This is a genomic window from Ignavibacteriota bacterium, from assembly GCA_016716225.1.
Classification (GTDB): Bacteria; Bacteroidota; Ignavibacteria; order Ignavibacteriales; family Melioribacteraceae.
In genome coordinates, this window is the sequence record JADJWT010000001.1 from 1 (window position 1) to 57671 (window position 57671).

46 protein-coding genes and 1 pseudogene (1 of these 47 running past the window's edge) are annotated in these 57671 nt (G+C 29.3%); 25 read left to right on the plus strand and 22 right to left on the minus strand.

Annotated elements, in window-relative coordinates:
• A partial coding sequence (locus tag IPM32_00005; protein MBK8943627.1) for a hypothetical protein occupies positions 1–785 on the minus strand: 785 nt, incomplete at its 3' end.
• Positions 786–1790: 1005 nt separating this feature from the next.
• Here IPM32_00005 and IPM32_00010 point away from each other — a divergent pair.
• The 5 genes from IPM32_00010 to IPM32_00030 all read left to right on the plus strand — a co-directional run bounded on the left by IPM32_00010 (position 1791) and on the right by IPM32_00030 (position 13021).
• Positions 1791–3062, plus strand: coding sequence for a hypothetical protein (locus IPM32_00010; GenBank protein MBK8943628.1), 1272 nt, complete (start codon positions 1791–1793; stop codon positions 3060–3062).
• Between the two features lie 413 nt (positions 3063–3475).
• Positions 3476–5902 carry a cation transporter gene (locus IPM32_00015; protein MBK8943629.1) on the plus strand — a complete coding sequence of 809 codons (2427 nt, stop codon included), beginning with the start codon at positions 3476–3478 and terminating at the stop codon, positions 5900–5902.
• A gap of 55 nt (positions 5903–5957) precedes the next feature.
• Positions 5958–11117, plus strand: a complete 5160-nt coding sequence (locus IPM32_00020; protein MBK8943630.1) for a hypothetical protein — start codon at positions 5958–5960, stop codon at positions 11115–11117.
• A 472-nt stretch (positions 11118–11589) separates the two neighbouring features.
• The gene (locus IPM32_00025) at positions 11590–12567 is read left to right on the plus strand and encodes a zinc dependent phospholipase C family protein (protein MBK8943631.1); all 978 of its coding nucleotides are present in this window, start codon (positions 11590–11592) and stop codon (positions 12565–12567) included.
• Between the two features lies 1 nt (position 12568).
• Complete coding sequence (locus IPM32_00030) at positions 12569–13021, plus strand: hypothetical protein (GenBank protein MBK8943632.1); 453 nt, start codon at positions 12569–12571, stop codon at positions 13019–13021.
• Between the two features lie 4 nt (positions 13022–13025).
• Here the strand turns inward: IPM32_00030 and IPM32_00035 are convergent, their stop codons facing one another.
• The gene (locus IPM32_00035; protein ID MBK8943633.1) at positions 13026–13895 is read right to left on the minus strand and encodes a hypothetical protein; all 870 of its coding nucleotides are present in this window, start codon (positions 13893–13895) and stop codon (positions 13026–13028) included.
• A gap of 805 nt (positions 13896–14700) precedes the next feature.
• Between IPM32_00035 and IPM32_00040 the strand changes: the two genes are divergently transcribed.
• The 11 genes and pseudogenes from IPM32_00040 to IPM32_00090 all read left to right on the plus strand — a co-directional run bounded on the left by IPM32_00040 (position 14701) and on the right by IPM32_00090 (position 30111).
• Positions 14701–15033: a type II toxin-antitoxin system RelE/ParE family toxin gene (locus IPM32_00040; GenBank protein MBK8943634.1), complete on the plus strand. Its 333-nt coding sequence runs from the start codon at positions 14701–14703 to the stop codon at positions 15031–15033.
• 36 nt (positions 15034–15069) lie between these two features.
• Positions 15070–15336 carry a helix-turn-helix domain-containing protein gene (locus tag IPM32_00045; GenBank protein MBK8943635.1) on the plus strand — a complete coding sequence of 89 codons (267 nt, stop codon included), beginning with the start codon at positions 15070–15072 and terminating at the stop codon, positions 15334–15336.
• 775 nt (positions 15337–16111) lie between these two features.
• On the plus strand, positions 16112–17323 hold the full coding sequence (locus tag IPM32_00050; GenBank protein ID MBK8943636.1) for a TolC family protein: 1212 nt from the start codon (positions 16112–16114) through the stop codon (positions 17321–17323).
• Positions 17324–17342: 19 nt separating this feature from the next.
• Positions 17343–18845, plus strand: coding sequence for an efflux RND transporter periplasmic adaptor subunit (locus tag IPM32_00055; protein MBK8943637.1), 1503 nt, complete (start codon positions 17343–17345; stop codon positions 18843–18845).
• 15 nt (positions 18846–18860) lie between these two features.
• The gene (locus IPM32_00060) at positions 18861–21959 is read left to right on the plus strand and encodes an efflux RND transporter permease subunit (GenBank protein MBK8943638.1); all 3099 of its coding nucleotides are present in this window, start codon (positions 18861–18863) and stop codon (positions 21957–21959) included.
• A 14-nt stretch (positions 21960–21973) separates the two neighbouring features.
• Entirely contained in the window at positions 21974–22324 is a 351-nt protein-coding gene (locus IPM32_00065; protein ID MBK8943639.1) for a DUF3147 family protein, read from the plus strand.
• Between the two features lie 16 nt (positions 22325–22340).
• The gene (locus IPM32_00070) at positions 22341–22967 is read left to right on the plus strand and encodes a hypothetical protein (GenBank protein ID MBK8943640.1); all 627 of its coding nucleotides are present in this window, start codon (positions 22341–22343) and stop codon (positions 22965–22967) included.
• A 374-nt stretch (positions 22968–23341) separates the two neighbouring features.
• On the plus strand, positions 23342–23689 hold the full coding sequence (locus IPM32_00075; GenBank protein MBK8943641.1) for a hypothetical protein: 348 nt from the start codon (positions 23342–23344) through the stop codon (positions 23687–23689).
• A gap of 895 nt (positions 23690–24584) precedes the next feature.
• Positions 24585–25841 (plus strand): TolC family protein, encoded by a 1257-nt coding sequence (locus IPM32_00080; GenBank protein MBK8943642.1) that lies wholly within the window; start codon positions 24585–24587, stop codon positions 25839–25841.
• A 4-nt stretch (positions 25842–25845) separates the two neighbouring features.
• Positions 25846–27018 (plus strand): efflux RND transporter periplasmic adaptor subunit, encoded by a 1173-nt coding sequence (locus IPM32_00085; GenBank protein ID MBK8943643.1) that lies wholly within the window; start codon positions 25846–25848, stop codon positions 27016–27018.
• Positions 27018–30111 (plus strand): annotated as a pseudogene (locus IPM32_00090) (efflux RND transporter permease subunit). Before IPM32_00085 ends, IPM32_00090 begins: the two are co-directional and overlap by 1 nt.
• Before the next feature lie 513 nt (positions 30112–30624).
• On the opposite strand, the gene IPM32_00095 reads toward IPM32_00090, so the two are convergent.
• The 7 genes from IPM32_00095 to IPM32_00125 form a co-directional block, all read right to left on the minus strand.
• The gene (locus IPM32_00095) at positions 30625–31416 is read right to left on the minus strand and encodes a cation transporter (protein MBK8943644.1); all 792 of its coding nucleotides are present in this window, start codon (positions 31414–31416) and stop codon (positions 30625–30627) included.
• A gap of 95 nt (positions 31417–31511) precedes the next feature.
• Complete coding sequence (locus IPM32_00100) at positions 31512–33152, minus strand: Eco57I restriction-modification methylase domain-containing protein (protein MBK8943645.1); 1641 nt, start codon at positions 33150–33152, stop codon at positions 31512–31514.
• Between the two features lie 161 nt (positions 33153–33313).
• Positions 33314–33904 (minus strand): hypothetical protein, encoded by a 591-nt coding sequence (locus IPM32_00105; GenBank protein ID MBK8943646.1) that lies wholly within the window; start codon positions 33902–33904, stop codon positions 33314–33316.
• 161 nt (positions 33905–34065) lie between these two features.
• Positions 34066–34572 (minus strand): hypothetical protein, encoded by a 507-nt coding sequence (locus IPM32_00110; GenBank protein MBK8943647.1) that lies wholly within the window; start codon positions 34570–34572, stop codon positions 34066–34068.
• Between the two features lie 174 nt (positions 34573–34746).
• Complete coding sequence (locus tag IPM32_00115; GenBank protein ID MBK8943648.1) at positions 34747–35100, minus strand: DsrE family protein; 354 nt, start codon at positions 35098–35100, stop codon at positions 34747–34749.
• A gap of 18 nt (positions 35101–35118) precedes the next feature.
• Entirely contained in the window at positions 35119–35688 is a 570-nt protein-coding gene (locus IPM32_00120) for a class I SAM-dependent methyltransferase (GenBank protein ID MBK8943649.1), read from the minus strand.
• Between the two features lie 156 nt (positions 35689–35844).
• Entirely contained in the window at positions 35845–36057 is a 213-nt protein-coding gene (locus IPM32_00125) for a chromate transporter (protein MBK8943650.1), read from the minus strand.
• 267 nt (positions 36058–36324) lie between these two features.
• Here IPM32_00125 and IPM32_00130 point away from each other — a divergent pair, with 267 nt between their 5' ends.
• From IPM32_00130 to IPM32_00165, 8 genes are all read left to right on the plus strand, one after another.
• Positions 36325–36741, plus strand: a complete 417-nt coding sequence (locus tag IPM32_00130; protein ID MBK8943651.1) for a hypothetical protein — start codon at positions 36325–36327, stop codon at positions 36739–36741.
• Between the two features lie 94 nt (positions 36742–36835).
• Positions 36836–40189, plus strand: a complete 3354-nt coding sequence (locus tag IPM32_00135) for an efflux RND transporter permease subunit (protein MBK8943652.1) — start codon at positions 36836–36838, stop codon at positions 40187–40189.
• Position 40190: 1 nt separating this feature from the next.
• Positions 40191–41534 (plus strand): TolC family protein, encoded by a 1344-nt coding sequence (locus IPM32_00140; protein ID MBK8943653.1) that lies wholly within the window; start codon positions 40191–40193, stop codon positions 41532–41534.
• 115 nt (positions 41535–41649) lie between these two features.
• Positions 41650–42807, plus strand: a complete 1158-nt coding sequence (locus tag IPM32_00145) for an efflux RND transporter periplasmic adaptor subunit (GenBank protein MBK8943654.1) — start codon at positions 41650–41652, stop codon at positions 42805–42807.
• A 53-nt stretch (positions 42808–42860) separates the two neighbouring features.
• Positions 42861–43205 carry a hypothetical protein gene (locus tag IPM32_00150; protein ID MBK8943655.1) on the plus strand — a complete coding sequence of 115 codons (345 nt, stop codon included), beginning with the start codon at positions 42861–42863 and terminating at the stop codon, positions 43203–43205.
• A 24-nt stretch (positions 43206–43229) separates the two neighbouring features.
• Positions 43230–43862: a hypothetical protein gene (locus IPM32_00155; GenBank protein MBK8943656.1), complete on the plus strand. Its 633-nt coding sequence runs from the start codon at positions 43230–43232 to the stop codon at positions 43860–43862.
• Between the two features lie 481 nt (positions 43863–44343).
• Positions 44344–45918 (plus strand): T9SS type A sorting domain-containing protein, encoded by a 1575-nt coding sequence (locus IPM32_00160; protein MBK8943657.1) that lies wholly within the window; start codon positions 44344–44346, stop codon positions 45916–45918.
• Between the two features lie 600 nt (positions 45919–46518).
• Entirely contained in the window at positions 46519–46866 is a 348-nt protein-coding gene (locus IPM32_00165) for a hypothetical protein (protein ID MBK8943658.1), read from the plus strand.
• 37 nt (positions 46867–46903) lie between these two features.
• Here IPM32_00165 and IPM32_00170 read toward each other — a convergent pair whose 3' ends face one another.
• The 6 genes from IPM32_00170 to IPM32_00195 form a co-directional block, all read right to left on the minus strand.
• Positions 46904–47251, minus strand: a complete 348-nt coding sequence (locus tag IPM32_00170) for a DHCW motif cupin fold protein (GenBank protein MBK8943659.1) — start codon at positions 47249–47251, stop codon at positions 46904–46906.
• A gap of 164 nt (positions 47252–47415) precedes the next feature.
• Positions 47416–48237: a C-GCAxxG-C-C family protein gene (locus tag IPM32_00175; protein MBK8943660.1), complete on the minus strand. Its 822-nt coding sequence runs from the start codon at positions 48235–48237 to the stop codon at positions 47416–47418.
• A gap of 491 nt (positions 48238–48728) precedes the next feature.
• Complete coding sequence (locus tag IPM32_00180) at positions 48729–49103, minus strand: hypothetical protein (GenBank protein MBK8943661.1); 375 nt, start codon at positions 49101–49103, stop codon at positions 48729–48731.
• Positions 49100–49651, minus strand: a complete 552-nt coding sequence (locus IPM32_00185; GenBank protein ID MBK8943662.1) for a sigma-70 family RNA polymerase sigma factor — start codon at positions 49649–49651, stop codon at positions 49100–49102. The genes IPM32_00180 and IPM32_00185 overlap by 4 nt, the downstream gene beginning before the upstream one ends.
• Positions 49652–49664: 13 nt before the next feature.
• On the minus strand, positions 49665–50000 hold the full coding sequence (locus IPM32_00190) for a hypothetical protein (GenBank protein MBK8943663.1): 336 nt from the start codon (positions 49998–50000) through the stop codon (positions 49665–49667).
• A gap of 294 nt (positions 50001–50294) precedes the next feature.
• The gene (locus IPM32_00195) at positions 50295–50744 is read right to left on the minus strand and encodes a hypothetical protein (protein ID MBK8943664.1); all 450 of its coding nucleotides are present in this window, start codon (positions 50742–50744) and stop codon (positions 50295–50297) included.
• Positions 50745–51035: 291 nt separating this feature from the next.
• Here IPM32_00195 and IPM32_00200 point away from each other — a divergent pair, with 291 nt between their 5' ends.
• On the plus strand, positions 51036–52052 hold the full coding sequence (locus tag IPM32_00200) for an IS110 family transposase (protein ID MBK8943665.1): 1017 nt from the start codon (positions 51036–51038) through the stop codon (positions 52050–52052).
• A 439-nt stretch (positions 52053–52491) separates the two neighbouring features.
• On the opposite strand, the gene IPM32_00205 is transcribed toward IPM32_00200, so the two are convergent.
• From IPM32_00205 to IPM32_00235, 7 genes are all read right to left on the minus strand, one after another.
• The gene (locus IPM32_00205) at positions 52492–53124 is read right to left on the minus strand and encodes a hypothetical protein (GenBank protein MBK8943666.1); all 633 of its coding nucleotides are present in this window, start codon (positions 53122–53124) and stop codon (positions 52492–52494) included.
• A gap of 155 nt (positions 53125–53279) precedes the next feature.
• On the minus strand, positions 53280–53615 hold the full coding sequence (locus IPM32_00210) for a hypothetical protein (protein MBK8943667.1): 336 nt from the start codon (positions 53613–53615) through the stop codon (positions 53280–53282).
• 328 nt (positions 53616–53943) lie between these two features.
• Entirely contained in the window at positions 53944–54123 is a 180-nt protein-coding gene (locus IPM32_00215) for a hypothetical protein (GenBank protein MBK8943668.1), read from the minus strand.
• Positions 54124–54244: 121 nt separating this feature from the next.
• Entirely contained in the window at positions 54245–55264 is a 1020-nt protein-coding gene (locus IPM32_00220; GenBank protein ID MBK8943669.1) for a hypothetical protein, read from the minus strand.
• Positions 55265–55395: 131 nt separating this feature from the next.
• Positions 55396–56421, minus strand: coding sequence for a hypothetical protein (locus tag IPM32_00225; GenBank protein ID MBK8943670.1), 1026 nt, complete (start codon positions 56419–56421; stop codon positions 55396–55398).
• 209 nt (positions 56422–56630) lie between these two features.
• The gene (locus IPM32_00230) at positions 56631–56846 is read right to left on the minus strand and encodes a KTSC domain-containing protein (protein ID MBK8943671.1); all 216 of its coding nucleotides are present in this window, start codon (positions 56844–56846) and stop codon (positions 56631–56633) included.
• On the minus strand, positions 56846–57671 hold the 3' end of the coding sequence (locus tag IPM32_00235; GenBank protein MBK8943672.1) for a DUF853 family protein. Its footprint extends 935 nt past the window's final position; the window shows 826 of its 1761 coding nt (coding positions 936–1761); its start codon lies off the right edge, out of view; its stop codon occupies positions 56846–56848. Before IPM32_00235 ends, IPM32_00230 begins: the two co-directional genes overlap by 1 nt.

The following is a 57671-nucleotide window of genomic DNA, read 5'->3' on the forward strand; positions in this document are numbered from 1 at the left end:
TGAATAAAATCATCTTTTTGCGAATTATAAATCTCATTTTCAACTATATAATTTTTCCATGTTATTCCAGCATCTTTAGTAATATAGATAGAATTAAAGCTGAGAATATAACCAAATAATGAATCTACGAAATGAATTTTTGAAGCTTCTAATCCAAAATTATTCCCGAGCATTGTACTATCAATTAACCAATTTTTTCCGCCATCATTTGTTACCAATAGTGGAGTTTGACCTACTGCAAATCCAACATTTTCTGTTAAAAAATAAATTGAATTAATATCCTTTCTTTGTAGACTTGAAAACTGTGATAACCAATAATTTCCACCATCATTTGTATAATAAATTTTCCCTGCATCTGTAGTTATATATCCAACATATTCAGAAGTAAAAAAAACATCTGTTATCATTTCAAAATTGGTCATTATATCTTCCGGAATATTCAGTTTTTCCCAATTCTCTCCTGAATCTTTTGTATTGTATAATGAACCTTTCCCAGCATCCGAAATAGTTAACCAACCATTTTCATCATTCAAAAAAAATATTTTCATCGGACCATAAAAATGCTCAAATGTTATACTTTCCCAAGTTTCACCACCATTTCTTGTTTTTTGTAAGTTGTTTCCACATAGTAAAAATCCTTTTTGATTATCTATAAATAAAATTCTATCAATGATATTACCTTGTGGTAATGGATTTAAAAAATACCATTGTCCATTAATGTTTTTAATAATTATAAGAAATACAATGTAAGTTATTTTTACTATATTACTAAAATTAATTTTCATTTTAATAAAAATAATTTATTAGTTAATTTTATAAATTTATATAAAATATATTAACTTTCTTAATTTAATAATAACTTGTGAATGATTTTGGTAAAATTATCATCCTAGAACACTTTATAGAAAAAATATTACATTTTTACAACAATAATAAATAGCATAATAAGCGAAATTATCGTTTATCTGTACATAAATAAAATCAACAAAAAATTAAAATTCCTATCTTTATTTGAACAATATATACATAATATTCTTATTTAAAACATCAGTATAACTACTTACTTTCAAAAATTTTTAAATAATTGAAAATTTAATTAAATGGTTGTTTTTTTTTAATTTTAGTAACTGTTTAGTAATGATTTGTACGTACAAATACTTTACATTTTTAATTTACTTTTTAAATTCTCATATAGACGCTAGAATTAATTAATGGTGAGTTAAAGAGAATTAGAGTGCAAATGTTCTCGGTTTTGAACTATTCAAAGATTTTTCAAAATCTAACGTTTGAGAAATATTATTTTAATATTTTATTTTAATGGAGGATAAACTTATTATTAATAATTATTGCAATATATATCATTATATTCAAAATGAATTTATAATTCAGATTCATTTTATAATTAATATTTAATCCTTATTTATTTTTAAAAAAGGTTTTATTTAACTTAATTTTGAAATCTTTTATAAATTTCTTTTCTTACCGGGCACATACAGAAATTGCTGTCACCATATTTTGCAAAATAATTACATTTTCTTTTTTGATATGTTATGAATAAAAGTTCATCGTTAATACATTTTTCAATAAAGCAAAAGCTATGACTTTCCTTTTTTAGACAAGCATAATTAATATCACATTTATCTGTACATTCAACAATTGAATTATTGATTTTTTTTAACATAATTTAAATTTAATAAAATTAAATAATATTTTTCAAGAATATTAATATTTTTAATTTATTTTAACTTAAAATAGAAATATTTATATACTTGAATGATTTTAGGTCACTTATGATCGTCAATAAATATTTCATAATTGGTTCTTTTATAATTTTTTCAATATTAATAAACTCGTCATTCGCAAGTGGTAATTTACTCACAGAAATACTATCTCCTTTTGAAGCAACCAACTTTTCAGAAATTTATGATTCCTACTCTTCAATTATTGATTTTATTATTTACGTAATACTTTTTGTTGGGCTTGCTCAAGTAACTATTGGGAAAATCTTCGACTCCAGAGGCGGTAAAGCTATGGTTGTTGCTATTGGCTTGGTGCTGGCAATAGGATTAGTTATAAGCGAATCTATTATAGGTTTTAATTTACGATCCTTTGGCCCTTTAGCAGCAACCATTTTTATCTTCTTAGTAGGATTCGTAATATATCACGGTATAAAATCTACGGGTATGGAAGCATTTGGAGCAATTTCAATATCTCTTGTTGTAACTTATTTTTCTATTAGATCTATTGCACCAAGTTACTTTGACTGGATGAAAGATAACGAGTACATGGGATGGATGCACTCAGTTATTTTAATTGCCGTGGTAATATCAATTTATAATATTATCAAATTGTTTTTCTCTTCAAAGGAAGAATCATCTGGTACTGAACCTAAAGGGAAAATTAAAGATTTTGTTTCTAACCCTTCAAAATTTATTAATCAAAAAAAGGAGGAAAAAGATGAAGAAAATTTTATTAAAAAGAAATTGGCAATAATATCAAACGAAACCGGGAAAGATTCAAAACAACTAATTGAAGATTTCCAAAACTTAAAAAAAATCATCACGGAATTTAAGGATTCGGAAAAAGGTCAATTCTTAATTGCAGAAAAAATAAAAGCAATAATTCCGAAAGAAAGACAAATCAGTTCAAAAATACTAACACTTAGGGAATTGGTTAGAAAAGTATCAGATTTTGATATCAAGAATTTTGAAAATCTACAACAAGAATTTAAAAACTTGCCCACGGAAGAAAAAACAAAAATAGAAAAACAACTAAAAATTGAATGGAAAAAATTAGATATCGAAAAACAACTACTAAATTTAGAACTTGCAGTTAACAAATACGATCAATTAGTAAAATACCATCTAGATTTACTACACGAATCGCTAAAAACAAATAACATCAATAACGCAATAACTCAAATTAATGAAGCAATAAAGTACGAAAAGAATCTTTTTTCAGCAGTTAATCAAATTGAACACTTAGAAAAACAACTGACAAGATTTACAAAAAAAGGAATAAAGGATTTGGAAAAACTAAATAAATATAAAGATGTTGCTTAATTTTTCTCTACTCTTTTTTACTTCTTTTGTCTTGTTTTTAAGGGGGTGATTACATCTTTAATAAATTGATCATTTATTAAATAAGGCATTTGCAATTTTTTATTTATAATTTTTATTGTTTTAAAGAGCGTGGAGTTAATTCGTAAAAATAGCTATAATAATTGCAGATGTCGGTCTACTGTCTAGTGGTAAAACTATTTTTACAAACGATTATATTTTGGAAATTCAGTTGATGTATAAACTCTGCACACTTTTGAAAAGTTTCAACTATAAATATCTTAATATATTTTATAATTTTAAATTTGAATATTCGATTTTCTATTTACATTGTTGACCTAGAATTATAAAGTTTAAAAATATAGTAAAATAAAAAAAATCACTCATATTAGTTAAATTTTAAAATTGTAAATCATATGAATAAAAAGACTTTAAAAGAGGAAATACTAATTTCTATAGTAGTAGTTGGTAGCTACTTTTTAAAAGCGTCAGTTAAACTTATAACAGGATTAATATACTCTATACCTCCATTGATTGCTGATGGACTACATGGATTAATAGATATAGCTGAACATGGTTTTTTAGTTTTAGGTGGAAAATTTTCACGGAAATCTGCCAAAGATAAATATCCGATAGATCGCCAACCTTTATTAGATCTGTTGGGAATGATAATTTTTGGTGGACTTTTAATTTTTGGATTATCACTTGTTGTACAAGCAATTCAAGTATTAATTGGTTCCTTACTCTATTTTGGGTGGATGGATAAAAGTATTGCAAATTGGATAGTTTCTGAGAATAAAACTCAAATAATATCAATTAAAACTGAATATTTATTAATTGCAAGTTTTGTTATGTTTTTTTCATTTTTATTAAGTGAATTTGTTTTTCGATACGAGAATAGATTTGCTGAAAAAACTCATCGCTCAGAATTAAAAGCTGATGCAATGGAATTAAGGGGTGATGGTTTGTTAGAATTAAGTTTGGGAATAAGTTTAATAATTACATGGGGTTTAAACTTACTTCTTAAAAATAGTTACGAGAACTCACATTTAGATGCAATTTCTGCCATTTTTATAGGATTTATCACAATTGGTCTTGGAGTTTACCTTATTATAATAGCTATTCCAGAATTCTATGAAAATTATAAAAATTTAATGAATCAAGCTATAAAACAAGAAAAAAGAACAAAATTAGAAAATGAAATTGAAAAGCGATTACCGGAACATTGCAACATTATTAAACCCATTGTCGGTTACCATAGAGGTGACCAACTATTTATAAAAGGTCATATTCAAATTGATAGAAATCTTATGCAATCATCTGATGTTATTATTTCAAATTGTGAAAAACTATCTAAAGTTATCTTATCAGAACCTGGAAAGGATATATTCACTCAATTTAGTCCCATTTTTAATTGGTCAGAGAAGATAATTATTGAAGATTTAAATATCATATTGACATCTATTTTCAATGTTGACGTTAACTCATCTTACGGTGAAGCATTTAGATCAATGAAGCTTGGTAAATTAAATGAGGCATTGAATCTTATAAAGTCAAGTAATAATTATAAAAAAAATGAAGAATTGTTATCAATATTTATTTTGGGTGAATGTCATCTTCAAATGTTAGGAGTAAGTGACTCAAAAACAATTGAAATAGCAAGTCAAATAGAGAATAAACTTTTAACTAATGATAACGAAATTTATAATTCAATATTCTTAGCATGGCTTCTTATATATTATACTAAACTATCCCAATTTGATAAACATATCAAAGACTCATTAATAAGCCTTGTAAATGATATTGAAAAACTTTTGAATAACAATAATCAGCCAGATTATGTGATGGCCGAACTATATTTTTCTTTAGGTTTTTTTTGGGAAAGACGTTTTGACTATGATCTCAATAAATGTAGACAGTTATACAAAAAATCAGAATTTTATTATTCAAAAAGTGGAATCAGATCAGAAATAGATAGACTTGTAAATACATTAGGACATCTTGAAACCCTTTTGTATTCTTTAGGAGATGCTGAATTACATTTGAATTTAGCAAATGAAATTCGGGAAATTAAACAAGATAAATTAGGATTAGCTTATACCTATGGTAGTCTAGGTGATTTACGTGTGAAAATGGGATTATTCGATGAGGCACTTTTTTATTATGAAGAAGATATAAAACTACTTATTGAATTGAATTTTAATCATTTAATTCCTTCACTAAATGTAAAGAAAGGTGAGTTATTAATTAGGAAGGGAGTGATAGAAAAAGATACAGATAATATTTGGATAGGAATAAATTTGTGTAAAGACTCAAAGAACAAACTTTCGGATCCTTTCTTTGCTAAGAAGGGGATAATCAAAGGATATCTGTGTTTATTGACATTAGATGATAGTAGTGTAGCGCGGAAAGTGTATATAAATGAAATAACAAATTATTTAAATTCATTAGAACCGAAAAATTCTTACCAAGAAGCATTCTACAATAGACTAAAAGGTAGATACGACGGAATGATTGGGAATTGTGAAAATGCAAAAAGTTTATTGCAAAAATCTTCGGAATCGTTTCACAAAATGAGAGATCCATTATTTAATATATTCAACGGAATCCAAGAGATTGTAAGTTTAGTAGAAGTTGATAAATGGGAACTTTATAGTAGAAATAATAAATCAGTAAACTCTATTAAAAATCTTGAAGATTATCTTCAATCACTTGGTGGCTTACTTGGTGGTGCAAAGATTACCATAAATGAATTAGTTGAAGGTGTAATTGAGACAAAAAATAAAACCAAAGAAGAACTAATAAAAAAAATTGATTTACTAATATGGCACCTTGAGGGATAAGGTAGAAATAACAAGTTAATTAAGAGGTAATAATTAATTAGCAAATGAGTAGAATATGAATCATCCCCAAATCAGCAATATTATAGAGTTGTATAATTCAGAAAGCCAACCATTTCGAAGAATACATCGCCAAATAGACATTTTTGAGTCAATATTAAAGACCCATACGGCAGTCATAGTTTCCGACTACTTTAGACACAAAACAGTATCAGAACTAATTAAAGGATTACTGGTTGAGGGTTTAAGAGTACCGTCTTTAGGTACATGGCAGTACTTCAGCAGACAAATCATCAAAGAAATGAAAAAGAATAAATATGAGACTTTCATTCCGGAATTCATAACATACTTTACAATATGGGACAAAAAAAATGTTGATAATGTTATCAATTTGAGAAATAAATATGCTCATGGAGCAACACCCAATGACCAAGAATGTGAAAAAGATTTAGAAATAATGAATCCAATACTAGAAGATTGGCTTTCAGCAGAATGGTTAAATAAAACTCAGATAGAATTATACAATGTCGGACAAGGTAAACAAACAGCTCATCACGTATATTTAGTAAGAGCCAATGGAGAAAAGCTAGACTTATTTCCAATTTTGTATAATAGAAAAATGGTCAAAGATGAAAGCAAGTATTTAATGAAGTATGTCTTCTTCAACGACTTGAAGAGGAAGAAGGAAGTAGGTTTTCTAAATTACACAGAGGCAGTACATATAAGAGATAAAGAAATCTATGAAGAATTTCAAAGTGTATTAAACACTGACGCTTGGAAATTAAAAACAACTGAAGAATTCAAAGAAAGGATTGAAGAGTTAACTGAAGTATTTAAAGGTAGAATACAAGAAAGAAAACAAATTAAAGAATGGATATATAAAAATGATAAAGGATATCTATTCTTGTACGGTAATCCAGGAGTTGGAAAAAGTGCACTTTTAGCTCAAACTTTCAAGGAGATAAAATCAGAAAAAAAAAACAATGTATTGTTAATTGATTACTTTATAAGGAGAGGAACAGATTATTCAAAACCAGGCGAAATGCTAGATTATCTAAATAAAAGACTTGAAGGAGAATTTAAGACCGGAATTGGCTCGGGTGTTACAAATGATGAAAAGAAGAAGAAATTAGAAGAACGACTAAGAAGAATAAGTAAAATGGAAAATAGAGTTAAGGTGCTAATATTTATTGATGGTTTAGATGAGGGAGATGAGAACAAAATAATTAACTACATAATAAATGATACCTACAAGGATATATTAATAATTTATGGAAGCCGATGGACTCGAGAAGTTGAAAACTTCTACAACAGACAGTCAGTGGACTATAAGAAAAAAGAAAAGATTAAAGGGCTAAAAGCAGAAGATGTTAGGGCAATCTTATATGAAGTAACAGACAAATACGCCATCAACCAAGAACAAGTTGAAGAGATATTAAAGAAATCAGAAGGAAATCCATTATATCTCAAAATGCTAACTCTAGCAATAGAAGAAGGAGAAATAAAATTAAAGGATGGAATAAAACTACCAAAAAAAATAGACGAATTTTATAAACTCTTCATCGAAAGATATTCAATGTTCAAGGATGGAGATTACATCTTAAGAAGCTTATATACATTTGCTGCAGCTAAAGACTATTTAACACAAAATCAGTTAGAGATAATATTAGGGTATGGGCCAGGAACATCAGAAAGAGTCATAACAGCCTTGCAAGAAGTGCTTATGGATAATCCATCAACAGAAGAGAAAAAATATCAATTATTTCATGAAAGTATGCGAGAGTACTTAACAAAAGAGAAAAAGTTGGATATTAGACAATGTGAATTAAAAATATTAGACTTTTGTAGAAAGTGGAAGGAATTCAAGGTTAAGGAAGATCTATTGTATCCATTAAAAAATTATTCAGCACACTTATATAACCAAAATGAGAAAGAAGAATTATTTGAGTTAATAATAAATCAAGAATATCAGAAGAAGCAGATTGAAGTAACAGAACAATACGAAGCTGGGTTTCAAGCAGTTGAACTAGGGTTAAGAGCATGGGTGGGCGACTCATATAAACTGATAGAGATAGGAATAGAAGCTGCAAGACTACACTTGAGTGCAAATAATAGTCTAGAACAGATAAAGAGATGGATAGAAGAAGGAGGAGAACAAAACTATAGAAAAGCTTTAGAGAGGATAAAGAACTACGAAGTGAAAGATCGAGTAATCTTATACTTTAAACTTTTGAATAGAGCAGCAGATAAAGAAAGAAATGAAGTAGTAGAGTTAATAATTGATGCGATGAAAGAAAACTTACTTAAAGATACTTCATTGCTAGATATAAAAAGAGTATTACCATTGGGCTACATTATATTGGTTACATCAAAATTGGATGAATCTTATTGGGGTTTTATCATAGAAAAAGTAGAACCATATAATCTTTATGAATTTAATAGTTTATTAAAAGATAATTTCAATTATGAATTTTTTAAACTGTTATCGTTATTTACTGAGAAAACCAATGATGAAGATAAAGTTAAATTATTTATTGCAGCTTCTAAGGTACAATTCCGAGAGGGTAATTATAAAGAGGCTGAATTCATTCTGGAATCAGCAATTAATATTTCAGAAAAAATTGAATATAATTTTACTAAAAATAACTGCTTAGAAGAGATTTCAAGTGAATTGTTAAATCAAAAAAGAATTGAAAAATCACTTGAAATTGCAGAAAATATTGAAGACTCCCTTCTAAAATCTTTAGCATTAGAAAAAGTGGTTTTACATTTCCTTGATCATGCTAGAATTGAAGAAGCAATAAATATCTTAGATAAGATAGATGATGAATTGTGCATCTCCAGGATTATGATAAAATACTCTAATCTACTTTTTAATGAAGGGAAATTCGATGAATCCAAAGAAATTTTAGTAAACGCTATTGAAATTACAAGCAATACAAAAAATGAATATGAAAAATTTGAAACCTACTTAGCAATTAGTCGAGAGTTATTTTTACAAGGGCAAGAAGAAGCTAGTGAAAATATCATTGACAATTTTGCAAATGAAAAAGAGAAATCACTGGCGTTGAAAGATAATGTATTGACTCTGCTTAGGCGAGGTAAATCTGTAGAATCAGAAAAATATATAGGAAATATATCAGATTATTATCTTAAATCCCTAACACTAACAAAATTAGCTGAGGATTTATTTAATACTGATCAATTAAGTTTGGCAGAAGTGATGCTAGAAGATGCAATAACGGCAGCAGAAAGTATAGAACATTATAACGAGAAAGATTTAGCAATTTATAATATTATCATTGAGTTTTTAAGACAAGGAAAAGTTGAAGAATCAATAAAGCTAGAAAAAAGAATTAATGATGCAGGTTTAAAATTTGATTTATTAGTTGAAATAATTACCGAATTATTTTGTAATGAAGATATAAATAAGGCCTTAGAGATTTTGGAATATCTTAAGGAAAATTGTTTTGGATATAAATATTCAAGAGTAATTTCTGAAAAAATATTTAAAAAGGGTAAAATCTGGCCGACAGAACTATTTTTAGAAAAATCCATAAAAATAGTTGATAAAATTAAAATTGAGCATCTTCATGATTTAATTGAAAAGATATCATTTGTATTATGCAAACAAGGGAAAGTAAAAGAAGTTTTAAATTTAGTGGTTAAAAGTAGATTTGATGATTTCACTTTATTTAGAATATTGAATGGAGTTTTTGAAAGTGGGAAAATAGAAAATTCAATAAATGTGATTCAATATATATTAGAAAATAATTTTAAAGATGATATAGTAATTTATGACATATGCTTACTCTTATTAAAACATGGATTTTTTGATGAAGTGCTGAAGTTTTTAAACAAGACAGAAATTGTTGTTTTTAAGTTGGAAATTTTAACGTGCTTTACTGATGAATTACTAAATCAAAAAACAATTGAACAATGCTATACCTATTTAAAACGTTCAAAAGATAAGTTTTTTAATTGTATACTATTATTACGAATTTCTGAAGTATATTTCAAATTAGGAAATGACTTAGAATCAAAAAAAGTATTCAATGAGACTCTGATAAATATTTTTCAGATTGATGATGAGTTTGATAAATCAAGTTTATTAATTCTAGTCTGTGAGGAACTTTTTAAACAAGGAAAGTTAAATGAATCACTTGAATATCTTGAGTTGATTGAAAATGAATTTAAAAAATCTGAAATACTACATGAAATTTCTTGTAAATTATACAGCCGTGGAGACATTATACTTGCTTTAGATATTTTCAATAAAATTAAAGATGATTATTGGAAATCTATTTCCTTAATAAAATTTTCCGGAATAATGTTCAGTAAAGGCGAGATAAGTAAATCTGATTCAAATTATGATGAGGCAATTAAAGTAATTAATAGTAGTGAAAACGAAGGGGAATATAAATCCGGTAAATTAAGTAGTATAGCATTAGAATTGGCAAAGCAAGGTAATATTAGAAAGGTTTTCAATGTCATTGATATGATTGGATACTTTCCTAACAAAGTTGAATTATTTAGTGAAATTGCCATTGAGTTATCAAAACAGGAAAGAATTAATGAAGCACTTGTTTTTATTAAAATGATTGGAAATGATTCTAACGAACATCACATTATTAAGAATATGGCTATTGAATTTACAAAGCATGGTCAATTTAATCTGGCAATGAATCTTTTTGATTTATCACAAGATAGCCTTACCACTTTAGCAATAGCTGAAGGCATAATTAACTTTTTGGAATTAGATTTAGTTGTAAGAAACGGAACATTGATCATAGACAGAATTCAATCTACTATTTTAAAAAATGAAATCAATAATTTAATAGCATTAAGACTGCTTAAAAATTTTGAAATAGATGCAATTTCAATCTTTCCAATGTATTTTTCAAGATTTTATAAGAACTTAGGTTATCTTTCTAATTTATTAGTTGGCGCACTGTTGTATATTCTATCAAATAACAAAATAATTAATTTCAAAGATGAAGCACTACTTAAAAAACTGAATGAAGTTATTGAAATTTCAGACTGGCTTGATGGGTATAATGAAAAGGAGTTTAATTACACAAATTATGCTGAATGGATTAACGATATTAAAGATGAAGATAATAAAGACCAAATTGTGCTTTGGGCTAGAAAAGTTGAAAAGGGTAAAATGACTGAGGAGGTATTTATAACAAATGTAACTCAGTTAATAAAAAACTAAATTTTATAGAGTGTAAAGTTTTTTGTAAATAGGAAATTTAGATATTAAAAATCATCAAATCTATCCTTAAAATAAACTGAAAAGTTGAATAAAAAAAAGCCCAATTTTGAACCGTTAGCAAGGCAAAGGAATAGTCTATTTTTTTGACTCTGTATTTAACTTTGATACAATTTGGCAAGAAATTGAGCAAGAAAGACCTCCAAGTTTTAATTATTTTTGTCCGGATTGTTGCGGTATGGAAACTTAAGGGTGCTGAGTTTATACGTAAAATTATCAGTACTAACTCTGACTATCAGTTCATTTTTAAGTAGTAACATATTATTTAATGATTATTACAATATTTGTCAACTACATAACGTATAAACTCTACACACTCTATGAATTTAAATATATTTAGTATTTTAATGTTTTATTGACAATATTAAATAATTAAGTTAATTTATGTTTTATTGACTTAGATATGTTTTAATTTATGCCTAGTGGAATTACTCATATTTTATTAGCAAAAAATACGCTTTTGCATGATCTTCCTCCAAATCTTAGGCTGATATTGCAATCCGGAATGGACTTTTTTCAAATCGGGTCTGTGGCTCCGGATTTACCTTACGCAAGTATTGCTGACGATGATTTTTTCTTTTCTACAGAAAGTGATTTAGCTGATAAATTCCACTATGAAAAAACTTACCAATTACCGATTTATGCACTAGATGAATTGAATAAAAATAAATTGAAACTAACAAAAAAACAGATTAGATATGCATTCTGCTTTTTTATTGGATACATTGCTCATATTGTTGCCGATGGCATTATTCATCCTTTTATAAGGGATATGGTCGGAGATTACCACGAACATCAAGAGGAACACAGAGTTCTTGAAATGAAATTAGACGTGCTTTTATATGATTATCTTACTGAATCAAGTGGTTCTGCACTTAATCTAAATAACACAAATTTACATGATCAGTTACTAAACCCAACGTTTCTACCAGAAATAAATATAGTGTTGGATTATTTTATCAAAATGATTGAAAAAACGTATAATAAAAAGTATTCTAAAAATGATATTCTCGGATGGATTAATGGGTTACATAGAATGTTCGGAATTGCTGAAGGAGAACATCCATTTATTTATAAAATAATTGGAATTATTGATGTATTTCTTTTTAAAGATTATTGTGAACTTCGAGCAAATAAGGACAAGTATTTAGTTTTAACAAAACCGGTAGACCGGGATTTAAATTTTCTCAAAAAACCAAAAATCCATTATTTTGATGATATATTACCTCATTATTATTCACGTTTAATCCCTATTTTGAAGAAATCATTTAACTACATTTATTTGAATGGGGAACCGATTACTGAGTTAGATATCCCGGGAATTGATTTGGATACTGGCAGGCCATTAGCTTCTAATAATGATCTTGACTTAATTCCTTCATTTTGGGTTTAGAATGAAAAAATATTTATTCTTTGTTTTATTAGTATTTAGTTTCGGGAGTTGCTGTCCAACTATAAATTACCTTACTATCGATGATGAATTTTTAGTAGATCTATCATCCGAAAACAATAAAATATCAGCTGATTTATTATTAGATGAATTCGATGGTAATCTTGACAGTTTAACCTACCAATTCTATTTAGAATATATCAAAATATATCATGGATATTCTTCAGAATATTTGTACGAAAGAATAAATTTAGCTGACGACGTTTTATTTCAACCTTATAGTCAAGGATTTATAATAATTCTTCGATATTTAAAGTTAAACAAAATTATTATTGATGATTCTTATACGCCTTTTCATGATCAAGTAATTGAGAATATTGATTCAAATTTATCACTTGATGATGTTTACAATGAATTTGTTAAAATACATTCTCACCAAAACATTGATTCAAAATGAAGCCTTAATTATATCTCAATTTATAAACATGATGTACAATCTTCTCATTACACAGAATTGTAATTCTATTTGCATATGTTTTATTTACTTTGGTTGAGAGCATCATAATTAGTCCTAATGATTGAAGATATGATAATTGATTATAAAAATGTACGTAGGAGCACGCTTGCTCCCGATTGCTCCTTGCCAAATCAACATAACTCATATGAACCTTTTTTGCAAATTTATCTACAATCTGACAAGCTGCTTTGAGAATTAGAAGATTAGTATCCGAAAGATCTCCAATCAGATCAACATATATATCCCGTCTGGCATTTTCAAAACATTGCTCTATTTTCTCTTCACCTTTTATTGCCCAATAAAATAAGGACTTGAGTGCAACCCTTACATCTGAATTTGCTTCTCTTACTGTATATGCTGATATTTTTGAATTTATTCCGTCTTCAATTGTTTTTAAGCCGGTTTTTGTTCTTTCATTTAGAATTTTTTCTATTTCATCTGCATCATAATTTCGGAAATGAATTAACTCTGGTTGTAGTGTTGATTTTACGCTTTGATCAATTTCATTCAAAAATCTTGGATCATTACTTAACATTAAAATCATATAGTTTCTGTTATCCCTTGAAAGGAAATACAGTAATTCCCTTTGCCGTTCCTTTGGTGCCCACAAATGAACTTCATCAAGAATTATAATTGTCTTTGAATTATACTTTTCTCTAAACCGGTTGTATAATTCAGAAAGAGATAAACCTCTTGAACTTACATTTAATAAATGTGCGAGTATTTTAAAAGAAGTTGAATAATATCTTACATTGGCATACAAAATATTTAGCGAAGATTCCTCACTAAAAATCTGTTGCAAATATTTGATCATTAATGTTTTACCGCTTCCACGTGATCCGAAAATAACTTGGTTAACCGGAATGTTTGTTTTTTCATACTTTAGAAAAGCATCAATAATCTGCTTAGTTTCTTCTCGAATCAGTGGGTTTTGTGGAACAAAGTTGAAATCAAAATTGAATAGTCTGAAATCTTACTTGATTGGCTATTTATGTGTTCTCTTTTTTCCAACAAATATGATTTAATATCCATAACCTAATCACGTATAAACTCCACTTGACGTATTAATTGAACTTCTTCTTTATAAATATTTTGGTTTGAAATATTCTAAATTACTTCCAGACTACTTCTGATGGATTTCAGATTCTTTTGGGACATGCTTTAGATAATTCCGATAACTTTTCGTATTCATTCAAATCCTCAAATCAAGGAAAATCAGATTATTTCATTACGGAAAGTTTAACATTTTCTTTTCCACTTCTCAAATATTTAATCCAATCTTTTGATTTTAATTTCGATTTCTCTTTTAACTTACTTGATTGATACTATCAACACTCTTGTAGATATTGATTCATCCGCATGGTTTTATTTCACTCAGAATTTTCACGATTCAATAATTTATAAGACTTACGCTATTGTTTATTCGGATACAATTTTTAGAAATAAGCGGAATCCATTCGAAAACTGTAAAACAAAATTCATTAAATGGAAAAATGTGATTTTTGAGATGTATGAATAAATCTAAGCTAAGTAGTTTACCAGCATCAGCGTTGATTTACTTGATATTTTGTTTAAAATAATTCTTGATAATATGTCAAATTTGACATATATTGTAAATGATGAATAAGCAAGATAAGCCTCTAGTCTGGTTACATGGGGAAGTTAAATCACCTCCATTTTCTTCTTTGGCGAGAATTGAAGCTGGTTATCTTCTAAGATTGCTTCAAAAAGGAGAAAAATTGAATTTCCCTCACTCCAGACCAATGACATCAGTTGGCATAAAATGTCATGAATTAAGAATTAATGATGAAAAAAGTACTTGGCGAATTATTTACAGATTAGATTCTGATGCTATTATTATACTTGAAGTATTTAACAAGAAAACTCAAAAAACACCTAAAAATGTAGTTGATATTTGTCAAAAAAGAATTAAGGAATATGACAATGCTTAAAGAAAAAAACAAAAGCTAGAAAATAAAGGTTGGAAAATTGGAACTGCAGACGAATTTTTAAAATTATCTCCGGAAGAATCCGCATATATAGAATTAAAATTAAATTTAAGCGCAAATCTTAAAAGTCTTAGAACTAAGCAGAAACTTCGACAAGAAGATTTGGCAAATATAATTCATTCTAGCCAATCACGAGTTGCAAAACTCGAATCTGGAGATCCAAGTGTTACACTTGATCTTATTATTAGATCATTATTGGCCCTTGGAACTTCAAGAAAAGAAATTGCTAAAGCAATTGTTGCTTAATTAATTTATTTTTTGTTTCATTTTTATTATTCCATTCTCCACTCATCCAAAATTGAGGATCAACAAGTCTATATCTACACAAGTGCTGTCTTTGTGAGAAACATGGGGGCTACACTTATGCTTCTAATACAAAGTTTCGAATCAAATTAGTAACCAATGTTCATCAAATGGATTTAAGAAAAGGATTGTTATGGTATTATGTTTGGTTACTAAGCCGTTACATCAAGAATTTTAAAAAATCTTTATTTGCTTATAAACAGTTCAACTATTATTTTAAGATAAATTTTAATCTGATTTGTGAAAATGGCGCATACAAACAAAATACTGTTTTATTTTTTATCCTTAATGTACTTAAGCTTTTATTTGCTATCGCCATTTTTCCATCTGCATGAAGAAATTGATAATATTCATAACACATCAAATTATCATTCTCACTTTTTTGAAGAAAAAATTAGCAACAATTATATATCACCTTCAAATCAATTATTTGACCATAGTGAAAATCAAGAAAACTCAAACTACATAAGTTTTACTTTTGTTAATAATACACAAAAACCAATTTCAAATTTATATCAATATAGAATTAGTTATTTCTTACTAAGTTTCAATATTTCCCAACATGAATTTAAAACAAACTTTCCTGCAATTTTTGTCAATCAAAATATCTTATGGGAGAAGTACGTCCATTCGGCGAGTAATATTTCCCCACCCTATCCAATTCTTGCATAAAAATTAAACTAAGTTAAAAATTATTAATGGAGGTAACGTGCGCTTTTTGAAGCTCGTTATAGTTATATCTGTGCTTTCTAATTTTTACATAAATGCACAATCAGCAATATCATTAGATGATGCAATAAATTCAGCATTAGAAAAAAATATTGAATTGCAGAAACAAAAATTGTTTTTATATAAATCTGAGCTTGAATTTGATGAATCTGCTCGATTGCCAAATCCTTTGCTCAACTATTCAAGGGAAGATTTAACAAACAATTCATTGACCTTTGGCGAATGGATTTTATCCGGTTCTATGCCTCTAAATTTTCTTTGGGAAAGATGGAGTAATATTTCATCAAATGAAAAAAATCTTCAAGCACAAAAGTTATTGTTCAACTTCCAACAAAAAAATGTTAGATCTGAAGTTCAAAAATCATTCACAAATTTACATTTTACAAATTTGATGGTATCGGATCTATCTGATGCCTTGACAAATATTAAAAATATTTTTTCAACTGCAAAAATTCGTTTTGATGAAGGTGATATTTCCGAATATGAACTGCAAAGGATTTTAGTCGAAATCAACAAAATCTCTTCGTTGATAAAAAAAACAGAACTTAGCAAAAATGAATTTCAAAAAGAATTATGTATTCTTTTAAATACAGACAATTTTGAAATAATTACTAAAGATAGTTTTTTCAATCACATTATTTCTCTTAATCAAAATGAATTAGTTGATACCGCTTTAATCAAAAGGGATGATTTCAAAGCAATTGATCTTTTAATAGAAAGTGTGAATTCACAATTAAATTTTAATTCAATGAAAATTATTCCGGATATTAATTTAACAGCCGGATATAAAAAACAGACTGATGATTTATCTGGATTGGTTTTGGAACTAAATGTCCAAATACCAATTTTCAACAGAAATCAATTTAAGATAAATGAGAATGAAGTTGAATTGGAATTTCTGAAAAAGCAAAAAACATTCTTGCAAAATAAAATTGAAATAGAAGTTAAAACCTCATTCAAAAAATTTGAAGAATACAATTTACTCAATCAAAAAAACGACAAAACTATTTTAGAAAATATAATCAGCACATCAGCCTTTTCGTACGAACAAGGTGAAATCGAATTAGTTGAATTTATGGATGCGGTAAATACTTATGTTGATGGGATTCAACAGTTCTATAATACGAAAATTGAATTTTACGTGAGTTATTTTGAGTTGGAGAAAACAGTTTCATCTGAACTTAAAAATTTTGAAAATTAAATAGGAATAGGCAATTAAGATGAATAAGTACAAATTGTTAGCAATATTATTTTTAAGCATAAATTTTTTTATTTCATGTTCCAGCAACCATGATCACGAAGAAGAAGCAGATCATCATGAGCATGAAGGAACTTCAATTACTCAGTTTTCTGATTACACCGAAATCTTTATGGAATATCCCGCGCTTGTAGTAAATCAAGAAACAAAATTTTTGATACATTTAACAGACCTAAAAGATTTTAAAGCAGTTACAGAAGGAATTCTAACCGTAACTTTTAAAAATGATCAAACTGAATTTTCAAAAAAAGAAGATAACCCGGCAAGAGACGGAATTTTTATTCCTGTAATAAAATTTGAAAAAGCCGGAACTTATACTATGGAAATTAGCTTAAGAGGAAATCAAGTTTCTGATAATATTATTGTAAATAATGTTATTGTTTTCAGCAGTGAAAATGATATTCCTCATTCACATGAAGAATCTCCACCATCTATATCTTTTTTAAAAGAGCAGCAATGGAAAATAGAATTCCACACAGAATTTGTTAAAAAGCAAAATCTTCAATCTTCTGTTATTGCAACCGGTGAAATTATTGCAAAGCCTGAATATTATTCAAAAGTTGTTGCCCCGGTTCCGGGTATAGTTTTTCAATCAAATAATTTAAGCTTTCCAAAACAAGGAATGTTTGTTAATAAAGGAAGTATTTTATTAAATGTTTCACCTTCATCAGATGTAAATGTAAATATCGGCAAAATTAAAAATGATTTTTTACTTGCAAAATCTGAGTACGAAAGAGTTCAAAAATTATTTGATAAAAATGCAGTTGCTCAAAAAAGATTGGATGAAGCAAAATTTGATTTTGAGTCAAAGCAAAATATTTATAATACTATTACACAGCAAGTTAAGTTTACTGAAAATGGATTTGCTGTAATCGCACCAATCAGCGGTTATATCGAAAATATTTCAATTTCATTAGGCAGTCAAATTGAAATAGGGCAAGAATTATTTACGATAGTTAATCCCTCTAAATTAATTTTAGTTGCAAATTTACCAGCTAACAATTTTAATCAAGCAAATGAATCCAAAGATGCATCCTTCAAGGTAGAAGGTTATAATAAGGAATTTTCAATCAGCAAGTTAAACGGAAGAAAAATTTCAGTTTCATCAAGTCTTAACCAACAAAATAGAACAATCCCGATTTACTATGAATTTGATAATCCGCAAAATTTAATAAAAGTCGGAATGTATGCTGAAGTATTTGTAAAAACTGGGGAATTAAAAAATACAATTGTAATTCCGGAAACTGCAATCATAGATGAAGAAGGAATGCATACTGCTTACGTACAAGCAGAAGGTGAAGCATTTGAAAAAAGAATTTTAAAAACCGGAATTACCGATAACGGGTTAATTGAAGTTTTGGAAGGAATAAATGAGAATGAACGAATTGTAACTAAAGGAGCCTATCAAGTTCGGTTAGCTGCTCTTTCTCCGGAGTCTGCAATTGGTCATGGTCATGTACATTAAAATTTTGAGGAAAAAATGTTTGATAAAATAATTCTGTTTTCTTTACATAAAAGAATAGTTGTACTCATTGCAGCTATTGTTTTGCTTGCTGCCGGTATATTTATCACTTTTGATATGCCCGTTGATGTTTTCCCGGATTTAACAGCTCCAACTGTAACAATAATGACAGAAGCTCATGGAATGGCTACCGAAGAAGTTGAAACTCTTGTTTCTTTCCCAATTGAAACTTCCGTAAACGGGGCTACAAATATTAGAAGAGTTCGTTCTTCAAGCTCTGCCGGATTTTCTATTGTCTGGGTTGAATTTGATTGGGGTACGGATATTTTTTTAGCACGACAAATTATCAGCGAGAAAATTCAAACAATGGCAGCTAATTTACCGAAAGGAGTCGGCAATCCGGTTCTTGCTCCAATCTCATCAATTATGGGTGAAATAATGCTGATAAGTTTAAGCATAGATGAGAAAAATAATCCGAATAATTTAAATGAAATGGATTTAAGAACTATTGCGGATTTTGACTTGAGACGAAGATTGCTTTCAATATCCGGGGTTTCACAAGTGATTCCAATTGGCGGTGCGGTAAAACAATATCAAATTTTAATTTCTCCGGAAAAACTTTCTGCATTTAACATTTCATTAAATGAAGTTTTAATTTCCGCTGAAAAATCAAATGAGAATGCTTCCGGCGGTTCTTATATGGATTCCGGCAGTGAATATCTAATCCGCGGAATTGGGAATATTAAATCTATTGAAGATATTAAAAATAGTGTTGTAACAATACATGATAAAGTTCCAATATTAATTAAGGATATTGCAGAAGTTAATATTGGACCCGCAATTAAAATCGGTGACGGTTCTAAAAATGCAGAACCGGCTGTAATTTTAACAGTTCAAAAACAACCTCAAACAAATACACTTGAACTTACAGAAAAAATCGAAAGCATATTATTCGAAATTAAAAAAACTCTTCCGACTGGAATTTTATTAGACTCGGATATTTTCAAACAATCTGATTTCATCCAAATTGCAATTCAAAATGTTATTGGTGCATTAAGAGACGGTGCAATTTTAGTAGTAATCGTTATCTTTTTATTTTTATGGAATATTAGAACAACTTTTATTTCGGTTGTTGCAATTCCCCTCTCAATAATTATTACAATAATTGTTTTTAAGTTTTTTGATATAATGATAAACACAATGTCGCTTGGTGGTATAGCAATTGCAATTGGAGCGCTTGTTGATGATGCAATTATTGATGTCGAAAATGTTTATCGAAGATTAAAAGAAAATATATCCAACAATAAAAATAAAAGTATCGATGCCCTTAAAATTATTTTCGAAGCTTCGAAAGAAATTCGTGCTCCTATGGTTAATGCAACTTTAATAATAGTTGTTGTGTTTTTACCTTTATTTTTCTTAAGCGGTGTTGAAGGCAGATTATTAAGACCAATGGGTTACGCTTACGTTACTTCGATATTTGCATCTCTGTTAGTTGCACTAACTGTTACTCCGGTACTTTCGTATTACCTTTTACCAAACGCAAATTTCATGAAAAAAGAAGAAGACACTTGGCTTGTTGAAAAATTAAAAAAATATTATAAAAGCACTCTTAATTTCACATTGAAGAGACCAAAATTAATTCTTTCTGCTTCGTTATTATTTTTTATTATTTCAATTGCAATTTTACCATTACTTGGAAGATCATTTTTACCGGAATTTAACGAAGGATCATTAACGCTAAGTTTAGTTACGCTTCCCGGAACATCTTTGGAAGAATCTAATAAAATAGGAAATTTAGCTGAAGAAATTATTTTATCATTTGATGAAGTAAAATCAACCGCAAGAAGAACCGGAAGAGCCGAATTAGATGAACATGCACAAGGTGTAAACGGTGCAGAATTAGATGTACGTTTTGAACTTCTTAGTAGAACTAAAGAAGAATTTTTAACCGAATTAAGAAATAAACTCTTAGCTTTACCCGGGACGAATGTTACAATTGGTCAGCCAATCAGTCACAGAATTGATCACATGCTTTCCGGAACCAGAGCCAATATTGCCGTAAAAATCTTTGGTAATAATTTGCAACAATTACGTTCTTATTCGCAGCTTGTTAAATCGGAAATGGAAAAAGTAGAAGGTGCGGTTGATATTTCCGTTGATCAAGAAGTTGAAGTTCATCAAACGAAAATCAAATTTAATCGTACTAAAATGGCTCAATTCGGTTTAACAATTGGCGATCTTGCTGAAGCAATTGACATAGGATTTAATGGAGAAAGAGTTTCACAAATCAGAGAAGGTCAAAATACTTTTGATTTAATTGTTCGTTATAATGATAACAACAGAGGAAATATTCATAAAATTCAGAATGCACTTTTTGATACTCCTTACGGAGTTAAAGTGCCGCTAACACAGCTTGCCGAAGTAGTAAATGAAAAAGGTCCAAACAGAATCAGCCGTGAAAATGTTCAGCGTAAAATAGTTGTTCAAGCAAATATATCCGGTAGAGATTTAAGAAGTGTGGTTGATGATATTAGAAAGAATATTGAAGCAAATGTAAATTTTGAGCAAGAATATTTTGTTGAATTTGGCGGTCAATTCGAAAGTGAACAAGAAGCTACAAAAATAATAACTTTGATGAGTTTTGTCTCAATTGGAATAATATTTATGATTTTATTCTTTCAATTTGGAAATATAAAATCCGCTCTTTTTATTTTAATAAATTTACCCTTAGCATTAATAGGCGGTATTTGGGCGGTGTATATGTCTGATGGAATTATCAGTGTTGCATCTTTAGTTGGCTTTATAACTTTATTTGGAATTGCCACACGAAATGGTATTTTAATGTTATCCCATTTTAAACATCTCATTGATGAAGGTATAGAATTTACTCAAGCAATAATTCAAGGATCTATTGAAAGATTAAATCCTATTCTTATGACAGCAATTACCGCCGGATTAGCATTAATTCCACTTGTTTTAGGAAGCGGCGAACCCGGTAAAGAATTAGAATCCCCAATGGCTATTGTAATTCTTGGCGGTTTAGTAACTTCAACTGCATTAAATATGATTGTTGTACCAAGTTTGTTCTATAAGTTTGGAAAAAATATTAAGTAAAAAATGGAAGGATCATGTGGCAATATATTATTAAAATATTAGTCTCTGCATTTTTAATTGTTGCAGTTTCTGAAGTCTCTAAAAGAAGTTCTTTAATTGGCGGTATATTAGCTTCGTTACCGCTTGTTTCTGTTCTGGCAATTATCTGGCTTTATATTGAAACTAAGGATATTCAGAAGATTTCAAATCTTTCAACAAGTATTTTTTGGCTTGTAATTCCTTCACTTTCATTTTTTATTATTTTACCAATACTGCTAAAAACTAAACTGGACTTTTATTTGGCTCTCGTAATTTCAATAGCAATTATGATTGTTCTTTACTATTTGATGATATTTATTCTTTCTAAATTTAATATACATTTATAATAATTTTTGGTGAAGTATGCCATTTAGTTTAGAACAATTTCTTAACATATTTAAAGATTATAACCAAACTGTTTTTCCGTTGCAGTTATTTTTTAATATTCTAGCTCTAACTTCAATTGTTGTTTTAATTAAAAACTCAAATTACAAAAATAAGATCATCAACGGCACTTTAGCATTTTTATGGTTATGGATTGGAGTAGTTTATCACTTAATTTTCTTTACTGTTATTAATAAGGCTGCGTACTTTTTTGCATTAATTTTTATAATACAATCAATTATTTTTCTTTATATCGGTTTCTTTAAGAATATTTTCGTTTACGAATTTAGAAAAGATTGGCTAGGAATAATTAGTATTTTAATTATTATTTATGGTTTATTAATTTATCCAATTTTAGCATATCTCTTTGGTCATAAATATCCGTATCAGCCAACATTTGGTTTGCCTTGCCCAACAACAATATTCACATTTGGAATTTTATTATTCGCTAAAAAACCAATCAAATGGTACTTTATCCTTTTACCGCTTATTTGGGCTTTGATTGGTTCTACTGCTGCACTAAAATTAAATATTTATGAAGATGTAGGTTTATTGATTTCTGGTATTCTTGGATATTTTTTTGTTTTAAGAAATTCTAAATCGTAAGATTATTTTCAACTACTTTTTTGCTAAATAACTAAATTGAAAGTCAATATTAGCTTTATTGAAAATTACAATTTATATAGCCCGCGATTTCTACATCCATATTCCTTGATTCCTTATAGGACTGAAATTTTTCAAGTATACTCTCTAAATTGCTGCATAAAATTCTACCGCTTTATTCAATCACACTTTATTTGCTTTCAATTATAAATCTCAATTATAAATTCTTTCGCCTCTTTTATGATTAAAGATATTGTCACATTCTCTTTCTAATCTTTATTGAATTATATTTTAATCTCTTTTTGATTTGCTAGTTTTGTTTTAAAGTTTTTAATTAGAATGAAGTAAATTTTATTTTGATAATAATTTGGAATTGTATGAAACTTGTAATTTATCTTTTGGTTATTGCTTTTTGTTTAACTGTATTTGGATGTTCAAATTGTGACGGAGAAAATCCAACTGTTAAATTAGTAAATAACGGATCCGGAAAGGCAGATATTCAAATTAAAACTTCTGGCGGTAATACTGAGAATATTAATAATGTATTGGTTGGTACTGTATCCTCAAAAAGATCTTTTGATGAAGGCAACATTGAATTTACGATTAATATTCAAGGGGTAAATGAACCAATAGTTTATAATTTAAAAGTCTCGTCTTGCCGTGATTATATTGTAACAATTAATGCTGATAATTCTGTTGAAGGTTCTTCTTCAGAAAGGGATTAGTGAAATGCGATAATTTAAGATTAAAGATAATATTTTTGTGTTTAGTAATTCGTATTGGATTAAAATAAAATTAGTCTGTTGTTACTGATATCTTAAAACTATTATACTCTTCTTCACTAATCCAAAATTGCAGAGCAACTATTTTTACATTATTAAACTTTTGCGGCTCGCATCGACAATGTAAAAGAGTCCCAAATGCAGAATTACTGGTTACCTAGGTATACGCTTTTCGATGGACTTTATGGTCAATAACGATCATAAAATATTTCATATTATTATATATTTCATATCTTTTGCACCACTTCCAAAATGATTATAAATCAAATGCGCAAACCAATAAATTTAACTTTCAATATCAACGCATTTTACACTAGGCTTATTTGAAACTTAGAAATAGGTGCAAAGAAATTAATATTAATTTCATAATCAAATCTATGTATAAAATTAGTTATTGTATTGCAATACTCAATAGTTTATATTGTAAAATATGAAAAAATTCTTTTTAAAAACTAAGATAATTATTGGCATTTGGATTCTTTCAGCCTTACTGTTCTCATTTCTACACTCTGAACTTGGTTTTCTGAGTCACAACGAAAATAATCATTCCGAACACGATTTTTGTAATTTAGTTGACGATAGTACGCCGCCAACTATTAAAATTGTTAAAATTAATTTAATTTTATTTAAAGATTTTATTTCAATAAAACAAAAATTCATAGAGCAGAATTTACATGTAGACATAACTAGCTTAATAAATATAGACAAACCACATTTTTTATTAAAAACTAGTAAAGCCTACCTTTCCAAAAATTCATTTCTGATTTGATCTCTTAGTTTTTGCCTTAGTCCTCCCAATGGACATATTATAACATTTATTTATAAACTAGGAGAATTTATGAACAAGTATTTCTTGTTGTTCGTATTTGCATTTACTTATATTAAGTTATGTGGACAATCAGACAATATAAAGCTATCGTTAAACGATGCTTTAATGATTTCAATAAAACAAAATCCTTTATTGATTGAATCAAGTGAACAGATTAACGTTGCTGAAGGGCGATTTTGGAGTGGTATATCTCTACCAAAACCCTTGTTAGACTTAAGTCTTGAATTTATACCTATTAGTAAACGATTAAGTAATTATTCTGAGAAAACATTTTCAATCTTGCAAACTTTTGAGTTTCCAACAAACTATTTTCTAAAAGGAAATAAACTATCAAATGAAAAAGTGATAGCTAATTACCAGCACATTCAAAAAGAAAGGCAAATTATAGCTGAAGTAAAAACCGCATATTATAATGTTTTAACCAAGCAAGAACTTATTAAATATGCAAAGGAAAATCTTTCTATAAGTGAGGATTTTTATAATAAAGCTAAAATAAGGTATAATGTTGGCGAAGGTACTAATATTGAACTACTAACAGCAAAGGTACAACTAAGTGAAGCTAACAATAAGTTAAATATATCAGAAAATGAATTTAGGATTTCTTTAACGGAATTAAATTTCCTTTTAGGAAATGAATCGACAAAACATAACAATTATATACTTACTGATACATTAGAATTCAAGTTATTTAATCTTAATCTTGATGATATTTATTCGCTTTCTTCTAATAGTAATCCTTCAATAAAAATTGCTGAATTGAATATCGATATATCGTCAGTTGAAAGGACGATTGCTTGGTCTTCATTACTTCCAAATTTTAATCTTGCGTATTTCCGACAAGATTTAGATGGTAATGGTGGATTCTATGGTGCCTCATTTGGGATTGAAATTCCTTTGTGGTTTTTATTTGAACAGCGCGGTAACATAAAGGAAGCCAATGCTAAACATTTAATTTCAGATGCTCTTTATATCCAAACAAAGAATGAAATTTCACTGATTGCAAAGAATGCATATATGTTTTTTTTAGCTGCTTCTCAACAATTAAGTACTTATACAAATGATATTTTACCACAAGCCGAAGAAGTCTATCGAGCTGGTAAAAATAGTTATGACGTTGGTGAATTGACTTACTTAGAATATCTGCAAGTAAAACAATTGCTAAACTCTGCAAAAGAGAACTACATAGTTGCTTTATTCAATTACAATAAATCAATCGCATCATTAGAAGAAATTTTAGGTAAAAATATAAATGAACTGGAGAATTAACATAATGTATAAAAAATTTAATTATATAATATTTATTACCCTAATTACTGTATCATTCATAGGTTGCAAGGAAAATATAGAAGTAAAAGCTGAAGAACATTCAGATGATCATAGTGATGAAATTACTTTAACTATGGAAACAATAAAACAAATAAAATTAGCGACATTCACTGCCTCATTAATTCCAATTAGTGGTACAATTACAATTCCAGCAGAGGTAAAAACAAACCAAGATAATGAAGCTCAAATTGGTTCTCTTATTCAAGGTAGAGTGAATAAAGTTTTCGTAAAAGTTGGTGATTATGTAAAAGTCGGACAGGTCTTAATGACAGTTGAAGGGCTTGAAGTAGGTGAAATCAAATCTGGTTTTCTTAAAGCAAGAGCAAACTATGAATATGCTAAAACTAATTATGAGCGACAAAAAAAATTATTTGAAGCACAAATCGGTTCACAGAAATCATTTTTAGAAAGTCAATCTGAATATGTAAAAGCGGAAGCCGAATATCATGCCGAAGATAAAAAAATTCATTCGGTCGGTTTAAGTGATGATGACATTTTAAAGGAAAATGATGGGGACAAACATACATCAGGTACACTGCCAATTAAATCGTTAATAAATGGAATTGTTATCGAACGAAATGTTGTAATTGGACAACAAGTAGATGTTTCTACAACGGCATTTAAAATAATAAATACTAGTACTGTGTGGATTGATGGACATGTATATGAAAAGGATCTCAATAAAATTAACAATAACACAAAAACTTCATTTCTTACTGGCTCGTCTTCAAGTCATAAATTTTATGGGAATATTATTTATGTTGGTCAAACTGTTGATGATAAAACAAGAACCATTCTTATACGTGGTGAGTTCAATAATGCGGGAAATGAGCTAAAACCCCAAATGTTCGGTGAACTACAGATTGAAACCAATTCAAATGTAAAAGCTCTTTTAATTACGGAAACATCAATTGTTAAAGATGGAGAAAATTATAATGTATTTGTCCGAACTTCAGATACTAAATTCGAAAAAAGAGATGTTAAAATTGGTTCATCTATAAATGGTATGGTCGAGATAAAAGAAGGTATAACGGAAGGTGAAAAAATTGTTACTGATGGTGTCTTTTACTTAAAGAGCGAACTAAAAAAAGATGAATTAGAGGAGCATGAACACTAATGTTAGAAAAAATAATCGCTTTAACACTAAATCAAAAAGGTACGATACTATTCGTATCTCTTACAATTATAGCATTGGGTTTGTATTCATATTTTACCTTACCCATTGATGCATTCCCGGATGTAACAAATATCCAGGTTGAAATTATCAGTCACGCAGATGGACTTTCTGCAATAGAAATTGAAAGGAATGTTACATATCCGATTGAAACTTCTATGCGGGGATTACCAAATTTAGAACAAATGCGATCTGTAACTAAGTTCGGATTATCTATTGTTACTTTAATTTTCAAGGATGATGTAGATATATATTTTGCGCGACAATTGGTTTTTGAGCGTTTGGCAGAAGCTAAAGAAAATGTACCCGAAGGGGTAGAAATTGCAATGGGCCCAATTGCTACTGTTATGGGCGAAATTTATCAATACACTCTTGAAGGTAAAGTACCAGTAGATTCACTTGAAAAAATAGTTTATTTGTCTGATTTACGAACTATACAGGAATGGATATTAACTCCCCAGTTAAAAAGTGTATGTGGGTGTAAATGAAATAAATTCTTTTGGTGGATATTTCAAACAATACCATGTAATTCTGTCTTCGGAAAAACTAATTAAATACAACCTTGCGGCGGAAGATATTTACAATGCAATTGAAGATAACAATCAAAATGTTGGAGGAAATATTCTTGAAAGAGATTCTGATCAACATATAGTTCGTGGAGTGGGTTTAATAAAAAGTATATCTGACATCGAAAATATAGTCCTAAAATCTTCTGACGGGATTCCTACTTTTCTTAAAGATGTAGCACATGTTAAAATTGGTGAAGCTGTGCGATTGGGTGCTGCAATGATAAATGGTAAAGACGAATGTGTTGGCGGAATTGTAATGATGTTACGCGGAGAAAATAGCCGTGATGTTGTAGATAGAGTTAAGGAAAAGGTTGAAGAAATAAACAGCAATAATATACTGCCAAATGGAATAAAAATAGTTCCATATTATGATAGAAGTGATATTGTAAATGAAAGTGTGAATACAGTAAACTTGGCTTTAATTGAAGGAGCAATACTTGTGCTTATAATACTCTATTTACTTCTTAGAAGCTTTAGAGGAAGTATTGTGGTTCTTATTGCCCTACCTTTATCACTTCTAATAACATTTATTGTTATGAAGTTAGTTGGTTTAAGTGCAAACCTTATGTCATTAGGCGGTTTAGCTATATCAATTGGAATGATAATAGACGCAACAATAATCCAGGTTGAAAATGTTCAGCGGCATTTAAGCGAAGAAGGTAATAAATGCCCTAAGATTAAAACAGTTTTAAGGGCAGTTCTTGAAGTTAGAAAGCCAAGTATATTTGGTGAGCTGATAATAGCTATAACCTTTATTCCAATTCTATCATTAGAAGGAATTGAAGGAAAAATGTTTGCACCGCTTGCAAAGACAGTTGCGATTGCCCTTTTATCATCTCTACTGCTTTCAATATTTGTTATACCGGTTCTGAGCTCAATATTCCTGAAATCTCAACCTGAGAAAGAGAGTATAATAATTAAATATGCTAAAAAGTTTTATCAACCAATACTTGAATTCTCGATGAATAATCGAATTAAATTAATTAGTGGTGCATGTGTATTTTTATTATTTGCTTTATTTCTATCAACACGTCTTGGAACAGAATTCATTCCTATTATGGATGAAGGTGCCTTTGATATGGATATTGCTCTTCTTCCTGGAGTTTCACTATCTAAAGCTATGGAAATAAATAAACTTGCTGCAGAAAAAATGAAACAATTTGATGAACTTGAAATTATTGTTTCAAGAACTGGTCAGACTGGCGTTGCTCTTGATACACGAGGAGTTGATAAAACTGGATATGTTGGTGTGCTCAAACCAAAAAATGAATGGACACGGAATATTACCCGAGATGAACTTACTAATGAGATGCGCGAGTCACTAGAATCAATACCTGGAATTGGTTTTGGATTCAGCCAACCGATACAATGCAGAATTGATGAAATAGTTGCTGGTACTCGTGCACAGTTAATTATAAAACTTTTTGGAGATGATATTGAAAAACTTAAAATAATATCTGATCAAATTGCAAAAACACTTAGCAAAGTGTTTGGTGTTGCTGATTTAATGACTGAAAAAATCAGTGGACAACCATATTTAACTGTTGATATTGATCGATCAAAAATTGCTCGCTATGGAATAAACATAAAACAAGTGCAAAGTGTAATAGAAATTGCTGTTGCTGGTAAGTCTGCGTCAAAATTCTATGAGGAAGATAAAAACTTTGATATTGTTGTACGGCTGCCTGAAGAAAAAAGAAATTCAATTCAAACTATTGGGGATATTTTAATCCCAACTCCTGAAGATTCAAATATACCACTTGGGCAATTAGCTCAAATAGAAATGGTTGAGGGTCCAGTTCAAATTAGTCGTGATGATGGAAAAAGAAGAATAGGAATAGAGATGAATATAAGCGGAAGAGATATTGGTGGTTTTGTTGAAGAAGCAAAGAAAAAAATAAAAGATAATGTTGAACTGCCAGCAGGATATTATCTGACGTGGGGTGGTCAATTTGAAAATCAGGAAAGAGCAATGAACAAACTTCTTATAATTGGACCGATTGTAATAGGTTTAATCTTACTCTTACTCTTTGTAACTTTTAAGTCAATAAGACTAGCTCTACTTGTTATATCAAACTTACCATTTGCATTAATTGGTGGAATAATTTCATTATACATTTCAGATCTATATTTATCCGTTCCTGCATCGGTAGGTTTTATTGTACTTTTTGGTGTGGCCGTATTAAATGGTCTTGTATTAGTATCTCACATCGCACAGTTACGTGAAGAAGGATTAGAAATTAAACAAGCAATATTAAAAGGTTCGCTGAATAGATTAAGACCAGTTTTAATGACTGCATCTATTGCAACATTTAGTTTGATTCCTATGATATTTGCTAGCGGTACTGGTTCAGAGATTCAAAAACCTTTAGCAACAGTTGTGGTTGGTGGTTTAATTACATCAACATTATTTACACTTGTTTTAATCCCATCAATTTATACTTGGTTTGAAAAACGAAAAATATAATTAGAGTTGTGTTAATTTTATGGCTTACTAAATTTAATTTTGGTAAGCCTAACTTTACAATATTTTATTTATGAGTTAAAAGCAGTGATAGGACAATTCATTTAAGTATAATTATTGAAATAAATTTCAGAAATAATTATAAGCTGATTAAACAGAAATTTTAGAACTCAATTCAAATATTGAATCAATAAAATGAAAAATGATTTTATTGAAATAAGATTTCTACTATTTATATCATTTAGTCATTTTTAAGATTTTGATTTTGTTAAATGAATACAAAATAAAATTAGTTTGTTGTTTCTGAAATCTTAAAACTATTATACTCTACTTCAATCATCCAAAATTGAGGATCAACAATTTTTACCTCTTCATAGGTTAGGTTATAAAGTTTGTAAACCACAAATTTCATTATATTATTCTTTATTCAAATTCTTCTAGTTTTATAACAATAGTTTAAACTTACATTTCGTTAATATTACAAAGATTATTATCAATTTTTACGAGTCTGATTTATTATTTTCCTAGTTTCAAAATTCTCATCGCACCCTGTATTACTAAAACAAATACTATTGTTCCAATCATTAAGTCTGGTTTATTTGAATCAAATATTTTTACAAGTATTCCAGCAACAATTACTCCAATATTTATAATTACATCATTTGATGTAAATATCATGCTTGCTTGCATGTGAGCTTCTTTACTTTTAGATTTTTGAAGAAGATATAAACAAATGCCATTTGCAATTAGTGCAAAAATTGAAATTATAATCATCGTTGAAAAATCTGGGGAACTTTCTGCTCCCAAAAACCTTCTTAAAACCTCAATAAATCCGATAAATGCTAAAGTCATTTGAAAATAGCCAGCTAATTTGGCAATTTTTTTCTTTCTTATTAAACTTCCTCCAACTGCGAACAAACTTAATCCATAAACAAATGAATCTGCTAACATATCTAAACTATCAGCCACCAGACCCATTGACTCAGAAATTATCCCAGTAATCATTTCTAATAAGAAAAAAACAAAATTAATTAATAAAACTGCCCATAATAATTTTCGTTGATTTTTGTTTTCGTTTTGCACAATAAATTCAGTTTTTTCTGAACTTAATAATTTTTCTCCGAGACTTAATTCGCTAATCGCTTCTTCTATTGCTTGAAATTCTCCGTCATGCAAAACTGTTAATTTTCTGTTTTGAATATCGAATGAGAGATTTTTAATATTTGTAAATGAATCTAATTTCATCCGAATTAAATTTTCTTCAGAGGGGCAATCCATTTTTGAAATCTCAAAAATTGTTTTGTTCACAACTCTACCTATTAAACATGATTATAAAATATTATTTATATCATTCAAACTTTTAATATTAATTTAGAAAACTCGTAAAAATTTAACATCAAATTTCATTTCAATTCCTTTTCACCAATTTCATAATTATTATACTCTTCTTCACTTAACCAAAATTGAGGATCTACAATTTTTACTTCTTCATAGGTTAGGTTGTAAAGTTTGTAAACCATTACATCTATTTCGTTATCTGTTTTGGTTATTTCTTCTTGTAGCTGATTTATTTTTGTTTTATACTCGTTAAAATATTCTTCCCATTCGTCTTGTTGCTTGAGCGATAATTCAATTTTTTGTTTTTTTAATTCAGTTTTAAAACCAAGAAAATTATACAAATAAAACTCATCAATTCTTTTAGGAACACTGTTAATAAAAAAATTATCCTTTATTCTATGAATAAACTTTTCTCTAATTGAATTCAATAAAAGCTTTGAATTAATAATATAGTCTGCTTTTTCTTTTAATAAATTTTGATTACTCGGTAAAACTATTGGGATTCTTGATAAATATTCTTTCGAAATATTTACAGTCAGAGTTGATTCATTAGTAAACTGATTATTATAAAACCAATTAATCAATTTAGAATTCAATAATGCTAAAATAAATTTATAATCAAATTTAGAATCTTCCTTTAGTATAATATTATTTATTGATTCTTTGTTGTAATACCTATTATTATCATATGCTACTTTCAAAGGTTTTGCTCCACCAGTTATCCTCTGGACTAATAATTTCTCGTTAACTTCAAAAACTTTGGGAGATCTTGGTCTATGTAATAACTCTGGTTTATACTTTAGATATTTTGTAATTGGTTTTATAAAATAAGCTCCAATATCTTTACCTTCTAAGAAAGCTTTATAATCTTCAATTTGTTTATCAAAAATAAGTTCATTTCTATTCTTAGTTATTACAACACCAAAAATTATTTCCATACATTCATTACCAAGTAAACTTTTATTCGTATTTATTTTTTTTAATAGTTCTGCTTTTTCTGCTGAAAGATTAGAAGTAATGATATATTGATTTTTAATAATATCATTAATGGAAATTTTATCATATGAACCTGAAAAATCCTTGATGACTTTTAAGAAATGTTGGTTATTAGTTTTAATTTTTTTTGCGATTAAAATAATGGCTGTTGTAATAGCAGTTTGAAAAACATCATTTCCTAAATCTGCTAATTCTCTAAACAGAAAATTATTAATAAAGTATTTTCTTGACTCATGATAAGAAGTAACTCTTAGGTAAGTATTAGGAATAATAAAGGAAAATTCTCCGTTATCCTTTAATAACAAATAAGATTTTTCGATAAAAAGAGTAAATAAATTTACCTTACCAATTCCTGTTATAAATATTTTCTTAAAATATTCTTTTTCAATATTAGAAATTCCTTCATTACCACCAAAGACATAAGGCGGATTTCCAATTACAACATCAAAACCGCCGTTACTCATTATTTCCTTAAATTCTTCATTCCAATTAAATGCTTTATTTCCGGCTACTTTCGGATCATCAATTAAAGAATTTCCGCATTTTATATTATTGCTTAGTGTAGAAAGTTTTCTTCCTTTTTTTGCAGTTCTCAGCCACAAAGAAAGTTTTGCAATTTCAACGGCTTCCTCATTTATATCAACACCATAAATATTATTTTCAACAATATCTTTTTCATATTCGGAAATTGTAAACGCTTCTTTCAGCAAAGAGCTTTTATGTTCATCAATCCATTTATGCTCTTTTATTAAAAATTCCAGCGCTTGATTTAAGAATGCTCCGCTTCCGCAAGCCGGATCAAGTATTTTCAGCGATAAAATATATTCTCTGTATTTATCAAGATTATCAAATAATATTTTTGCTTTCTGGTTTAACTTCCCTTTTGCGTTCTGCTGCTTTCTAAAATTGTTTCGTCAATTTCATCAAGATTTAATTCTTTTTTCTTTTCGGTACACAAAGAGCCAATCGTATTATCAACAATATATTTTGTAATGTATTTTGGAGTGTAAAAAATTCCATCTTTTTTGCGTTTGGATTTTTCACGCTCAACTAAATTGCCTTCCAGTTCTGCGGTTAGTTCTTCAATTTCCGATAAGCTGTGTTCAAAAATATGTCCTAAAATATTTACATCAACTTCACTGCTGAAATCATAAGAAGAAAGTTTTATAATATCGGTAAGTAAAATTTCATCATCGATTTTTACATTATCCAGAATTTCATCTTCTTGAAATAATCCGCCGTTATATGCCGGAAGCGAATATTCTTCGTAAGTATGCCCAACATTTAAATGATTGAAAAATTTTACAAATCTTGTGTAAAGCGGTTTCGCTTCATCCAGAGATTTTAATTGTTTCCATTGATCAACTATTCTGGTTATTGAGTTTGGCGGAACTAATAAACTATCTTCTGCAAAGAGTATGAATAAAATTCTATCTAATAATTTTTGCGAACTTTTGAACAAGCTAAGTTTATCAAATTGCGGATTATTTTTTACAAGGTTATTATAGATTTTATGTTTGAATTGCGAGTAATCTTTGTATAGTTTATCGGAAATATTTTCTTCATGTAATCTTGATTCTTCTTTTACTTTTAACGGAATTCCGTTAAGAATATTTTTACTGTTTAGCAGAAAGTAAAAAGTTTGAAATCATTTTCTGTTAATGTAAATAGATTGAATTCTTCCCACTCAGTTGCATTATCAATATAAAAATTGAGTTTTTCAAAGTTTGATGTTATTACAAATCTGCATTTGTTTTGATGATTTTTATAATTAAATGCTTGTGTTGTGATTGATTCCAGATTAACCGTTTTTGTTGATTTAAGCTCGATTACGCCGATTGCATTTCCATCTTGAAGAATTGCACCATCCGCTTTTTTAGAATCAGTTTCGTTCTTAAATTCAGTTGTAAGATTGTAATTTTTATCGGGATTTATCGTATATCCCAAAACTTGAACGAATATTTCCCGTAAAAATCCTTCTTGATAGTTTTCTTCCTTTAAGAGTTTAATGTTTTCTATTCGTTCGGAATCACCGTAAAATTCTCTGAATTTATTATAAGCAGAAGTAACTTCTTTGGAATCTAAATTGGAAAGGTATTTCTTAATTACAGATTTTTGAAAAAGGGACATAAACAAATCTCAAGTTTAACATCAAACTATTTAATAATCAAAAATAAAAAAATAGCATTAGAAAAATCATTTACTTCTAAAAGTACACAAATAATTTTTTCAATAATATTCTATATTTTTATTTCACTGTAGCTGTCCCAAAAGTAACCGGTCTGCCATCGGATTCATAACATATTAAAATGTTATAACTTTTTCACTATCAAGAGTCAATCGAACAAGTTCTTTCATATCACTTCTCGCAACACCGTCAAGTAATTTTAATTCAGCAAAACCTCTTGCATCCATGCACGTTCCGCAAGCTTTTATTTTTCCTCCTTTTAAAATTACAGCTTTCATCATTCTCTCAATGTTATAATAACCTTGAGGTGTATTTTGATTTGGAATTCCGCAGCCAACAGCATCTGCCATTAAGAAAATTGCTACTTCTGTTTCTGAGCTTTCTTTTTGAATGTTCATTGCAAGCCTTAATGCATTATATGCTTTTTCTGTTCCATAAGGTCCATCATTAATTATTATTAGTAATTTCATAATTGCTATTCCTTAAATTTATTTTTTAATTCCAATAATTCCATAATGGTAGGGTGGAAGATCTATTTCTTTCTTTAAAATATCAAATCCTGCAACTTTAAGCCAATCTATACATTGTTCTGGTTTTGGTCTTATATTTAGGGAGGGTCCGCGTGGAGTATCCTCAGAATATATCCAATGAATAATTGCAATTCTACCATTCTTTTTTAAAATACGAGAGGCTTCCATTAGTAAACTTATCGGTTCTTCAGTATGTAAAATATTAAATAACATAATATATTCTACAGTTTCGTTTTCCAATCCGGTACCATCCTTGACGAAATCTCTTTGCAATAATATAACGTTGTTAATATTTTTTTCCTGTAATTTGTTTTGAACAAGTTTTATCAAATTTGGTTCAATATCAATTGCATATAGATATCCGTTAATTATTTTTGATGCTGGAATACTGAAAGTACCATAACCTGATCCAAATTCAACAACATCTTTTACTTCTTCATGTAGTTCAAGTTTTCTTAATACTTCTTCCGGATTAAAAAATGAATCCCACATTTCTTCTTCGGGCATTCCGCTGTTTCTTACTTTCATATTTTTCTGCCTATTTGAATAAATATCCAAGTAAAGCAGCTCCAATTATAATTTAAGCTGAATTTACTTTCTTATATTTCAAAAATACTACGCCACTTTAAATTGCAAAGATAATAGTTTTCCAGTCAATTAATACTTCTATCTCTAACTTAATACCTAAATTAACATTATTGCAATTGCACTTATATTAACGGCATCTAAAGATATTGAGAATACTTTTGATTTTCTTAATCGTAGTATTAAAGGATTTAACATTATAACAAAAATGAATGATGGGATCATTATTGCAATTGTTGCGACTAAAGCACCGGAAACTCCGGCAATTTGATAGCCAATAAAAGTGGCTGAACTTAAAAATGGTCCGGGCATAAACTGACCGACTGCAATTGCATCCAATTATTCTTGTCGTGTTAACCAATTTAAACCTTGTACAAATTGCCATCAAACTGTGGAAAACTGTCTTTTTGGAAACTTGCTATATAAAATTATACTGTTATGTATTCATAAAACTTTTAGTAATTTGAATCAAATATAATAATAAGCTTTTTTTTAATTTTAGTATTTCTTTGTATAAAAGACAAATTATCTAAATTTAACAATTGACTTTTGCCAGATGATTAATTACTTTCGTATCAAATGATCAGAAAGATAATTACATATTCCCTATTATCAATTTTTCTATTATCCACAATAGGAGTTCCGATTACAATTCATTATTGTCAGATGATGAATTCGGTTTCGTTTCAAGTTTGCGAAATGTGTGAGAATTCTACTGCGGATTGTTGCAAAGATGTAGACACAAATGCAAGTATATTTTTACAAGAAAATGAAATATGCTGCACCGCTAGATTTATCGCTGAACCATTATCTGAGAAATATATATCCGTTTTTACAGAAATTCAAAAACTTGATGAAAAATCATTTGTAAATATTCTACCTTTGGAAATTTTAATTTCCCAAAACATAACTAATTCGAGCTTTGCTGCTGATAATTCACCGCCCGATACTTATTCAAATTCACTCTATCTAAATAACTCTATCCTTTTAATTTAAATCTTCTTTTCTTTTACGAATTGTTGAATGGAATAACTACGTCTTTTCAATAATCATATTTTAGATAATTCTAATAATTGTTTAGGAAAAGAAAATGATTGAAAAAATAATTGATTGGTCAGCCAATAACAGATTTATAGTAATACTGCTCTACATTATCTTGATCGGTTTTGGCATTTACAGTGTCATTAACTTGCCTGTGGATGCAATTCCTGATCTCTCCGAAAACCAGGTGATAATTTTTACAGAATGGATGGGACGATCACCGCAGATCATAGAAGATCAGGTTACATTTCCTATTGTATCAGGTTTACAAGGATTGCCGGATGTAAAAGCTGTTAGAGCTAATTCAATGTTCGGAATGTCATTCGTCTTTGTGATTTTCGAAGACAATGTCGATCCATATTTTGCACGATCCCGGGTTCTTGAAAGGATGAATACAATACAAGCACAACTACCTTCCGGTGTTGTACCTTCGTTAGGACCGGATGGAACTGGTGTTGGACACGTTTATTGGTACACAGTTGAAGGTAAGGATTTTGATCTTGGAACATTACGATCTATTCATGATTGGTATATAAGATACAAACTGTCTTCAGTTGAAGGTGTGGCCGAAGTCGCTAGTATTGGCGGATATGTAAAGCAGTATCAAGTAGATGTTAATCCAAATGATTTAAGGGCGTATAACCTTACTGTATCAGATGTTGTTAACTCAATCCAACGAAGTAATAATGAAGTTGGCGGAAAAATATTGGAGGTAGGCGATGCAGAATATTTTGTTCGTGGTCAAGGTTATATCAAATCAAAAGAAGATGTTGAAAACACAGTAGTTAAATCTGTGGTAAACGGAATACCAGTACTTATAAAAAATGTAGCAAAGGTTCAGATTGGTGGAGACATCCGCCGAGGTGCATTAGAAAAAAATGGTAAAGGTCAGGCTGTTGGTGGAATAATTGTAATGAGAAATGGTGAAAATGCACAGCAGGTAATCGATAGAGTAAAAGAAAAGATTAAAGAAATTTCTCCGGGTTTGCCTTCGGGTGTTGAAATAGTAACATCCTATGATAGAAGTACATTAATTAAAGAAGCAGTGGGTACTTTAGAAAGAGCACTTTTAGAAGCATCAATAACCGTTTCAATTATGGTTATGATTTTCTTGATGCACTTTAGAAGTATTGTTAGAATTTTAATTGAGTTACCAATCTCGATTCTTATTGCTTTTATTTTAATGTACTTGTTTGGTATCTCATCCAATATTATGTCTCTTGGTGGTATAATCTTAGCAGTCGGTGTAATTGTAGATTCCTCTATTGTTCTGGTGGAAAATGCTTACCGTAATCTTGCTAAAGCATTGGAAGAAAAAAAACATTTAACACCTGATGAGTACAAAAAGATTTCTATTGATTCTGCTAAACAAGTCGGCAGAGCAATCTTCTTTTCTGAGTTAATAATTCTTACATCTTTTTTACCGGTGTTTTTATTAACCGGTCAAGAAGGTAAAATGTTTCATCCTCTTGCTTATACAAAATCATTTGCAATGATAGGTTCTGCAATTGTTGTTATCTCTCTTATTCCTGTTTTAATGACTATGCTTATGCGCGGTAAGTTCAAACCTGAAGATAAAAATCCAACAACAAGATTTTTTATTCGATTGTACGAACCCGTAATTCATTGGGTACTAAAACATAGAAAAATAACAATCGGATTAAATGTAATAGCACTGTTAATTACCGTCCCGATGATTATAAATACTGGAAGTGAGTTTATACCTCCACTTGATGAAGGATCAATTCTTTATATGCCTGTTACACTTCCGGGTGCTTCAATTACTGAAGTAAATAGAATATTACAGGAACAAGATAAAATAATTATGACAATTCCTGAAGTACATCACGTGCTTGGAAAGACTGGCAGAGCTGAAACCGCAACTGATAATGCTCCCTTAAGTATGATTGAAACTATTATTCTACTCAAGCCAAAATATGAATGGCGCCCTGGTATTTCTAAGCAGGATATAGTTGCCGAACTTGATTCAAAATTACAAATTCCTGGTGTGCGTAACGGTTGGACACAACCGATCATCAACAGAATAAATATGCTTTCTACTGGAGTAAGAACAGATATCGGTTTCAAAATATTTGGACCTAATCTTGATACTCTTGAAACTTATGCTATCAAAGCTGAAAATTTATTAAAGAAAGTTGATGGTGCCGCTGATGTAGTTGCTGAGCGTGTACAGAATGGATATTACTTAGACATTCAAATCAAACGTGATATTGCAGCTCGTTATGGTATTAACATCCGCGATTTACAAGATATTATTGAAACAGCTATTGGTGGACAAAACTTAGGTATTGTGATTGAAGGAAGGATGCGTTTCCCAATACGTATGCGTTATCAAAAAGACTTCCGTGATAATGCTGAAGAAATTAAAAGCCTTATTGTACCGGTGAGCCTTTCAAATCAAATGAGCATTCAATCAACAATGAGTAACAATACACAAAATGGTATGAGTGGTGGAACTTCAAATAGTATGTCTTCTATGGGTAGTACAAATAATTCCATTGCACCTCCTCAATCAACAAGTATTCAAAATAATTACTCATTGCTAAGTACAGAACAAAATGCAGTTACTTATCTCCCAATTTCAGAATTAGCCGAAGTTAAGGTTTTAACAGGACCTCCAATGATTAGCAGTGAAAATGGAATGTTAAGATCAATAGTTTTTATGAATACACGTGGCAGAGATATGGGTAATGTTATGGTTGATGCAAAAAAAATTATAGAAAATAATCTTAAACTCCCTGCAGGTTATAGTTATACCTGGAGTGGCCAATATGAAAGCAAAGTGCGGGCACAACAGACAATTGAAATTATAATGCCGGTTGTTTTCTTTTTAATCTTTTTTCTGCTCTTCCTTACCCTTAAAGATTATGTTGAAGCCGGAGTAGTTATGCTTTCAGTACCTTTTGCACTTTTAGGTGGTATGTATATGATCTATATACTTGGATATAATTTTTCAGTTGCCGTTTGGGTTGGATTTATCGCTTTATATGGTATTGCCGTTGAAACAGGTGTTATCATGGTAGTGTATTTGCATGAAGCCCTTGATAGAAAATTAAGTGCACATCAAAAAGGTTTGCGTGGACCTATTACAAATGAAGATATATATCAAGCAATTGTCGAAGGTTCAGTCTTAAGATTAAGACCAAAACTAATGACTGTGTTTACAGCAATGGTTGGATTGATTCCGATTATGTGGTCTTCAGGTACAGGTTCAGATGTTATGAAACCGCTTACGGCACCGATGATAGGTGGTTTGCTTACTAGTGCTATACACGTTCTTGTAGTTACTCCAGTTCTTTTTGCAATGATGAAAGAACACGCTCTTAAAAAAGGAAAGTTAGAACTTTCAAAAATGGCTGGTTGGATGAAGGAGGGTGATTGACATGAATAATCATAAATTAAAAATGAAAAATACTATTATAAATCTCTTATTAATAATATTAATATTGTTGATAAGCAGTAAATTTAAAGCACAGTCAATAGATTCATTGGTTAATGAAGCAATTGCAAATAACCCTCAGTTAAAATCACTTCAATTTAAAATAAAATCTTCTGAGTTTAGAAGTGAATCGATCAATTTTCTTCCTCCGCCTAATCTATCTGTTGAATTTTCTCAAATACCTGTGAATGAATATAATATTATTAATCAATCAATATCTAACAGCATTGCTCTTTCACAGATGTTCCCGCTTGGTGGTAAATTAAGTGCAATGTCTGAAGTAGAAAAAAAAAATACACGGGTTGAAGGTGATAACTTTGATGCTTATAAGGTTAGTCTAATTGCACAGGTGAAAATGTCTTACTTCAATTTGTGGCTTATTGATAGAAAGATTGAAATACAAAAAAGTAATATTTCTTTATTAAAAGATTTTGCCAGATCTATTGAAGTTGCATTTTATACAAACAGAATCATTCAGGCTGATTTACTTAGTATCCAGAGTGAAATTGCTTCAAATGATGCACAGCTTTTAATTGCTGAAAAACAAAGAGAAGCAGCGATTTATACACTAAATAAATTTCTGGGTAGGAATCTGAACTCAAAAGATGTTTTTGCTATCGAAGACTTTGAAGTTGATTCATTAGTTTTTAATCAATCTCAATTGGAAGAGATATTAAATAATTCAAATCCATCATTAACAAAAATGAACAATATGATTGATATGAATAAAGCAATGATAATTGCAAATAATAAAGAATTGATTCCGGACTTAATGGTACAGGGAATGTTGATGAGAATGCCAAAAGGTATGGTTCTTACTTCATCATCAGATTTAACAATGCTTGAACCTAAAACAGAGATTATGTATTCATTAATGTTTTCAATCAATTTGCCGTTTGCACCTTGGTCAATTGGTAAATTAAAAAATAAAGAGGAAGAACTGGTTTCAGGTATAAACAGTATTGAGCAAGAAAAAATTGATATGCAGAGAGATATGTATGCAAAACTAAAAGAAGTTTTAGTTAAATATAATACTGCAATTGAACTTACAAAACTGTATGATAAAAATGTGATTCCTCTATACATAAACGCATCTGAATCCCAGACTACTGCATACCAGAATGGTAAAACTGGAATAAGCACAGTTCTTGATTCTTACAGGATGCTTCTTATGCAAAAGATGAATTATTATATGTCTAAAGCAGATGTTCAAATGTCTCTTGCAGAAGTAGAAATGATGGTTGGTTCAAATCTTAAAAATCTATTGTTATCGGAAGGAAATTATTAAAATGAAAATAACAAAATATTTATTAATCACATTCACCCTTATTTACTTATTTGTATTTGCTTGTACTAATACCGATGAGACTAACAATAAAACAAATGGATACTGGACTTGCACAATGCACCCTCAGGTTCATAAAGACGGACCTGGCGCTTGTCCTATATGTAATATGGATTTAATTAAAAAAGTTGTTGATGATATGACTGACGATTCTAATAAATCAGATATGGAAGGAATGATAACTCTAAGTACTGATAAACTGGTACTGGCAAATGTCTCAACCATAAAGATTAGAGCTGAAAGATTGAATAAGGAATTATCAGCTTACAGTTATCTTGATTTTGTTGAACAGAATCGTAAAACCATTCCCGCCAAATTCAATGGAAGAATAGAAAAATTATTTGTCAATAAAACAGGTGATTATATTAAAAAAGGACAAGCACTGTTTGAAATTTACAGCCCGGATCTAGTGCAGGCTCAGTACGATTATTTAATATTATTAAACAATAACAAAAATCAAAATAATGATTTGGTTGAATCATCAATTAAAAAGATGGAGTTGTTGGGATTTACATCAAGTCAAATTGAAGAAATTAAGAACTCTGGTAAAGCAAATCTAACGGTAACATATTACTCGCCAGTAAGTGGTACTGTTATTGAAAAGAAAGTTCAGGAAGGAATGTATGTTAATGAAGGTTCAGCTATTTATGAATTAGCTGAACTTTCAAATTTGTGGAATATTTCCGAAGTAAATGAATCTGATCTTTCAGCAATTAAGCTTGGAAGTAGAGTAAAATTAAAATTAAAATCGTACCCGGGTGAAGAGTTCATCGGTAAAGTTTCTTTTATTTATCCTGTAATAAACCCCCAAACCAGATCAGTTAAAGTTCGTAGTGAATTTTCAAGTCTTAACAGTAAACTTAAACCTCAAATGTATGGTGAAACTATTTTCTATTCTGATAACGGTACTGGATTATTAGTTCCTGCCAATGCAGTAATATTTTCGGGTAACATTAATGTAGTATGGGTAAAAACTTCTGATGGAATGTTTGAAGCCCGTAAAGTTGAGATTGGTGAAAAGTACGGAGATAAGTACCAAATTATATCTGGATTAAATGTAGCAGACGAAATTGCTGCAAGCGGTGGATTTTTAATCGATTCTGAAAGCCAGTTAAAAACTGGTATGCCTACAAGCCATCAGCACAATGAAGATAATACTCCAACAAAACAATCAAAATCCACTGATGGAATGGAAGGAATGGATATGCCGGAATAAAAGGATTAAGTCATTAACTAAAACATACTTATAAACTAACAAAGGATTCTATTATGAAAAACATAATATCAAAAATCAGCACAACATCTATTCTTACATGTGTACTCCTTCTCAGTTTCATCGCTGTAGGCTGCGGTCAAGATAATCACAAAGGACATGATCATAATTCAATGAAAGAAAATATTACTCAAGTGGATTCATCGCTTATTAGAACTGGTATTATCGATTTACAATCTATTGATGCAAATAAGGATGGAATGGTCTATCAAGATCCAATGGATTGGAATGTTATTTCTGATGAACCCGGTAAATGCCCACTATGCAAAATGACACTTAAAGAAGTCACGCTCGAAGACGCAAAAGTAAACTTAATAGACAATGGATTTAAAGTAAAATAAATAATTTTAATAATAGGAGATAATATGAACATACAAAAATCTATCATGAATTTATTCATCTTCACTGCACTTTCATTCTTGTTGAGCGGAACAATTTTAGCACAGCATCAGCATGGTAGCGATTCAATTCAAACCGAAAAGAAGAAAATGAACTGTTGTAAAACCATGAATGGCTCTAATCACGAAATGAAATCTGAAAAAACTGAAATAGGTGAAAAAAATAATATTGATCTGGGAATCATTGATAAAAACAAAGATGGAAAAGTATATCAGTGCCCAATGTGTGCGGATCAGATTGCCGATGATCCGGGAGAATGTTCTAAGTGCGGAATGGATCTAAAGGAAGTATCAATAGATAATGCACAACAAGTTCTTGATAAAAATGGTCATGAGATGATTCACTCGAAAATGATGGATAATGATATTAAGGATACTGATTATGAAAAAATTGATATGAAAAAGAACAATATAGTTCGTGAGGATGAGATCCATTTGATGGCTATTGATAAAAATAAAGACGGTAAAGTATTCCAATGCCCAATGCACTTTGATCAAATTTCTGATAAATCTGGTGAATGCGCGGAATGTGGAATGAAACTCAAAGAAATATCAACAAAAGAAGTGCATGAAAAATTAAAAAAATATAATCATAAATAAACTTTATTCAATAAAATATTTTTAATCAAATGGAGAATAAGATGAAAAACTCAATAAATAATATTTCCCTTTGAGAACAATTGGGATATTTATTTCTTGCTAATTCAGATGAATTCTCTATTAAAAATTCGTTTACTGTAAGCGTTGGCTTTGGATACATATTTGGTTTGGGAGAACACTAAATTCTATTAGCTTTCAATTCATTAAATAATAGAATAAAAAACTCAGCCTCCCCTCTGCAATTGGCAATGGTTTCTGTTACTGGTTTGTATGGTGGTGTAATAGCTCATTAATTAAAAATATTATAGGACAACAAAAAATAAAAAATCTTTAGGAGGCGTAATTGTTGAAGATATTAATGTTCATATTAATTGCAATATTACTTGGCTTTTTAATTTTTAGGAAAGTCATCAAAGCAAGTAAAGGTGATGACTGCTGCAGATAGTACAAATAAATATTAATTTAATAAATAGAGGTATTTATGTTAAAAGTAAAACCAAAGAAAGTTCGAAAAATTTTGTTTATAGAATTATTGATATTTTTTTTCATTTCGGGCCTTAATTTAAAAGCTCAACACTATTATTCAGGAGATTTTAATCCTGATTCATTAAAAGATGTTACTGTAACTGGAACAGTAATTATTGATTCAAATTATGAACATTCATTTTATTATTTAGATGAAAATAATGATGGTAGCAAAGATTATATTTTGAACTTTGGTCCCAATTGGTATTTACCGGATGAAGGAAATGCAGTTCGACCAACAAATGGAGAGTCAATAACAATCACTGGAGGAATGCATGTAATGTTTGATAGTTTGAATGTAATTGTTGTCTATCAAATTAATGGAGAATTTTGGAGAGATCCGTTTGAACCAATGTGGAATAATATGGGAAATCATTCACACAATGGAACTCATCATCAAGGTGATTGTAATGGATATGCATTCGGTTTTGATCATGATTCTTTAAATTCGATTAACTTATTTGGAACCACAATAATTGACTCAACTTTTATTTTTGATTCATATTATTTGGATACAAATAACGATTCAATTCCGGATTATTTTTTAAATTTTGGACCGCCTTGGTATGAACCAAATTCAAATATTCAAAAACCTAAAAATGGAGATGAAATTTCAATTGTTGGTGGAATGTTAGAAAATAATTCAATTCCAATGATAATTGTGTACCTATTAAATGGATTAGATTGGAGAGATTCAAATTCAGTTGGTCCACTTTTAGGTGGAGGTTGGGCTCAAAGAAACATGACAGACTCATTTTTTGTTCATTCAACTTTTGATGATGAAGATTATATGAATATTCAACCTGGTTGGTACAATGGTGGTCGAATGCACGGCGGTGGAATGATGACAGATTCATTATTTTTTCAAATCATGGAAGTATTTCCGCACGATATTCCTTTTTCAGAAAATGAAAACATTTTTGCCGGATACGAAATTGGTGTGTTTCAGCCCAATGGTTCAAATAATATGTGGAACAGCGGTGGTTGCGGTGGAATGATGAATTTTAATTCAAATATTAATTTTCAATTGCATTTTAATAACAAGCAGTTAAATGGGTCTAATTGGTCACTAGAAAATATTAAGGCAAAATATTGGGATGCTCAAACTTTAAATTGGGAAGAAATTTCAAATGCCATAGTCGATTTAAATAATAGTTCGGTCAGTTTCAGTTTCAATACATTAAGTAACTTTATAATCTTAACTTCCAACTCAGTTACTTCTATTAGTAATAGTGTTAACAATCAAGTAGGTAACAAATATGAATTGTATCAAAATTATCCAAATCCGTTTAATCCAACTACAACTATAAAATATAGTATTCCTTTAAATGAAAAACATGGAACAACAAAGGTAAAGTTGATTGTTTATGATGTTTTAGGAAAAATAGTTGCCACACTGGTTAACGAAAGACAAAATTCTGGTAATAATGAAGTAATTTTTAATGCTAACAATTTACCAAGCGGAATTTATTTTTACGAATTAAAAATCGGTAATTATGTAGATGTTAAGAAAATGATATTAATTAAATAGAACCAATGGTTCCCTCAGTGAGTTAAAATTAATCGCAAAAACCTGAGGTAAAGATGGAACTGAGAGGAGCAGAAAGAAAGCAGAGAGAAATAAAAAGCAGCGAGGGGAGTTCATCTGGGAGTTAAAAAACTCATATGAGCTTTCCCCAAAGCTAAGTGAATAAATACTAATAACAGCCAAAGAAAGTTTGATGCATTTTCAAGAAATGAAGAATATATTTTTCTATATTGGATTTGTTCTAAAACTATTTTAATTCGACAATAAATATGAAAATAGTAATCTTAATTCTTTTATTTTTTATAAATAATTCAATAAATAGGGTTTATTTAATCATTTGTATTACTGTAAAGTGTTCTCTTTTTTATTATAAGAATAATTTACAACAAATCTGCTGAGAATTAGTTTTATCATGGGGGCTTTCTATGAAACTCCTATTAGAATATTTATTTATGCAATGATGTTGCTGTGAATTATTGAAGAAATGTTACAAAATTTTTCTTGGCACAAACAGAGTGATTTTTATTTTTAATTAGCATGTTTTGTTTAAATGTCTTTAATTAGAATGAAGTAAATTTTATTTTTATAAAAATGAGGATTTTTATGAAACGAGTAATTTATCTTTTTGTTATTACTTTTGGTTTAATGTTACTTGGTTGTTCAAATTGCGATGGAGAAAATCCAACTATTAAATTAGTAAATAACGGAACCGGAAAGGCAGATATCCAAATTAAAACTTCTGGCGGTAATACCGAGAATATTAATAATATTTTAGTTGGAAGTGCATCCTCAAAAAGATCTTTTGATGAAGGCAACATTGAATTTACAATTAATATTCAAGGAGTTAATGAGCCAATTGTTTATAATTTAAAAGTCTCATCTTGCCGCGATTATGTTGTAAGAATAAATGTTGATAATTCTGTTGAAGGTTCTTCTTCAGAAAGGGACTAATACAATTCTATGATTTTGAGATAACAGAAAAATATTTTTAAGCTTTTAAAAAATCACCGTCAATGATTAATAATTTTACTCCATTCTCAGATATTGATCGGTGCGAACTTAAATTATCGGTAACGACATACGTCATTCCTTTTGTAAGAATAAACTTTTCTCCATTTTCAAGTTCTGAAATAAATTCACCTTCCAAACAATGAACAATATGCACTTTTGTACACCAATGATCCGCAATATATCCTTTCGAATATTCCACTAATCTTATTCGTAAACCGCCAAACTGTTTTGTTTGCCAAAATGCAGTTCCAGAAGTTCCCGCATGTTCACTTTTTAATATTTCTTCCCAATCAATTACTTCAAAAGGAATACTTGCATTATCCATCTTCAAATCCTCAAAATACTTTTTATCACAATCCTAAAATTTATAACATTCTTTTGGGTCTATATCTGCAATTAGATTGGCTAGTCAACTTATTTATATATACTATCAGCTCTGTTTCTTTTAATTGGATATTTTCTGATTAGGTTTTACTTGTTTTTTGTTTACTATACCTTACCAAGTAAATTAATTATTCTATTACATCCGCCATTCTTAATAAACTCCGTATGCTCGTTTATTGTTTTAAATTGCTGTCTACAAATTTTCGAACACTCCATTTTATAATCTGTTTCTTTAAGAAATATTTCTTTTATATTCTCTATTGAAAGATCTTTTAACGAATACTTATAATCATGCTGTTTTACTCTCTGAAACGTTTTATACCATATTGCAGCACCCAATGCACCGCAAGCATTGCCGCTTAACCCTAAGCCTCCGGCAAACCCGGCAACCAATACAATTTCTTCATTACTGCCTCCCATCATTCGTACTACTTCAGAAGCACAACTTATTGGAATTTCTGGTAAATCAGTGAGTTGTTGAGATAATCCAATTTTTGCAGTTTTAATTGCTTCGGGTGCCCACCTATCTGCTAAATTAAAACACCTAATTGGTTTTCCGCTAATTAAATATTTCGCTAACCCATATTTACTATTAAAATCACAATTAGTAATAACAGAACAATTCGCACTTTTTGCTCTATCTATAAACGATTCCAAAATAATTTGGGTTGCATTTATTGCCTGAGCGATAGCTTGTCCAATATCATCATGTCTTCGAAAAGCTTCCGCACCAACACCTAAAACGGCACCCCATAGCATCCCGCATTGATAACCTTCTTGAGATAATCCACCAGCCAGTGGATCTGAAGCTTGTTCTGCATGTTCTTTAAGATAACCGAATTCCCGGTTAATTATATAAAAGAATGTATGAGAGCATGCTCCTTTCTTTAAAAAGACTCTTTTAGTATCGCTTTTTTTAGTTTTCATCATATTTTAAATTATTTTTTAAATTCAACTCTCATCAATATTATTAGATTTACTACAAATGTAAAATCTATTTATCTTAAATGTGTTGCACTTGTCTACCATAGGCAGAAATAACAGAGTTTATCCCGATTACTATCGGGAATGTCCTAAAAAGACAACCAATAAACATCGAATGATTAAATTTACTTAGCCGTTTTTATTTTTATCTGCAAACAAGACGATTAACTTTTTTGAACAATCTATTTATTTCAAAATATCTTTGCCAACTTTTTACAAATTCCCATCAAAGACAACATCAGTCGGTTTAAGCTATCGGTTATGTACCTTGATGGTGTTATATATTGCATTTATCGGTACCAGCAATTAAAATGTTGTACATTTTGAAGTCTTGCATTGTATAACTTTGTCGTTAAAAAAACTGATTAAATGTATTTATCAAAAGCCTATGTACTATTCGCACAATATTTTATATATGTATTAGGTTTATTAAATTATATAATTTCTTTCTTCAAAAATAAATCCATCAAATAAAGTAGGCAAAATGAAAACAAGATTGAAACCGTGACCGGATGCCATAATAAAATCGACATCATTTCAATCGAATGAATAACATTGTTAATCTGTCCAAAATGAGCCCAAGAAAAAATTAATGTAACTAATGAAAATAGAATAGATAAAGCAACATATAATATCACTGGAATTAGAAATGCTATATCACCCGAATTTGAAGTGGTTATTTTATTAACATTTATTTCCGTAATTTTTTCAAGAGTTTCTTGTGTAAAATTGGGATTTGAAATATGTTTAAACTCAGAAGATAATATTTCACTGATGAATTCTTTATCTTTTATATTTTTTGTTTTCATATCAATTCTTTTAAATCACTTTTTAGTGATGTACTAAGTCCATTGTATAATTTTAACCTTGCTCTTTGTAATAAAACTTTTAAATAGTTTTTTTTCTTTTCTACAATTTTTGAAATTTCTTTTAAACTCATATCCTCATAGTAATAAAGTGAAAGTATGGTATAATCAAGTTCATTTAACTTTGCTAAAGCTTCATTTATCAAAAGTTTTCGGTCATAAGCATCAAGATTATTAATTGCACACTCAATTTGATTACTTTCAAAGTTCTCTGTTAAATTATCATCAATTTCTACAGTTAGATGTTTCTTATACCTTATTGAAGATATAGCCGTATTATAAACTATCCGGTAAAACCAAGTTGAAAACTGGCTTTTATTTTTGAATTTATTCAATCCTTTAAATGCTTTAACAAATGAATCTTGAACAATCTCTTCAGCGTCTTGTTCGTTTTTAGAGATTTTTAAGGCTATATTAAAAGCTAAACCTTTGTATTTGTTAATTATAACTGAATAATCAAAATTCTGATTGTTATTTTGGTTAATTAACATTCACAATCAAAATCTATTTCATTTCTGATTTGTGAAAATACACAAGCATAATTCCACAAATAGCCAAGATCATTGTTGAATATGCAACAAAGTTTGGAATATCTAATGTTAAGTTGAGTATATATCCAATAAATACACCAAGTGCAACACTAATTAACAATAATCCGATTTTTAAACTACTTTTTTGATTCTGTGGTTGGGGGTCAAATCGTGAAGGATCGATTCCCTTTTCAATTAAGGCAGATTTTTCTTTGTTTATATTCTGTTTATTCAAGTAGTCAAGGTAAATTGACCAGCCGACGAATATCATTCCAAAAATTGGTATTAAATATTTAATATTTTCGTTCATATATCCCCTATCATTAAATTTTATTGTCAATTAGTTAGACGCTATTATTTATCTACCGGTATCAATTTGTTGGAGATATTTTTGATTTAAAAAATCTAACTGGGTCCTAATTAAAATAATACCATTGCTTGTGATATTTCAGTTATTATTCAATGCATTTATCAAGATAGCAATTCTTCAATTTTTTAACTTTTAACGCGTCTATCGAGGTTAGAAATTACGGAGTTTATTCCGCTTCATATCAGGGGTCGTTTGCTGTCTCGCTTGTTTTTAGCGGGGATTTGTATGTTATGGTTACTTTTTATTTCTTGAAAAGGTGACTTCTAATATTGTTTCATAATTGCTTTCATCTTTGGGATAATTCATTTTCAGTACAATTTTGTCATTGTCAATTTTATTAAATATTTGGACTAATAAACTATCATGCCAATTCAATGCTAATGTATTTTCATTTATAAAATTACATGTAGCTATCATAAACTCTCCAGAATCTTCAAACCACCAATACCGATATATTTCAGTTCTTTTATCCCAAACAAATATTGCATGTGCAGAACTTTCTGTTTTTGATAACTTTGCATGATAATCAAAAGTGACATATTTATTGTTCAATATTCTCTTGAATTCCCCTTTCCCTTCACCAAAATCATTTTCGCTATACTGAGTTTTTGGTACTATATATTTTAAATTCCATGTTCCAAGCATAAAATTAAATTTATCCATTGGATCTAATATTTCATACATGCTTTCTCTCTTTTATAGTAGATATAACTCCGTTGCCGCTAATCAGCAGCCCAGAATAGCAATGCCAATTAACAGCAATAACTTTTATTTATAAAAATGTTTCTTAGAAAAACTCACCTTAAAAAGTAACCAAGCTTTGCATATACAACTTTAGAATTAATAAAATGCCGCACTGAAATTATTTTACCCCGGACTTGATTCGGGGCTGTCCGTGTTGAGCGGCGTGATATTTCCAATAAGTAAAAATAAGATTATGTTAGAAATAACATTAACAGCAATTGGAGGTATCAAATGTATTACACCGGTATCGATCTTCACAAGTTTACTTCATATCTAACAACTGTTGATTCATCCGGTAAAATTATCAAGGAACAAAACATTAAGAATATAGATCATAATTTTGTTCAATATTTTTCTGATCTTGGAACTGAGAATTTAACAACTGTTGAATCCACAATGACTTGGTATTGGTTAGATGATTTACTCAATTCTCTAAAAATACCATTAGTCCTTGCCCATGCTAAATATGTTAAAGCTATTGCTTATGCCAAAGTTAAAACCGATAAAGTTGATTCTCACACTCTTGCTCAACTCCTTCGTATGGATTACATTCCAGAAGCTTATAAAATTTCTAATCAAAACAGAACTCTCAGAGATGCTCTTAGAGCTAGATTAAAAATAGTTCAACGTCATACTTCCGTTACTAACTCCATGCATTTGCTTTTAGCTAAATTTAACTTCGATAATCCATCTCAGCTAATCGGTATCTCTAAATACCAATATCAACAATTAGCAAACTTAGAATCATTACTCAATGATCAAATACTTGATCTTGAAAAACAACTTTATCCAGACCTAATTCCTAATGAAGACATTCAACGATTACTCTGGATTCCCGGTATTGGGAAGATAAATGCTTTCAACATTGTTTTAGAAGTTGATGATATTAACCGGTTTGAATCTGTTAACAACTTCTATTCTTACTGCCGTTTAACTCCTTCTGCTCGAAACTCAGCCGGAAAAGCTAAACAACGTTCCTCTAAAGATGGAAACAAATATCTTAAGGTTGTTTTCTCTGATGCTGCTGTTCATGCTATTCAATATTACCCAGTAATAAGAAAATACAATAATTCTTTAATGAGAAAAAAGAATAAACAGATAGCTAAAACTATTATTGCTAAAGAAATTGCGAATATTGTTTTTCATGTACTAAAATATAAAACTAACTTTAACAATAAATTTAAGGGTAAGGTTTTAGAACACACTAAATCTTTACAATGGCCACGAGTTGTAAGCCCCTACGCATAACTGATTACTGCTACACCGTAATCCTCGCGCTGGATTGGGAAACAACTCGTTTGCCTATTAAATATCTGAGATTGTTCCTTTTTTATTTTGGAACACCTAACATTATTTTTGTTAGTAAGCTCCTTAAGAGGTTTGGTTGCCATCTATTTGGATAACCTTTAATGATATTCTGGCTTTATTTGTTGTTTATTTTAGTTTATCAAATTTATGCACCTATGGTGTAGAACTTTTTTTAACAATTTATTTTTGTGATAAATTCTTTCACCCTCTTGACTTTTTACTTATTTAAGAGGTTTGGTTGCCATCTATTTGGATAACCTTTAATGATATTCTGGCTTTATTTGTTGTTTATTTTAGTTTATCAAATTTATGCACCTATGGTGTAGAACTTTTTTTAACAATTTATTTTTGTGATAAATTCTTTCACCCTCTTGACTTTTTACTTATTTAAGAGGTTAGCATGCTTTATTGTTAATTTGATTGTCTTTTCCATTGTTAATTTTGTAATATAATATTCAGCTACAATCAGTCCCAGGCCACCTACAAAAATTATTATATATATCATTGTCATAGTAATTTCAAAATTTAATCCTAACATCCCTTGAATTTCTTTGCCGATTTCTTTTTCTGTCAATGCAATAATGGCAGTTGAAATACAAATTAATGTCATTATTAGGCTGGTAAATAATGATACTCTATTCATTATTTTTGTTTCTATTTCTGTTTTAATTTCTCTAAAACATATTCTCTTACCAAAGTAATATCCAGCAACCATTCCTAATGAAGTATTGAACAATGGAAAACCCATAAAAAATCCATATATGCCAATATTATAAATTAGATAAATTAAAAAGAGAAACCATAAAGCAAGTTCATATCTTTTATTAATCCAATTCTTTAAGAATTTAAAATCAATTATGAACCCAAGTAATAATCCAAATATTAAATAAAATAAAACTCTACTTTCATTTTTATCAATATAAAACCATAGAAATGAAAATATTAATCCAAGAATAAATGGGAATGTAAATCCAATTAAAAATCCAAAAAACGTCTTTTCAAAACTTTTCATTTTATCTCAATTTTTAATTCCTTTACTGCATGATAACGGTGTCGCAATTGTCTACCGAGGGTAGAAACGTACGTTTTGTTTTTGTTCTTTGAAATCATCTATATCTTTTTATTGACTTTTATCACAGTACCTGGTTATACGGTTTTTATATTTAATTATTTTCTATTTTCAATTTTGAAAAATTTACCAAGTATAAATCCCAAAAAAGATCCTAAAATAATAGTCATAATAAAGATTGGTATTAAGCTCATTGGATTATGCCACCCTATTATAAATGCGGAAGGAACTAAAGTCAAAAACGAATAAAGGAGACCTTTTAGCACATAATTTAATTGTAATGCTGAAGTAGAAACAAAAAAACCAACGATCACCCACATTGAGAAAGCACCCAAATTTGCATCCCAAGTTAAATTCTGTAAAATCATTGGAATAACGTCAATGACCCCAGCTATTCCCCCACAAAGTATTCCCCAACGAATTTTATTTTTCATAGATGTCTATCCGCTCTAATTCTAAAAGTCCGTTTGTAATATTTTTTTATACCGTATAACGATTTCTATCTTACGACCTTATAAAAAAAATATTAAAAAATGATATTTAATAAGTGTGCCCTTTCTCTTCTCCCGAAGGGATGGATTAACAAAATTATATTTTTAATTTTCCCAAAATAAAAATAATCAGTCAACAAAATGAACACCAAGTTATAAGAAAAATGCATATTATAAACGCAAATATATTTAACAATATTAACCTATTTTCACACTTTTTAAAAAGTTGTCATTAGCATTTGCTAATTAGGCAGTACGTGGCAAAATTGTCCTATATTGATTTATCTTTTCGCCATGCTAGCAAAAACGCAATATTAAATACAATTGAAAGACCGGTAAAAAGACCGATGAAAAAGGAAACTGGTGCATTATCCTTAACAAAATGATTAAGTAAAATGCTGACAGCTAACGAAAATTGGCCAGCAACGAGATAGATGTTTTTGTTTTTCATATTTCATTTCCCAAATAGCGTGACAATTGTCTACCGTAGGTAGAAACGTCCGTTTGTTTTCGTTCTTTGAAATCATCTACAACTTTTTATTGACTTTTATCACAGTACCTGCTTAGCAAGCTTATTTTATTTTAATTTCTCTCCTTGCTCCCCCAACACTCAGTCCTTTATATTTTTCAAGCATGAATAAAATTGGTTTATCTATAATAACACCTTTTTTACTTGTGACTATATATTCTGGTTGCCATTTATTTGATTTGGTTTTAAAAATAAAACATATTTTTGTAGGTTCGAGATCAGAGATATTCTCAATAAAATTGCATGCTGAAAAAGTTGCTTCAGGAATAGATTCAATAGCAACATCAATATTATCAGCATTTTTATTATCAACAACCAAAAATATTTTACATTTTTTATATTCAGATTCAATTTCAGCAATAACTCGATTATAATTTTTATTTAACAATTTTATGAAAAAGTGTTTTTTTAAATAATAATAAAATTCATCTATTATTTTTACAGTTCGTTCTCCATAAGTTTCTAATATTTTTTTTGAAAAGGGATTGGCGAGTAAAAGAAATATTGTGGAGACAATTGTAAAAGTTGCGATAGGTTCTGCGGCTTTATAAAATCTATCTTCTATCGTTCTCGGAGAAAATTTAGGAAAATTTCTTATAAGATCATCATAATCATTTTTTTCAATTGAATAACTATCTAATGCTAAGTATATTTCAAAATTTTCTGTGACATTATTTACTTTAAAAAATGAAGATATATTACTTAAAGAACTTAATCTAGTAAGTTTATCTTGATCGTAAATTCCGGTAATTCCATAAACAAAATATTCATCATCTTCCGAATCATAAAATAATTTACAATCTATTACTCTTCCAATTGGAGGATAACTATTATCATGACCTAATAAAGTATAAAATGGTTCTTTTTGTACTTTTTCAACATATTTTTCTAAAAACTTCTTGGGAAGCTTTTCCCCTTGAGAATCTTTATTAGTTGTTACATATATACCTTCCATTAATTCTTTAAATTCTTCTTCAGGAAATAATTTAAGGTTTTCAATATTTGATTTTATTATTGAACTATATTCTTTAAGTATCTTGTTATGTTTTTCAAAGTAGTCCATTTAATCCACTTAATTTTTTTTTTGCTTGCTAACGGTGGCGCACTTGTCTACCGCTAGTTAGATACATGCGTTATGTTTTTATTCTTTGAAATCATCAATAACTTTATATTTACTTTTGTCACTGTACCTGGTTAACCAGTTCTTTCTAAAAAGTTAGACAACCAATCCTCATCTAACTTTAACTTTATCATTCTTTGAATACCACCAATCTTTCCAGATATATGTATAAATGAAAATCTTTCTCTTTTTATATTAGCAATTTCAGTCCTATCATTTAGCTCATCAAGAACATGCACAATTTCCTTGGGTAAATTGAATTCTAATTTGAAATAATCAGGCGAATTGGAGTTAATAAAACTTGGAGAAAAATACCAAGAACTACGGTCATAACTATAGATTTTACATTTAATTTCATCTGTTTCAGCAAACAAGTTTGCAGGCAAAGATCTCTCAGAGATTAGGTGAAGAGGGTAACGCCCTTGTAACATACCGAAATATGAACCATTAATGCGGTTAAAATTATTCTTTATTTCATCTACCTTAGAACGGCCGCTTTCAGAAAATATTTCAGAATATTGATTTTGATTGGCTATTATACTTGCAAAATCATTACGCAATACTTTAATGCTTTCAATATTCTCAATATTTATAAAATCTACTTCTTCAAGAGATAAAAGAGTATCAGAAATTGGCTGCATTATTGGGACATATTCGTATGTTATCAAAAATATTTGGTGTGCAATTGAAAAACGCTGGGCACCTAAAGTATAATTACTTGTTGAAAATATTGCAGAATGATAATTAAATCGTTGCACTTGCAATTCGCTATCAGTCCCCGTTCTATAAGTAAAATAGTTTTCTTGTATATCTTTTAATACGCCTAAAGCATTTCTTGGTATTTCTATCCCAACAGAACGGTTGTGTTTATAGCATTTTGCTTCAAGTAACAATCTCAATGGATACATAAAAGCGGGTGTGTAGGTTAATGAAGCAAGTGCATCTATTTGATGCCATTCTCCTCTTCCACATACTTCTATACCAGAGTGACTATTTCTAATCCCATCACCAGATGAATTAATTGTTTCATAGCCAACATTATCAAGCAATTTTAGTATTAACTCTTCAAGTAGTGCACCACGAATTTGAGATAAGGTCATAAATTTACTCTATGTTATTAAACTAGCTAACTTAGATGCCGATAATCGGCTCCCCGGAACAGTAATGCCACTTAATTTACAACTGCCAATTATTTTTAAAACATATATTTTATAGAACTACTTTACAAAGCAACATTGCACGGAAGAACAAAACCAATAATTACAATGTGAAAATGACGTCCGCTTGATTGGCGGGTTAGGCATTTTCTTTAACCAACTCTATTTTCCGTATATTGCCCTTTGATGTTAGCTAAAAAATATTTTCCTAATGAACCAGATGACATAAATTCATAGTAAGTGCTTTCTTGAACATCATAATACTGCCAAATAGCACCACCATTTTTGAATTCAAGCTCTAAAGTTCCAGAATTAGAATCATAGCCTACACTTGTAATCATAGACGAATCTACATATTCTCTATCCATTAGAATTTTTGCTCCCTAATTCTTTTTATTACAGTTTTATAGTTTTCAATATTCTGTGGATGCTTTTTACTCCAACCATCAACAAGTTCAGGGTCAGAGCTTGTTGGTCTAGGATTGTTTAATTCAATTCTAACTCTAGAAGGAATTTTAATAGCTTCACCAACGATAATTGCTTCCCCAGTCCGCAACGCAGGCAATAGATTTATTAAGCTATTTAGATTGTCTGGAGCCGAATTCTTTACAACAGATTGATCACCCGAATTTGTCAAACGCAAAGCAATAAAAGTTCCAACTTGAGCCAAAATGGTTTCAGATATTTCGGAAGGACGTTGAGATATTACTAATGCACCAAGACCAAATTTTCGCCCCTCTTTAAATATTTTTTCAACAGCTACTTTAGAATAGCTATTGTTTTCATTTTTATTCAAATATGTATGGGCTTCTTCAAATGCTAATAGCAAACATCTGTTTTTCCCAGTGTAAGTTTCATTTCTACCCCAAAACATACTATCATAAACAAATCGTGTGATTAAACCAATCGTAATGTCAAGAACTTCAAAAGGAACATTGCTTAAATCTAAGATAGCTAATTTATTTTCGCTGCCAATCCATTCATTAAGTAAATTACTCAAATCCTTTCTTGAGTCAATGTCTTTGTAATCGCCAGGATTAAACAAGAAATCATAACGACTATCTTTAATTCTTGATAATAATTTTTTTTCATAATTGTAAAAATCTTGATGTTTTGATTTATATGGTTCAGTTGCTCCCATTGTGTAAGGTGTAAATTTAGCACCTAACAAATATTCATAATTGCTTTCTTCT

What these genes read in the sequence shown, in the direction of transcription:
- IPM32_00085 (MBK8943643.1), top strand. Translation starts at nt 25,846, where the DNA reads ATGTATAAAAAATTTAATTATATAATATTTATTACCCTAATTACTGTA.
- IPM32_00190 (MBK8943663.1), bottom strand. Translation starts at nt 50,000, where the DNA reads ATGAACGAAAATATTAAATATTTAATACCAATTTTTGGAATGATATTC.
- IPM32_00165 (MBK8943658.1), top strand. Translation starts at nt 46,519, where the DNA reads ATGAAACGAGTAATTTATCTTTTTGTTATTACTTTTGGTTTAATGTTA.
- IPM32_00225 (MBK8943670.1), bottom strand. Translation starts at nt 56,421, where the DNA reads ATGACCTTATCTCAAATTCGTGGTGCACTACTTGAAGAGTTAATACTA.
- IPM32_00130 (MBK8943651.1), top strand. Translation starts at nt 36,325, where the DNA reads ATGATCAGAAAGATAATTACATATTCCCTATTATCAATTTTTCTATTA.
- IPM32_00180 (MBK8943661.1), bottom strand. Translation starts at nt 49,103, where the DNA reads ATGAAAACAAAAAATATAAAAGATAAAGAATTCATCAGTGAAATATTA.
- IPM32_00070 (MBK8943640.1), top strand. Translation starts at nt 22,341, where the DNA reads ATGCCATTTAGTTTAGAACAATTTCTTAACATATTTAAAGATTATAAC.
- IPM32_00065 (MBK8943639.1), top strand. Translation starts at nt 21,974, where the DNA reads ATGTGGCAATATATTATTAAAATATTAGTCTCTGCATTTTTAATTGTT.
- IPM32_00220 (MBK8943669.1), bottom strand. Translation starts at nt 55,264, where the DNA reads ATGGACTACTTTGAAAAACATAACAAGATACTTAAAGAATATAGTTCA.
- IPM32_00120 (MBK8943649.1), bottom strand. Translation starts at nt 35,688, where the DNA reads ATGAAAGTAAGAAACAGCGGAATGCCCGAAGAAGAAATGTGGGATTCA.
- IPM32_00145 (MBK8943654.1), top strand. Translation starts at nt 41,650, where the DNA reads ATGCACCCTCAGGTTCATAAAGACGGACCTGGCGCTTGTCCTATATGT.
- IPM32_00060 (MBK8943638.1), top strand. Translation starts at nt 18,861, where the DNA reads ATGTTTGATAAAATAATTCTGTTTTCTTTACATAAAAGAATAGTTGTA.
- IPM32_00040 (MBK8943634.1), top strand. Translation starts at nt 14,701, where the DNA reads ATGAATAAGCAAGATAAGCCTCTAGTCTGGTTACATGGGGAAGTTAAA.
- IPM32_00010 (MBK8943628.1), top strand. Translation starts at nt 1,791, where the DNA reads ATGATCGTCAATAAATATTTCATAATTGGTTCTTTTATAATTTTTTCA.
- IPM32_00030 (MBK8943632.1), top strand. Translation starts at nt 12,569, where the DNA reads ATGAAAAAATATTTATTCTTTGTTTTATTAGTATTTAGTTTCGGGAGT.
- IPM32_00015 (MBK8943629.1), top strand. Translation starts at nt 3,476, where the DNA reads ATGAATAAAAAGACTTTAAAAGAGGAAATACTAATTTCTATAGTAGTA.
- IPM32_00110 (MBK8943647.1), bottom strand. Translation starts at nt 34,572, where the DNA reads ATGTCCCTTTTTCAAAAATCTGTAATTAAGAAATACCTTTCCAATTTA.
- IPM32_00035 (MBK8943633.1), bottom strand. Translation starts at nt 13,895, where the DNA reads ATGATCAAATATTTGCAACAGATTTTTAGTGAGGAATCTTCGCTAAAT.
- IPM32_00155 (MBK8943656.1), top strand. Translation starts at nt 43,230, where the DNA reads ATGAACATACAAAAATCTATCATGAATTTATTCATCTTCACTGCACTT.
- IPM32_00025 (MBK8943631.1), top strand. Translation starts at nt 11,590, where the DNA reads ATGCCTAGTGGAATTACTCATATTTTATTAGCAAAAAATACGCTTTTG.
- IPM32_00055 (MBK8943637.1), top strand. Translation starts at nt 17,343, where the DNA reads ATGAATAAGTACAAATTGTTAGCAATATTATTTTTAAGCATAAATTTT.
- IPM32_00200 (MBK8943665.1), top strand. Translation starts at nt 51,036, where the DNA reads ATGTATTACACCGGTATCGATCTTCACAAGTTTACTTCATATCTAACA.
- IPM32_00140 (MBK8943653.1), top strand. Translation starts at nt 40,191, where the DNA reads ATGAATAATCATAAATTAAAAATGAAAAATACTATTATAAATCTCTTA.
- IPM32_00135 (MBK8943652.1), top strand. Translation starts at nt 36,836, where the DNA reads ATGATTGAAAAAATAATTGATTGGTCAGCCAATAACAGATTTATAGTA.
- IPM32_00115 (MBK8943648.1), bottom strand. Translation starts at nt 35,100, where the DNA reads ATGAAATTACTAATAATAATTAATGATGGACCTTATGGAACAGAAAAA.
- IPM32_00020 (MBK8943630.1), top strand. Translation starts at nt 5,958, where the DNA reads ATGAATCATCCCCAAATCAGCAATATTATAGAGTTGTATAATTCAGAA.
- IPM32_00150 (MBK8943655.1), top strand. Translation starts at nt 42,861, where the DNA reads ATGAAAAACATAATATCAAAAATCAGCACAACATCTATTCTTACATGT.
- IPM32_00195 (MBK8943664.1), bottom strand. Translation starts at nt 50,744, where the DNA reads ATGTATGAAATATTAGATCCAATGGATAAATTTAATTTTATGCTTGGA.
- IPM32_00185 (MBK8943662.1), bottom strand. Translation starts at nt 49,651, where the DNA reads ATGTTAATTAACCAAAATAACAATCAGAATTTTGATTATTCAGTTATA.
- IPM32_00210 (MBK8943667.1), bottom strand. Translation starts at nt 53,615, where the DNA reads ATGAAAAATAAAATTCGTTGGGGAATACTTTGTGGGGGAATAGCTGGG.
- IPM32_00215 (MBK8943668.1), bottom strand. Translation starts at nt 54,123, where the DNA reads ATGAAAAACAAAAACATCTATCTCGTTGCTGGCCAATTTTCGTTAGCT.
- IPM32_00125 (MBK8943650.1), bottom strand. Translation starts at nt 36,057, where the DNA reads ATGCCCGGACCATTTTTAAGTTCAGCCACTTTTATTGGCTATCAAATT.
- IPM32_00075 (MBK8943641.1), top strand. Translation starts at nt 23,342, where the DNA reads ATGAAACTTGTAATTTATCTTTTGGTTATTGCTTTTTGTTTAACTGTA.
- IPM32_00175 (MBK8943660.1), bottom strand. Translation starts at nt 48,237, where the DNA reads ATGAAAACTAAAAAAAGCGATACTAAAAGAGTCTTTTTAAAGAAAGGA.
- IPM32_00080 (MBK8943642.1), top strand. Translation starts at nt 24,585, where the DNA reads ATGAACAAGTATTTCTTGTTGTTCGTATTTGCATTTACTTATATTAAG.
- IPM32_00230 (MBK8943671.1), bottom strand. Translation starts at nt 56,846, where the DNA reads ATGGATAGAGAATATGTAGATTCGTCTATGATTACAAGTGTAGGCTAT.
- IPM32_00205 (MBK8943666.1), bottom strand. Translation starts at nt 53,124, where the DNA reads ATGAAAAGTTTTGAAAAGACGTTTTTTGGATTTTTAATTGGATTTACA.
- IPM32_00170 (MBK8943659.1), bottom strand. Translation starts at nt 47,251, where the DNA reads ATGGATAATGCAAGTATTCCTTTTGAAGTAATTGATTGGGAAGAAATA.
- IPM32_00160 (MBK8943657.1), top strand. Translation starts at nt 44,344, where the DNA reads ATGTTAAAAGTAAAACCAAAGAAAGTTCGAAAAATTTTGTTTATAGAA.